The organism is Variovorax sp. 10L421 (genome assembly GCF_056395365.1).
Genome location: NZ_JBFTJJ010000033.1, coordinates 1 through 56,129, shown reverse-complemented (window position 1 = coordinate 56,129; position 56,129 = coordinate 1). Strand labels below are relative to the sequence as shown.

General features: G+C 66.5%; 53 protein-coding genes (1 of these 53 running past the window's edge). 31 read left to right on the top strand and 22 right to left on the bottom strand.

From position 1 onward, the window contains the following. The 6 genes in view from kdpB to kdpE are tightly spaced (at most 16 nt apart) and all read left to right on the top strand, a layout consistent with a single transcriptional unit that may run on beyond the window. A protein-coding gene (kdpB, locus tag AC1DFC_RS27400; RefSeq protein ID WP_413331704.1) for a potassium-transporting ATPase subunit KdpB crosses the window boundary here: on the top strand, positions 1-434 show its final stretch. It extends 1,666 nt beyond the left edge of the window; only the last 434 of its 2,100 coding nucleotides appear in the window; its start codon lies beyond the left edge, outside the window; its stop codon occupies positions 432-434. Between the two features lie 13 nt (positions 435-447). Further along, on the top strand, positions 448-1,086 hold the full coding sequence (gene kdpC / locus AC1DFC_RS27395) for a potassium-transporting ATPase subunit KdpC (protein WP_478180384.1): 639 nt from the start codon (positions 448-450) through the stop codon (positions 1,084-1,086). 16 nt (positions 1,087-1,102) lie between these two features. Then, complete coding sequence (locus AC1DFC_RS27390; protein WP_007838094.1) at positions 1,103-1,480, top strand: hypothetical protein; 378 nt, start codon at positions 1,103-1,105, stop codon at positions 1,478-1,480. After that, the gene (locus AC1DFC_RS27385; RefSeq protein ID WP_007838092.1) at positions 1,470-1,601 is read left to right on the top strand and encodes a hypothetical protein; all 132 of its coding nucleotides are present in this window, start codon (positions 1,470-1,472) and stop codon (positions 1,599-1,601) included. The genes AC1DFC_RS27390 and AC1DFC_RS27385 overlap by 11 nt, the downstream gene beginning before the upstream one ends. 12 nt (positions 1,602-1,613) lie before the next feature. Next, entirely contained in the window at positions 1,614-4,379 is a 2,766-nt protein-coding gene (locus tag AC1DFC_RS27380; RefSeq protein ID WP_478180383.1) for a DUF4118 domain-containing protein, read from the top strand. Positions 4,380-4,383: 4 nt separating this feature from the next. Further along, positions 4,384-5,082 carry a two-component system response regulator KdpE gene (gene kdpE / locus AC1DFC_RS27375; protein ID WP_007838088.1) on the top strand — a complete coding sequence of 233 codons (699 nt, stop codon included), beginning with the start codon at positions 4,384-4,386 and terminating at the stop codon, positions 5,080-5,082. Between the two features lie 31 nt (positions 5,083-5,113). Here the strand turns inward: kdpE and AC1DFC_RS27370 are convergent, their stop codons facing one another. The 6 genes from AC1DFC_RS27370 to AC1DFC_RS27345 all read right to left on the bottom strand — a co-directional run bounded on the left by AC1DFC_RS27370 (position 5,114) and on the right by AC1DFC_RS27345 (position 11,229). After that, on the bottom strand, positions 5,114-6,244 hold the full coding sequence (locus tag AC1DFC_RS27370) for a zinc-binding dehydrogenase (protein WP_007838086.1): 1,131 nt from the start codon (positions 6,242-6,244) through the stop codon (positions 5,114-5,116). An 87-nt stretch (positions 6,245-6,331) separates the two neighbouring features. Next, positions 6,332-6,904: a dual specificity protein phosphatase family protein gene (locus tag AC1DFC_RS27365; RefSeq protein WP_478180382.1), complete on the bottom strand. Its 573-nt coding sequence runs from the start codon at positions 6,902-6,904 to the stop codon at positions 6,332-6,334. Next, the gene (locus AC1DFC_RS27360; protein ID WP_007838081.1) at positions 6,901-7,404 is read right to left on the bottom strand and encodes a hypothetical protein; all 504 of its coding nucleotides are present in this window, start codon (positions 7,402-7,404) and stop codon (positions 6,901-6,903) included. Before AC1DFC_RS27360 ends, AC1DFC_RS27365 begins: the two co-directional genes overlap by 4 nt. Further along, positions 7,401-8,555 carry an MGDG synthase family glycosyltransferase gene (locus AC1DFC_RS27355; protein WP_007838080.1) on the bottom strand — a complete coding sequence of 385 codons (1,155 nt, stop codon included), beginning with the start codon at positions 8,553-8,555 and terminating at the stop codon, positions 7,401-7,403. The genes AC1DFC_RS27360 and AC1DFC_RS27355 overlap by 4 nt, the downstream gene beginning before the upstream one ends. A 90-nt stretch (positions 8,556-8,645) precedes the next feature. Then, a complete protein-coding gene (locus AC1DFC_RS27350; protein WP_413315248.1) occupies positions 8,646-10,091 on the bottom strand; it encodes a nicotinate phosphoribosyltransferase in 1,446 nt (481 codons plus the stop codon). Positions 10,092-10,158: 67 nt separating this feature from the next. After that, entirely contained in the window at positions 10,159-11,229 is a 1,071-nt protein-coding gene (locus AC1DFC_RS27345; RefSeq protein ID WP_413315247.1) for a bifunctional nicotinamide-nucleotide adenylyltransferase/Nudix hydroxylase, read from the bottom strand. 83 nt (positions 11,230-11,312) lie between these two features. Here AC1DFC_RS27345 and AC1DFC_RS27340 point away from each other — a divergent pair, with 83 nt between their 5' ends. The 5 genes from AC1DFC_RS27340 (at position 11,313) to AC1DFC_RS27320 (ending at position 15,871) form a co-directional block, all read left to right on the top strand. Next, positions 11,313-12,146 carry a pseudouridine synthase gene (locus AC1DFC_RS27340; RefSeq protein ID WP_007838072.1) on the top strand — a complete coding sequence of 278 codons (834 nt, stop codon included), beginning with the start codon at positions 11,313-11,315 and terminating at the stop codon, positions 12,144-12,146. Continuing rightward, entirely contained in the window at positions 12,113-13,240 is a 1,128-nt protein-coding gene (locus AC1DFC_RS27335) for a winged helix DNA-binding domain-containing protein (RefSeq protein ID WP_042674269.1), read from the top strand. The genes AC1DFC_RS27340 and AC1DFC_RS27335 overlap by 34 nt, the downstream gene beginning before the upstream one ends. A gap of 85 nt (positions 13,241-13,325) precedes the next feature. Next, on the top strand, positions 13,326-13,982 hold the full coding sequence (locus AC1DFC_RS27330; protein ID WP_007838070.1) for a response regulator: 657 nt from the start codon (positions 13,326-13,328) through the stop codon (positions 13,980-13,982). A gap of 28 nt (positions 13,983-14,010) precedes the next feature. Beyond that, positions 14,011-15,390 carry a sensor histidine kinase gene (locus AC1DFC_RS27325; protein ID WP_007838069.1) on the top strand — a complete coding sequence of 460 codons (1,380 nt, stop codon included), beginning with the start codon at positions 14,011-14,013 and terminating at the stop codon, positions 15,388-15,390. Between the two features lie 142 nt (positions 15,391-15,532). Next, a complete protein-coding gene (locus tag AC1DFC_RS27320) occupies positions 15,533-15,871 on the top strand; it encodes a hypothetical protein (protein WP_478180381.1) in 339 nt (112 codons plus the stop codon). 32 nt (positions 15,872-15,903) lie between these two features. Here the strand turns inward: AC1DFC_RS27320 and aqpZ are convergent, their stop codons facing one another. After that, positions 15,904-16,611 carry an aquaporin Z gene (gene aqpZ, locus AC1DFC_RS27315; protein WP_042674266.1) on the bottom strand — a complete coding sequence of 236 codons (708 nt, stop codon included), beginning with the start codon at positions 16,609-16,611 and terminating at the stop codon, positions 15,904-15,906. Between the two features lie 184 nt (positions 16,612-16,795). After that, a complete protein-coding gene (locus tag AC1DFC_RS27310) occupies positions 16,796-17,809 on the bottom strand; it encodes a zinc-dependent alcohol dehydrogenase family protein (RefSeq protein WP_478180380.1) in 1,014 nt (337 codons plus the stop codon). 99 nt (positions 17,810-17,908) lie between these two features. Here AC1DFC_RS27310 and AC1DFC_RS27305 point away from each other — a divergent pair, with 99 nt between their 5' ends. The 6 genes from AC1DFC_RS27305 (at position 17,909) to AC1DFC_RS27280 (ending at position 25,488) form a co-directional block, all read left to right on the top strand. Continuing rightward, positions 17,909-18,823, top strand: a complete 915-nt coding sequence (locus tag AC1DFC_RS27305; RefSeq protein ID WP_007838060.1) for a LysR family transcriptional regulator — start codon at positions 17,909-17,911, stop codon at positions 18,821-18,823. A gap of 52 nt (positions 18,824-18,875) precedes the next feature. Next, the gene (locus AC1DFC_RS27300; RefSeq protein WP_413331699.1) at positions 18,876-19,910 is read left to right on the top strand and encodes an ABC transporter substrate-binding protein; all 1,035 of its coding nucleotides are present in this window, start codon (positions 18,876-18,878) and stop codon (positions 19,908-19,910) included. 117 nt (positions 19,911-20,027) lie between these two features. Then, on the top strand, positions 20,028-22,064 hold the full coding sequence (gene htpG, locus AC1DFC_RS27295; protein ID WP_413315242.1) for a molecular chaperone HtpG: 2,037 nt from the start codon (positions 20,028-20,030) through the stop codon (positions 22,062-22,064). Then, complete coding sequence (locus tag AC1DFC_RS27290; protein ID WP_478180379.1) at positions 22,061-22,618, top strand: hypothetical protein; 558 nt, start codon at positions 22,061-22,063, stop codon at positions 22,616-22,618. The genes htpG and AC1DFC_RS27290 overlap by 4 nt, the downstream gene beginning before the upstream one ends. 77 nt (positions 22,619-22,695) lie before the next feature. Continuing rightward, the gene (locus tag AC1DFC_RS27285; RefSeq protein ID WP_413331696.1) at positions 22,696-23,679 is read left to right on the top strand and encodes a Bug family tripartite tricarboxylate transporter substrate binding protein; all 984 of its coding nucleotides are present in this window, start codon (positions 22,696-22,698) and stop codon (positions 23,677-23,679) included. A 150-nt stretch (positions 23,680-23,829) separates the two neighbouring features. Continuing rightward, positions 23,830-25,488: a hypothetical protein gene (locus AC1DFC_RS27280; RefSeq protein WP_413331693.1), complete on the top strand. Its 1,659-nt coding sequence runs from the start codon at positions 23,830-23,832 to the stop codon at positions 25,486-25,488. Here AC1DFC_RS27280 and AC1DFC_RS27275 read toward each other — a convergent pair. Genes AC1DFC_RS27275 through AC1DFC_RS27260 form a run of 4 tightly spaced genes read right to left on the bottom strand, consistent with a single transcriptional unit; the run spans position 25,478 to position 29,430 of the window. Further along, positions 25,478-26,599, bottom strand: a complete 1,122-nt coding sequence (locus AC1DFC_RS27275) for a glycosyltransferase family protein (protein ID WP_478180378.1) — start codon at positions 26,597-26,599, stop codon at positions 25,478-25,480. The two genes, AC1DFC_RS27280 and AC1DFC_RS27275, sit on opposite strands and share 11 nt — an antisense overlap. A gap of 3 nt (positions 26,600-26,602) precedes the next feature. Further along, complete coding sequence (locus tag AC1DFC_RS27270; protein ID WP_007838046.1) at positions 26,603-27,370, bottom strand: hypothetical protein; 768 nt, start codon at positions 27,368-27,370, stop codon at positions 26,603-26,605. Beyond that, positions 27,360-28,370 (bottom strand): hypothetical protein, encoded by a 1,011-nt coding sequence (locus tag AC1DFC_RS27265; protein WP_007838044.1) that lies wholly within the window; start codon positions 28,368-28,370, stop codon positions 27,360-27,362. The genes AC1DFC_RS27270 and AC1DFC_RS27265 overlap by 11 nt, the downstream gene beginning before the upstream one ends. Before the next feature lie 34 nt (positions 28,371-28,404). After that, positions 28,405-29,430 (bottom strand): glycosyltransferase family 2 protein, encoded by a 1,026-nt coding sequence (locus AC1DFC_RS27260; RefSeq protein ID WP_478180377.1) that lies wholly within the window; start codon positions 29,428-29,430, stop codon positions 28,405-28,407. Positions 29,431-29,527: 97 nt separating this feature from the next. Between AC1DFC_RS27260 and AC1DFC_RS27255 the strand changes: the two genes are divergently transcribed. After that, complete coding sequence (locus AC1DFC_RS27255; RefSeq protein WP_478180376.1) at positions 29,528-30,868, top strand: UDP-glucose dehydrogenase family protein; 1,341 nt, start codon at positions 29,528-29,530, stop codon at positions 30,866-30,868. Here the strand turns inward: AC1DFC_RS27255 and AC1DFC_RS27250 are convergent. The 3 genes from AC1DFC_RS27250 to AC1DFC_RS27240 all read right to left on the bottom strand — a co-directional run bounded on the left by AC1DFC_RS27250 (position 30,854) and on the right by AC1DFC_RS27240 (position 35,002). Beyond that, positions 30,854-31,993, bottom strand: coding sequence for a CaiB/BaiF CoA transferase family protein (locus tag AC1DFC_RS27250; protein ID WP_007838038.1), 1,140 nt, complete (start codon positions 31,991-31,993; stop codon positions 30,854-30,856). The two genes, AC1DFC_RS27255 and AC1DFC_RS27250, sit on opposite strands and share 15 nt — an antisense overlap. 300 nt (positions 31,994-32,293) lie before the next feature. Further along, complete coding sequence (locus AC1DFC_RS27245) at positions 32,294-33,271, bottom strand: Bug family tripartite tricarboxylate transporter substrate binding protein (RefSeq protein WP_413315233.1); 978 nt, start codon at positions 33,269-33,271, stop codon at positions 32,294-32,296. A 36-nt stretch (positions 33,272-33,307) separates the two neighbouring features. Continuing rightward, positions 33,308-35,002, bottom strand: a complete 1,695-nt coding sequence (locus tag AC1DFC_RS27240) for an acyl-CoA dehydrogenase family protein (RefSeq protein ID WP_478180375.1) — start codon at positions 35,000-35,002, stop codon at positions 33,308-33,310. A gap of 92 nt (positions 35,003-35,094) precedes the next feature. Between AC1DFC_RS27240 and AC1DFC_RS27235 the strand changes: the two genes are divergently transcribed. Continuing rightward, the gene (locus AC1DFC_RS27235) at positions 35,095-36,075 is read left to right on the top strand and encodes a LysR family transcriptional regulator (RefSeq protein WP_478180374.1); all 981 of its coding nucleotides are present in this window, start codon (positions 35,095-35,097) and stop codon (positions 36,073-36,075) included. Here the strand turns inward: AC1DFC_RS27235 and AC1DFC_RS27230 are convergent. The 5 genes from AC1DFC_RS27230 to AC1DFC_RS27210 form a co-directional block, all read right to left on the bottom strand. After that, the gene (locus AC1DFC_RS27230; RefSeq protein WP_007838336.1) at positions 36,072-37,106 is read right to left on the bottom strand and encodes a serine/threonine protein kinase; all 1,035 of its coding nucleotides are present in this window, start codon (positions 37,104-37,106) and stop codon (positions 36,072-36,074) included. The genes AC1DFC_RS27235 and AC1DFC_RS27230 overlap by 4 nt on opposite strands. Positions 37,107-37,140: 34 nt before the next feature. Then, positions 37,141-38,256, bottom strand: a complete 1,116-nt coding sequence (locus AC1DFC_RS27225) for a DUF2855 family protein (RefSeq protein WP_478180373.1) — start codon at positions 38,254-38,256, stop codon at positions 37,141-37,143. 160 nt (positions 38,257-38,416) lie between these two features. Then, positions 38,417-38,842, bottom strand: coding sequence for an organic hydroperoxide resistance protein (locus AC1DFC_RS27220; RefSeq protein WP_007838334.1), 426 nt, complete (start codon positions 38,840-38,842; stop codon positions 38,417-38,419). Positions 38,843-38,934: 92 nt separating this feature from the next. Continuing rightward, positions 38,935-39,390, bottom strand: coding sequence for a MarR family winged helix-turn-helix transcriptional regulator (locus AC1DFC_RS27215; RefSeq protein ID WP_007838332.1), 456 nt, complete (start codon positions 39,388-39,390; stop codon positions 38,935-38,937). Positions 39,391-39,984: 594 nt separating this feature from the next. Next, positions 39,985-40,803, bottom strand: coding sequence for a hypothetical protein (locus AC1DFC_RS27210; RefSeq protein WP_478180372.1), 819 nt, complete (start codon positions 40,801-40,803; stop codon positions 39,985-39,987). Positions 40,804-41,967: 1,164 nt separating this feature from the next. On the opposite strand from AC1DFC_RS27210, the gene AC1DFC_RS27205 reads away from it, so the two are divergent. The 5 genes from AC1DFC_RS27205 to AC1DFC_RS27185 are packed head-to-tail and all read left to right on the top strand — an operon-like array spanning position 41,968 to position 45,056. Next, positions 41,968-42,543 carry a toll-Interleukin receptor gene (locus AC1DFC_RS27205; RefSeq protein WP_478180371.1) on the top strand — a complete coding sequence of 192 codons (576 nt, stop codon included), beginning with the start codon at positions 41,968-41,970 and terminating at the stop codon, positions 42,541-42,543. 52 nt (positions 42,544-42,595) lie between these two features. Then, positions 42,596-43,744 (top strand): toll/interleukin-1 receptor domain-containing protein, encoded by a 1,149-nt coding sequence (locus tag AC1DFC_RS27200; RefSeq protein ID WP_478180370.1) that lies wholly within the window; start codon positions 42,596-42,598, stop codon positions 43,742-43,744. Beyond that, positions 43,741-44,325, top strand: coding sequence for an SLOG domain-containing protein (locus tag AC1DFC_RS27195; RefSeq protein WP_478180369.1), 585 nt, complete (start codon positions 43,741-43,743; stop codon positions 44,323-44,325). The genes AC1DFC_RS27200 and AC1DFC_RS27195 overlap by 4 nt, the downstream gene beginning before the upstream one ends. A gap of 13 nt (positions 44,326-44,338) precedes the next feature. Then, on the top strand, positions 44,339-44,848 hold the full coding sequence (locus AC1DFC_RS27190; protein ID WP_478180368.1) for a TIR domain-containing protein: 510 nt from the start codon (positions 44,339-44,341) through the stop codon (positions 44,846-44,848). Continuing rightward, positions 44,817-45,056: a fumarylacetoacetate hydrolase family protein gene (locus tag AC1DFC_RS27185; RefSeq protein ID WP_478180367.1), complete on the top strand. Its 240-nt coding sequence runs from the start codon at positions 44,817-44,819 to the stop codon at positions 45,054-45,056. Before AC1DFC_RS27190 ends, AC1DFC_RS27185 begins: the two co-directional genes overlap by 32 nt. A gap of 218 nt (positions 45,057-45,274) precedes the next feature. On the opposite strand, the gene istB is transcribed toward AC1DFC_RS27185, so the two are convergent. Then, positions 45,275-46,084 (bottom strand): IS21-like element helper ATPase IstB, encoded by an 810-nt coding sequence (gene istB, locus AC1DFC_RS27180; RefSeq protein ID WP_413336344.1) that lies wholly within the window; start codon positions 46,082-46,084, stop codon positions 45,275-45,277. After that, the gene (gene istA, locus AC1DFC_RS27175; RefSeq protein WP_413336346.1) at positions 46,077-47,588 is read right to left on the bottom strand and encodes an IS21-like element ISVapa2 family transposase; all 1,512 of its coding nucleotides are present in this window, start codon (positions 47,586-47,588) and stop codon (positions 46,077-46,079) included. Before istA ends, istB begins: the two co-directional genes overlap by 8 nt. Positions 47,589-47,708: 120 nt before the next feature. Between istA and AC1DFC_RS27170 the strand changes: the two genes are divergently transcribed. The 7 genes from AC1DFC_RS27170 (at position 47,709) to AC1DFC_RS27140 (ending at position 55,805) form a co-directional block, all read left to right on the top strand. Then, positions 47,709-50,726 (top strand): hemagglutinin repeat-containing protein, encoded by a 3,018-nt coding sequence (locus AC1DFC_RS27170; RefSeq protein WP_478180366.1) that lies wholly within the window; start codon positions 47,709-47,711, stop codon positions 50,724-50,726. Continuing rightward, positions 50,723-51,316: a hypothetical protein gene (locus AC1DFC_RS27165; RefSeq protein ID WP_478180365.1), complete on the top strand. Its 594-nt coding sequence runs from the start codon at positions 50,723-50,725 to the stop codon at positions 51,314-51,316. Before AC1DFC_RS27170 ends, AC1DFC_RS27165 begins: the two co-directional genes overlap by 4 nt. Before the next feature lie 63 nt (positions 51,317-51,379). Beyond that, a complete protein-coding gene (locus tag AC1DFC_RS27160) occupies positions 51,380-51,970 on the top strand; it encodes a hypothetical protein (protein WP_042673771.1) in 591 nt (196 codons plus the stop codon). 87 nt (positions 51,971-52,057) lie between these two features. Beyond that, positions 52,058-53,761, top strand: coding sequence for a ShlB/FhaC/HecB family hemolysin secretion/activation protein (locus AC1DFC_RS27155; protein WP_478180387.1), 1,704 nt, complete (start codon positions 52,058-52,060; stop codon positions 53,759-53,761). 36 nt (positions 53,762-53,797) lie between these two features. Continuing rightward, on the top strand, positions 53,798-54,373 hold the full coding sequence (locus tag AC1DFC_RS27150) for a hypothetical protein (protein ID WP_478180364.1): 576 nt from the start codon (positions 53,798-53,800) through the stop codon (positions 54,371-54,373). Next, complete coding sequence (locus AC1DFC_RS27145; protein ID WP_478180363.1) at positions 54,370-54,819, top strand: hypothetical protein; 450 nt, start codon at positions 54,370-54,372, stop codon at positions 54,817-54,819. The genes AC1DFC_RS27150 and AC1DFC_RS27145 overlap by 4 nt, the downstream gene beginning before the upstream one ends. 170 nt (positions 54,820-54,989) lie before the next feature. Further along, positions 54,990-55,805, top strand: coding sequence for an AP2 domain-containing protein (locus AC1DFC_RS27140; protein WP_478180362.1), 816 nt, complete (start codon positions 54,990-54,992; stop codon positions 55,803-55,805). Positions 55,806-56,129: the final 324 nt, after the last annotated feature.

Sequence of the window (56,129 nt, the reverse complement as noted above, 5' to 3'; positions counted from 1 at the left end):
CGCAGGCCGCGAAGGAGGCCGGCAACATGGTCGACCTCGATTCCAACCCGACCAAGCTGCTGGAAGTGGTGGAGACCGGCAAGGCGCTGCTGATGACGCGCGGCTCGCTCACCACCTTCTCGATCGCGAACGACGTGGCGAAGTACTTCGCCATCATTCCGGCGATCTTCATCTCGACCTATCCGCAGCTGGGCGCGCTCAACGTGATGCGGCTGGCGAGCCCGTCGTCGGCGATCCTGAGCGCGGTGATCTTCAACGCGCTGGTGATCGTGTTCCTGATTCCGCTGGCGCTCAAGGGCGTGCGCTACCGGCCGGTGGGCGCCGCCGCGCTGCTGCGCCGCAACCTGGCCATCTACGGCCTGGGCGGCCTGCTCGTGCCTTTCATCGGCATCAAGCTGATCGACTGGCTGCTTGTCGCCGTGCATCTCGTCTGAGGAGTATTCCGTCATGAACAACAACATCGTCAATGGCAACGGCAATGGCAGCGAGGGCGGCATCGTCCGCCCCGCGCTCGTGCTCTTCGTGCTGCTGAGCGCGCTCACCGGCCTGATCTATCCGATGGCCGTCACCGGCGTTGCGAAGACGGCGTTCCCCGCGCAGGCGGACGGCAGCCTCATCGTGCTCGACGGCACCGTGGTGGGCTCCAAGCTCATCGGCCAGAACTTCAGCGATCCGAAGCACTTCTGGAGCCGCCCCTCGGCCACCGCGCCGCAGCCCTACAACGCGAGCGCTTCAGGCGGCTCCAACCAGGGGCCGCTCAACCCCGCGCTGGCCGATGCGGTGAAGGCGCGCGTGGAAGCGCTGCGCGCGGCCGATCCGGACAACATCGCGCCGGTGCCCGTCGACCTGGTCACGGCCTCGGCCAGCGGGCTCGATCCCGACATCAGCCTCGCCGCCGCTCAGTACCAGGTGGCGCGGGTGGCGCGCGTGCGCGGCATGCCGCTGTCCGAGGTCCAGTCGCTGATCGACAGGAACACGCAGAAGCCGCTGCTGGGCTTTCTGGGCGAGGCGCGCGTCAATGTGCTGGCGTTGAACATCGCGCTCGATGCCGCTTCGGGTTCCTTCAGCCCTTCGGTTCCGCGTTGAGGAGAAAAAACCAACCATGGCCTATGCCGCCTATCGAGAGCACCCCGGCGTGCAGAGAACGCACGCTCCCCTGAACAAGCAAGGCAACGGCAGAAATGGAAGCAGCGCGTTCTACGTGCTCGACGTCACGGTCTGCTGCGCCGACGCGCTGCGCGTGCGCCGCAGCATCGCCGGCTGCCCCGAGGCCGGCGTGGTGCGCTGCGAGCCGCTGCTGCATGCCTGCAGCTCGCAGGAAAGCGACGCGCCCTGCGTGCGCCTGATGATCCGCCTGCCGCTCGCGCGTTATGCCGACGTGCTGCACCGGCTGATCGAATGCGTGCCTTCGGGCGAGATCGGCCGGCTCGTGAGCTGGCGCGAACACCTCGCGCGCTGCGGCCTGCGCCATGGTCACTGACCTGTTGATGGCGCTGCTGGCCATGGCGGCGCTGTTCGTGCCGCTGGGCTTTGCCTGGTGGGTGCTGTCGCGCACCGCTCGGCGCCATGCAGGCCGCCGCAAGGATCGCCCGATGCGCTAACCTGTGCCGCCGATGAACGAAGTGCTCCGCCCCGATCCCGACGCGCTGCTCGCGCAGCTGCGCAGCGACGAGGCGCGCGCCCAGCGCGGCAAGCTGCGCATCTATTTCGGCGCCAGCGCGGGCGTCGGCAAGACATGGGCCATGCTCAGCGCCGCGCAGCGCGAGCGTGCCACCGGGCGCGACGTGCTGATCGGCGTGGTCGAGACCCATGGCCGCAGCGAGACCGCCGCGCTGCTCTCGGGGCTGGAGGCGCTGCCGCTGCGCGAACTGGACTACCGCGGGCGCACGCTCGCCGAGTTCGACCTCGACGCCGCGCTCGCGCGCAAGCCCGCCGTGCTGCTGGTCGACGAACTGGCCCACACCAACGCTCCCGGCTCGCGCCACGCCAAGCGCTGGCAGGACGTGCAGGAGCTGCTGGCCGCCGGCATCGAGGTGTGGTCGGCGCTCAATGTGCAGCATCTCGAGAGCCTCAACGGCACGGTCGGCGCCATCACCGGCGTGCGCGTGCACGAGACCGTGCCCGACACCGTGCTCGACGAGGCCGACGAGGTGGTGCTGGTCGACGTCACGCCCGACGAGCTCACGGCGCGGCTCGCGGCCGGCAAGGTCTACCTGCCGCAGCAGGCGGAGCGCGCCGCGCAGAATTTCTTCCGCAAGGGCAACCTGATCGCCCTGCGCGAGATCGCGCTGCGGCGCACCGCCGAGCACGTGGAAGACGACGTGCGCGGCTGGCGCGTGGAGCAGTCGGGCCCGGGCGGCGCGGGCGCAAACGGCAAGGGCCCCGGCCTGCAGGCCTGGAACACATCGGGGGCGATCCTCGCGTGCGTCGGCCCGCACGAGGGCGCGGCGCAGACCGTGCGCACGGCCGCGAGGCTCGCGGGACAGCTCAACGTGCGCTGGCACGCGGTGTACGTCGAGACGCCCCGGCTGCAGCGGCTGGCCGCGGCGGAGCGCGACCGCATCCTCGCGGTGCTCAAGCTGGCGGAAGAACTGGGCGCGGCCACGGCCGTGCTCACCGGCTCCGACGTGGCCGAGCAGCTCGCCGAACAGGCACGGCGGCTCAACTGCGCCACGCTGGTGCTCGGGCGCTCACAGCCCGAGGCCGGCTGGCGGCGCTGGTGGTCCGCGAGGGCGGTGCCACTCGCGCGCGCATTGGCGCAGCGCGCGCCGGCGCTCGACATCATGGAAGTGGCGCCCGCCGAAAGCTCGCGCCGCCTGTCGCGCGCGCCGCTGCAGGGCGCGAGCATCGACAGCGACGACCACGAGAAGGCGCCCATCTACTGGCCCGGCTATGCATGGGCGGCGGCCACCAGCATCGCGCTCACGCTGGCGTGCACGCCGCTGGTCGGCGTGCTGGAGCTGTCGAACATCGTCATGCTGTTCCTGCTCGGCGTGGTGGGCGTGGCGATGCGTTTCGGGCGCGGGCCCTCGGCACTGGCCGCCCTGCTCAACGTCGCGGCTTTCGACTATTTCTTCGTGCCGCCGCGCCTGTCGTTCGCGGTGAGCGACGTGCAGTACGTGCTGACCTTCGCGGTCATGCTCGGCGTCGGCCTGCTGGTGGGCCAGCTCATGGCGGGCCTGCGCTTCGCGGCCGGCGTGTCGACCAGCCGCGAGCGGCGCGCGCGCTCGCTGTTCGAGCTGACGCGCGAACTGTCCGCCGCGCTCGAAAGCTCGCAGGTGATCGCGCTCGGCGCCGCTGCCGTGCGGGGCCACTTCGGTGGCGATGCGCTCGTATTGGTGACCGATACATCCGATCAGCTGGTGCAGCCTTCCGACCCGCCTCAGGGCTTCGACCCGCAGGTCGCCGATTGGGCCTTCCGCCACGGCCAGCCGGCAGGACTCGCCACGGCCACGCTGGCCGCGCAGCCCTGGCACTACGTGCCGCTGCAGGCGCCGATGCGTGTGCGCGGCGTGCTCGCGCTGTCGCCCGCGCAGCCGCGCTGGCTGCTCATTCCCGAGCAGGCGCAGCAGCTCGACACGCTGGCGCGGCAGATCGCGATCGCGCTGGAGCGCGTGCACTACGTCGAAGTGGCGCAGCAGGCCGTGGTCGAGATGGAGTCGGAGCGCTTGCGCAATGCGCTGCTCGGTGCCATCTCGCACGACGTGCGCACGCCGCTCACCGCGCTGATCGCGCTGGCCGAGTCGCTGCAGACATTGCCACCCGGAGAGCACGCCGAGGCCGCGCGCGCCATCGTCGCGCAGGCGCACGAGCTGCATGCGCTGGTGAGCAACCTGCTCGACATGGCGCGGCTCGAAAGCGGCATCGCCGGCGGCGCTGTGAACCTGCGGCGCGACTGGCAGTCGGTGGAGGAAGTGGTGGGCTCTGCCATTCGCGCGGCGCGCACTTCGCTGGGCAGCACCGTGGTGCAGACCGCGCTCGACCCGGAGTTGCCGCTGGTCGAGTTCGACGCCGTGCTGATCGAGCGCGTGCTGGTCAACCTGCTGGAGAACGCCATCAAGTACGGCGCGCCGCCCATCGTGGTCGGCGCGCGTGCCGAGCCCGGCGCGCTGGTGCTGACGGTGCGCGACCACGGCCCCGGCCTGCCGGCCGCGCTGCTGGGCCACGAACAGAAGCTCTTCGACAAGTTCACGCGCGGCGAGGCCGAATCCGCCACGCCGGGCGTGGGCCTGGGCCTGGCGATCTGCAAGGCGGTGGTGAGTGCGCACGGCGGTGAAATCGCGGCCGGCAACGCGCGCGACGGCGGTGCAGAATTCACGGTCACCCTGCCGCGCCGCGAGCCACCCGAGCCACCCGAGCCGGCCGAAGCCCAACTCTGACCCCATGCCAGCCCCCACCGCCATCGTGATCGAAGACGAGCCGCAGATCCGCCGCTTCGTGCGCGGTGCGCTCGAGGCCGAGGGCTGGGTGGTGCATGAAGCCGGCAGTTTGCGCGACGGGCTCGCCGCAGCGGGCACGCGCCAGCCCGACCTGCTGGTGCTCGACCTGGGGCTGCCCGACGGCGACGGCGTTTCGCTGATCCGCGACGTGCGCGGCTGGTCGGCCGTGCCGATCATCGTGCTGTCCGCGCGCAGCGACGAGGCCGACAAGATCGCCGCGCTCGACGCGGGGGCCGACGACTACCTCACCAAGCCCTTCGGCACAGGTGAACTGCTGGCGCGCGTTCGCGCCAACCTGCGTCGTCCGCGTGCGGTGGGCGGCAGCGCGGACGAGGTGCCCGAGGCGCTGTTCCGCTTCGGCGAGATCGAGCTCGACCGCGCCGCGCGCCTCGTCCGTCGTGCGGGCACCGAGGTGCACCTGACGCCGACCGAATACCGCCTGCTGTCGGTGCTGGTCGCCAATGCAGGCCGCGTGTTGACGCAACGCCAGCTATTGCGCGAGGTGTGGGGCCCGTCGCACACCGGCCAGAGCCACTACCTGCGGATCTACATGGGGCATCTGCGGCAGAAGCTCGAAGACGATCCGGCGCAGCCTCGGCATCTGCTGACCGAGACGGCTGTGGGGTATCGGCTGGTTGTTTAGCTCTCGGGTGCGTGCGTTCAGGGCGCAACGTTCAAACAGCAACACCCTTGTTCGGATTCAGCAAGAACTTCTCCCCCGTAGCCTGCTTCCCATAAACCCCGATCGCATCGAGCTGCAGCGCCTCGACCAGCGAAACCTCACGCGTGTACTTGCTCGCGAACGTGGTCTTCAGCTCCGCGACGACGCGCGCCTTCAAACGCTTGGTGCCTTCGTCGCCGAGTTTTCCGAGGAACGGGAACAGCAGCCACCCGCCCATGCCCCACGCCATGCCGAAGTTGCGCACGAACTCGGTCGGGCTGCGGTCGAGGCCGCCGTAGATGTACACCTGCTTGTGCGTGGTCGAACCGTAGCGGCTGTATTCCTTGGCCGTGCGGTTGATCGCGGCTTCCATGCAGCCGAGGATCTGCCCGGCGAGCTTGCCGCCGCCGGTGGCGTCGAAGGCCAGCGTGGCGCCGGTCTCGACCAATGCCTGCGTCAGGTCTTCGAGGAAGGTGGGCGAGGTCGCGTTGCACACGTACTTCGCGCCCAGGCCGCGCAGCAGGTCTTCCTGCTCCTGCTTGCGCACGATGTTGACGAGCGCGATGCCGTCCTTCTGGCAGATCTTGTTGAGCATCTGGCCCAGGTTCGACGCGGCGGCCGTGTGCACCAGCGCCTTGTGGCCTTCCATGCGCATGGTCTCGACCATGCTCAGCGAGGTGAGCGGGTTGACGAAGCACGACGCGCCTTCGGCCGGTGTGGTGCCTTCGGGCAGTTCCATGCACTGGGCAGCGGCGAGGCAGCGGTACTGCGAATACATCGCGCCGCCGATGGCCGCCACGGTCTTGCCGAGCAGCGCCTGCGCAGCCGGCGACGAACCGGCCTTGACCACCACGCCCGCGCCTTCGTTGCCGACCGGCATCGACTGGTCGAGCCGCGCCGCCATGGCGGGAAGCGCGCGCTCGGGCACCGTGGCGGTGACGACCGGGCGCTCGGCGGTGCCCGAGGCCTTGGCGGTGCTCATGTCGGCCGCACCGAACAGCAGGCCGAGGTCCGACGGGTTCAACGGCGACGCCTCGACGCGGATCACGACTTCGTGGGCCTGCGGTTCGGGGATCGGGTCGTCGTGCAGCGAGAGTTCGAGTTCGCCGTTGGCGCGGATGAGGGAGCGGATTTGCAGTGCCATGGGAGGCCCCTTTTCAGACGGTTCGCAGATGGCCTGTGGCCACGGGGCGGCCAGTATAGGAGCGCGGTGCGAAAGCTGCAGGCGCCTTCAGGACACCACGGGAACCACCGGCGCATGGGCCAGCGCGTGGCGCATCTTCACCGGGTCGAGCCGCTCGATATAGCGCGGAATGTTGCGCCACAGCGTGTGGTAGCCGTAGCCGCCGCGCAGCATTTCGTTGCGTGCGCTGTCCTTGTCCCAGTCCTGCACCGCCATGCGGTAGACCGCCGCGATCACGCCGGTGCGGTCGGCGCCGTGCATGCAGTGGATGAGCACCGGGCCATGCTTCCCGGCCTCGCGGATCGCCACCAGCGCGCGCAGCACCTTGGCGTCGTCGATGGACCAGGTGTTGATCGGCACGCGCACCAGCCGGATGCCGGTGCCCGCGAACACCTTCCTGTCGTCGTTGAAGGAGCGCAGGCTCACCACGGTGCGGATGCCCAGCGACTGCAGCGCCGCCATGTTGGCGCGCCGCGGCTGCGCGCTGCGGTAGAGCGTGGGCGTGATGCGGTGCAGGTTCTCGACCTGCAGTTCGTCCAGCGGGTCGGCCCAGTGGCCGGGGCGCGGGTCGGTGATGCCTTCTTCCGCTGTTGCTGCTGCTGTCCTGTGCTTCTTCGTCATTGCTTTTTCTTCTTCTCGCGCCGCCAGTGCCGCGTCCCCAGGATCAGCGCCGCCACCGCGAGCCCGCCCCAGTAGTCGACCGGCGCGCCCCACACCCAGTGCTTGTGCCAGAACGCATCCACCGCATTGAAGCGCGCCCAGCCGAAGGCCGGGTTGATGATGAACCACAGGAAGTCTTCGCACACCCAGAACACGATGAGCCCCGCCACCGCCAACCCAACGCCGCGCCACGTCCAGCGCCCGTTGAAGGCCAGCGGCGAGAAGAACACCAGCGCCATGAAGGTGAACACCCAGGCGTGGTAGCCCGTCATCGCGCGGCCGCCCCAGAAGAGATCGAGCCAGATGCTGTTCTCGATGCGCCAGGTCGGCAGCGAGGTGGCCCAGCCCGCGCCGCCTTCGATCTGGATCTCGGCGTTGGCGAAGAAGAAGGCCATGACAGCCACCCAGGCGAGATAGCCGAGCGTGCGGGCCACGCCCGTCTTTTCGGCGGCGCCGCTCACGCCGTCGTTCCCGCCGGCGCAGCCAGCACGTGCTGCAGCACCGTGCGCGCGGCCTGCGGTTTGCCCAGCGCCCGGCTGCGCGAGGCCATGTGCGCGAGCTTGGCGGGGTCGGCCATCAGGCGCGCCACCTTGTAGTCGAGCCCGATGGCGTCGTAGGCGAGCCAGGCCGCGCCTTCTTCCATCAGGAAGCCGGCGTTGTGTTCTTCCTGCCCCGGAATGGGCGAGATCAGCAGCATCGGCTTGCCGAGCGCCAGGCACTCGGACACCGTGAGGCCGCCGGGCTTGGTCACGACGAGGTCGGCCGCGGCCATCATCTTGTGCATCTCGTTGGTGAAGCCGATGGCCACCACGCGGCCCGGGTGGCGCCTGGCCAGGGCTTCGAGCTTGCCGTGCGCTTCCACGTTGCGGCCCGCCACGGCGATGACCTGGAAGTTGCCTTCACCGCCGAGGCCGAGCACGCGCTCGACCATGCTCGCGAGGTCGCCGACCCCCGCGCCGCCAGACGCCATCAGCAGCACGGGCCGCGAAGGATCGAGGCCGAGTTCCGCCACGCAGGTGTGGCGTGCGAGCGCCGGCACATCGGGTTCGGAAAACGCCGGCATCACCGGAATGCCGGTGACGTGGATGCGGTCTGCAGGAATGCCGCGCGCGCGCAGGCGGAACGCCACCTCTTCCGTCGCGGCCAGGTAGCCGGCCATGCCCGGCACCAGCCACATGTTGTGCAGGTCGTAGTCGGTGATCTGCAGCCACACCGGGTAGTCGATGCGGCCGCGGTTGCGCTCGCGCATCAGCAGCTCGGCCGGCAGGAAGTGCGTGCAGACCACGGCATCGGGCTTCTCGCGGCGAATCTCCTTCACGAGCGCGCCGGTGCTCAGCCGTTCGATGCCGCGGCGCAGGCGTTGCGAGGGCGCGTGGTGCGGCGTGGTGTCGGTGCGCTGGTGCAGGTACGACCACAGCTCGGGTGCCCGGTTCACGAGCTGGATGTACCAGTCGGTGTAGACCTTGCGGAAACCGCCGGCCACGTGGGCCATCGCGTCGATGTGGACCGCTGTGCAGGGCGGGGCGAGGGACTGGGCGGTGGCGGCAAGCGCCTGTGCTGCACGCACGTGGCCGTTGCCGGCGCTCACGCTGAGGATCAGGAGTTTGGTCATGAAATCCGGAAGTTGCGCGGATTATGGCGATGCCTTGTGGCACTTGCTGCGGTCTTTGGGGCCTGTGCACACGCCCCGAAAGACCGCGCCTCAGAGCGGCGCCCGAGAGGTAATGAACTGATTCACCCCAATGGCCGCCCGCTCCCGAACAGCCTCAAACGTAGTGCTCTCGACGATGCGACCGTTCTCGAACACCGTCTGCAGCAGATCGCTCTGCCCCGCCGAGAGTGCCTCTTCGCGCAATGTCTGCACCTCGCCGCGCGCGTTCTTCACCAGCGCGAGCCGTCCCTTCTTCGAGGCCTTGCCCACATCGCCCACCGGCGACTTGTACACGTCGCGCCACTCGCCGTTCACCTGCATGGCCGAGGACTTCATTGCCCACTGCATCGTGTCGCGGTTGACCTGCTGCAACAGCCCGCCGCCCATGCCGAAGGAGATGTTCTCCGTCGAGAAGCCGTTGTGGAAGAAGTTCGACAGGCACAGCCGCAGCGAGTCGAGGTTCACGCCATCGCCCTGGATGATGCGCACGTTGTTCAGCACGCGAAAGCCCTTGGCATTGGTCGTCGTGCCGAAGCGCTCGGCCAGGATCTGCGCCACCTTGAGCGTGGTCTCGGCCGGGTCGCCCGAGTCGGGCCGCACCACCAGCGTCGCGCCCGAAGCCACCACCTTTGCCTTCAGCTCGCCGCCCCAGATGCGCGCGCAGGCGTTGAAGATGTCGTAGCTGTCGCTCACCACCGCGAAGGTCGCGCCGGGCTTGCCGAACTGGTCGACCATGTTGCTGTACGCGTCGGCTTCGTGCTCCCGGCCCCAGCCCGTGATGGTGCTGTGTTCCGCGGCTGGAATCGAGAAGCCCGCCACGTCGCAGTCGTAGTATCGGCGCGCGGCCACCAGCGCGGCCAGCGTGTCGGTGCCCATGAAGTTCACCAGGTGGGCCATGCCGCCGAGCGCGGCCGATTCGAGGCTCGACACGCCGCGCGCGCCGAAATCGTGCAGCCTGAAGGCGATCTGCCCTTGCGGGTCGTCGCAGGTCGCTTCGAGGTACCGCAGCAGCGTGGTGCGCGCGGCGGCCGAGAGGGTTGCCACCGTGGTCGGATACCAGATGGCGCGCAGCAACTCGGTCTCGAGAAAGCTCGTGACCCAGAAGAACTCGGGGTCGGTGTTCTCGATGGTCGCGAGCACGTTGTGCACCGGCAGCACGCTGCCCTCGGGCACCGCGCGGATGCGCACCGGCATCAGCCCGCCATGCTTCTCGATCAGGCGCAGCCAGCCTTCGCGGTTGAAGGGCTCGCCGTGCACGGCCATGAGTGCTGCGGCTTCCTCCACGTCGGCCAGCGTCACGGGCGTCTGCAGGTATTCGCGCAGGTAGGCCTGCAGGCCGAAGAAGAGGGAGTGGCTGAAGATGCCGCCGCGCGATTCGATGTAGCTGTACACCGTCTGCGTGCCGGGCGGGTACTGCATCCAGTGCGACACCTTGTAGGAGTCGGTGCGAAGCAGCAGGTTGTTGCCCAGGGGCGTGGAGGTGAGATTGCGGTTCATGTGTGAAAGCTCCTTTCACTGTGGCGCCCGTCAACCGGGGCCGTTCTTGCTGACAAAGCCTGGTCGTTCAGTTCTTGCCCAGGCCACCCAAAAAATGATTCGCGATGAAGAAGTGGTCTTCGTAGATGCGCTCCTGCATGTCGAGGAACTCGGCGATGGGCACCCAGCGCACCTCGGCCGCATCGTCGTCGGCGCGCACCTCCGACAGGCCCGTCCACTGGTTGTGCGCCAGCTCGAAGAAGAAGCCATGCGTGATGGTGCGCCCGCGCTGCGAGCGGTCGGGCGCGTCGAACACGTGGCTGGCCTTCATGCTGCCGTTGAGCACGGGCACGGGCACCTTGATCCGGGTTTCTTCCTTCAGCTCGCGGATGGCCGCGTCCTGCAGGCGCTCGTGCTGGCCGACGAAGCCGCCGGGCAGCGCCCAGGTGCCCTTGCCGGGATGGAACTTGCGCTGCACGAGCAGAATGTGGCCGGCCTCGACCACGATCGCGTCGACCGTGGTGTAGATCGGCGGAAAGCTGCTGCCCGCATAGCGGTACTTGTCGCGATAGTCGGCGAGGAACGCGCGCTCTTCGCAAAGCTCGGCGTAGTCGGCGGTGTTCGAGAACTGCTCGAGGAAGGCCGCGGTGCCGTCGGGCAGGTCGGCGCGTGCCAGCTGGCCGCGGTTCTCGGGGTCGAAGTAGAGGCTGCGCACGTCGGTGGCGTTGAGGCTCTCCACGCTGTTCTGGCCGGCGAATTCCCAGTGCGGGAAGAGCTTCAGGTAGTAGCTCGATGCGTCCTTCAGGTGGCCCACCAGTGCAACCCTGGCCTTGGCCGGCGCGTGGCCGTCCTGCGTGATGAGCCGCTCGACCGCCGACTGGATCGACGCGATCCAGATCTGGTCGTTGTAGGGCGAATCGCCCACGCCCACCACGCTCACGCGCATCTGCTCGGTGCCGCGCAGGCAGGCGCGCACCATGCGTTCGCGCTCGTCGAAGGTGAAGGGGTTCTTGACGCTGCGTGGCTTGCGGTCGGAGCCGACCACCACGATGACCCGATCGGCGGCGCGAAGGCCTTCTTCGATGAGTCGTTGATGTCCGAAATGGACGGGCTGGAAACGCCCGATAACGATGGCGTATTGAAACTTGCGTGTGCTCACTTGGGAATCCCCCAAAAAGGGCGCGATCAACTCGCGCTTGCGTTCAGGATAGCATCGGTGCCGCACATTGATCAAGCCTTCCGATGACCGAGCCCTCCACTTCCCCCACTGGTGCCGTGCGCCTCAACAAGCGCATGGCCGAACTGAAAATGTGCTCGCGCCGCGAGGCCGACGAATGGATCGCCAACGGCTGGGTGAAGGTCAACGGCAAGCCGGCCGAGATGGGCGTGAAGGTCGTGCCGTCCGACCGCATCGAGATCGACAAGGCGGCCAGGGGCCAGCAGGCCAACCAGGTCACCATCCTCATCAACAAGCCCATCGGCTACGTGAGCGGGCAGGCCGAAGACGGCCACGAGCCCGCGGTCACGCTGTTCACGCCGCAGAACCGCTGGGCCGACGACAACGCGCGTTTCTTCTTCAGCCCGCAGCAGCTGCGCGGCCTCGCGCCTTGCGGGCGGCTCGACATCGACTCCATCGGCCTGCTGGTCATGACGCAGGACGGCCGCATCGCGCGCCAGCTGATCGGCGAAGACTCGGTGATGGAGAAGGAATACCTCGTGCGCGTGGCCTACCACGGCCTGGGTCAGCCCGCGCCCACGGGCCAGCTGGTGCGCATGGACGACGACGATCCCGTCACCACCAACGTGCAGGCGGTCTTTCCACCGGCCATGCTGGCGAAGCTGCGCCACGGTCTGAGCCTCGACGGCCAGGCGCTGAAGCCGGCGCGGGTCGAATGGCAGAACCCCGAGCAGCTGCGCTTCGTGCTCACCGAAGGCAAGAAGCGGCAGATCCGCCGCATGTGCGAGCTGGTCGGCCTGAAGGTGGTGGGGCTGAAGCGCGTGCGCATCGGCAAGGTGATGCTTGGCAACCTGCCGCTGGGGCAATGGCGCTACCTCGGACCGCACGAGAAGTTCTGAGCCTGCGGGCGCTGAACCGCGCCACGCTGGCACGGCAGATGCTGCTGGCGCGGCGCAAGCTCACGGCGGTGCAGGCCGTCGAACGGCTTGCCGGGCTGCAGGCACAGGCACCCAACCCGCCCTACATCGGCCTCTGGAGCCGGCTCGAAGGCTTCGAGCGCGAGCAGCTGACCGAGGCAATGCGCAGGCGCCGCATCGTGCGCATGTCGACGATGCGCTCCACCCTGCACCTGATGACCGCGCACGATGCGCTGGCATGGCGTCCGCTGCTGGAGCCGGTGCATCAGCGCGGCCTGCTTGGCAACCACAAGCGCGCGCTCGAAGGCCTCGACCGCGAGGCGGTGGTGGCGGCGGGGCGCGCGCTGCTCGGCGAGAAACCGCACACCAGCGCCGAACTCGGCCAGGCCCTCGGCATGCGATGGAAGGGCCGCGAGACCGCCTCGCTCGCCGCGCTGATCCGCAACAACCTGCCGCTGGTGCACCTGCCGCCGGCCGGCAGCTGGAACTCGCACCAGAGTGCATTGCTGCAGCCCCTGGGCGACTGGCTGGGCAGCGTCGAGGCACCCCGGGCCACGCAGGACGATCTGCTGCTGCGCTACCTCGGCGCCTTTGGTCCCGCCACGCTGGCCGATGCTGGCGCATGGTCGGGCCTCACGGGCTGGAAGGCGGTGGCCGAGCGCCTGCGGCCGCAGCTGCGCGTGTTCGTCGGCGAAGGCGGGCAGGAGCTGTTCGACCTGCCCCGCGCGCCGCGCCCCGACCCCGACACGCCCGCGCCGCCGCGCCTCGTGGCCGAGTGGGACAGCCTGCTGCTTGCGCACGCCGACCGCAGCCGCGTGCTGAGCGAAGTGCACCGGGCCCGCGTGTTCACCGTCAACGGCATCGTGCGCGGCACGGTGCTGCTCGATGGGTTCGTGGCGGGTGTCTGGAAGATCGAGCGCGCGAAGAACACCGCGACCGTGGTGCTGGAGCCGTTCACGCGCTGGTCCAAGGCCGACCGTCTCGGTGTGGAGGAAGAGGCCCTGGAGCTGCTGGCCTTCACCTCCGACGGCGAGGGCGAACGCCATGCCGTGCGCGGGCCCTTAAGTCCCACGTAACTCTGCGCCACTACGCTGCGCCGCGGCGCAGGCTCTTCCGATCATCCCGGTCGCGTGCTACCTTGCGGCCGAAGGAGTTGCCGCGATGCGCGTGCTGTTGGTGGAAGACGATGAAATGATCGGGCGCAGCCTGAAGCAGGCGCTCGAGGGCGCGGGCTGGTCCGCGGACTGGGTGCGCGACGGCGAACTGGCGCAGAGCGCGCTCGGCGACGGCGGCTACACCTGCGTGCTGCTCGACCTCGGGCTGCCGAAGCACGACGGCACCGAAGTGCTGCGCCGCGCGCGCGAACGCGGCGACGCCACCCCGGTGCTGGTGCTCACGGCGCGCGACGGCCTCGATGACCGCATCCACAGCCTCGACCTCGGCGCCGACGACTACCTGCTCAAGCCCTTCGAGTTCCGCGAGCTGCTCGCGCGCATGCGCGCCGTGGTGCGGCGCCGCGACGGCGCGGCGCATTCGCTGGTCGGCAGCGGTGCATTGCAGCTCGACCTCACCACGCGCGAAGTGGTGGCCAACGGTGCGCGCGAGGCACTCACCGCGCGCGAGTTCGCCCTGCTGCACGCGCTGCTGGAGCGGCCCGGCGCCATCCTTTCGCGCGAGCAGCTCGAGAACCGCATCTACGGCTGGGGCGAGGAAGTCACGAGCAACGCGATCGACGTGCTCATCCACGGCATGCGCCGCAAGCTCGGCGCCGAATCGATCCGCAACGTACGCGGGCTCGGCTGGCGCGTCGCGGCATGATGATGCTCGCCCCCAGGCTGCCCTGCCAATGAACGGAGCTTCGCGCGGCACCGGCCGCTGGTGGCGGCCGCGTTCGCTGCGCACGCAGCTGCTGCTGTGGCTCGTCACGCTGCACCTGGGTGCGGCGATGCTCACGGCGTGGTTCTCGTTCGTGGCCTACGGCAACCTCGTGCACAACGCGCTGGACGAACAGATGCGCCTCGTGGCCGAGTCGTACGCGGGCAGCGATCCGGCGAAGCTGCCGCGCCCGATGAACGGCGAGGCGGCCTTCTCGCGCGGCGCTTTCATCGTGCAGATCTGGAGCGCCGACGGCCACACGCTGCGCGCCACCTCATGGCCCGTGCTCGCGGTGCCCTTGCAGGCCCAGCCCGGCTTCGGCGACGTGAACACCGGTACGCACGCGGGTTCCGCCTGGCGCGTGTTCACCGCGCCGCCCGGCACGCGTGCCGACCAGCCGCGCGTGCAGGTGCTGCAGAACGAGGACTACCGCCGCCGCCGCGCCCTGCGCCGCGCGCTGCTCGAAGGCCTGCCGATCACGCTGCTGCTGCCGCTGGCGCTGCTGATCCTGTGGATCATCGTGTCGGCCGCCTCGCGCTCGCTGCGCGCGGTGGCGCGCGACGTGGCCTCGCAGGACGAACGCAGTCCCACCGAGCTCTCGCTGGCGCGCGTGCCCGACGAGATCGCGCCGCTGGTGGGCGCCTTCAACAACCTGCTGTCGCGCGTGCGCAGCGCCTTCGCCACGCAGCGGCGCTTCGTGCAGGACGCGGCCCACGAGCTGCGCACGCCGATGGCCGCCATCGGCCTGCAGATCGAGAACCTGCGCGCGCACGTGCCGGCCGGCGAGGCCACCGAGCGCTTCAACCAGCTCGAAGCCGGCGTCACGCGCGCGCAGCACCTGATCGAGCAGCTGCTGCACCTCTCGCGGCAGGACGCGCCGCAGGGCGGCGATGCGCGCGAGCGTGTCGACGTCGAGGTGCTGCTGCGCGAAAGCGTGAGCCAGCTGATGGTGCTGGCCGATGCGCGGCGCGTGGACATCGGCTTCGAGGGCAGCATCGCCGCGGTGGTGTTCGCGCCCGCGGCCGAGCTGCGCAGCGTGTTCGACAACCTCATCGACAACGCGCTGCGCTATGCGCCCGAAGGCGGCGTGGTCGACGTGAAGCTGCACGAGGCCGAAGGCCACGCGGTGGTCGACGTGCTGGACAACGGCCCGGGCATTCCGCCGGCCGCGATCGGCCGCGTGTTCGACCGTTTCTTCCGCGTGCCGGGCGCCGTGGCAGGCGGCAGCGGGCTGGGGCTCGCGATCGCGCGCACGGCGGCCGAGCGGCACGGCCTGCGCATCGAGCTGTGCAATCGCGCCGATGGGCCGGGGCTGATGGCGCGCGTGCATCTGCCCTCGGCGGCGGCGTAGCGGGCAGCGCACCGCTCACGCGCCGCTAACACATCGCTCACCTTCGCCTCAGTCTGGCTGCCTAGAGTGCGTTCAGGTCCTGCCACGCGCAGTTCGCGCGTGCCGGGTGACCGGAGACAACCTGTCCTCAGGAGAGCAAGTCATGCGCATTTCTTTCAAGCTACTCGCCGTCGGTTCCTTCGCTGCGCTGGCCGCGATGGGCGCCGTGACCGCATCGGCCGAGACCACCGATGGCTCGGACTTCCATCCGCTGCAGATGAATTCGCCAGAGAATCCCGAAGTCCAGTCCGGCGCGATGGCCGCGGCCCGCCCGGGCGGCACCGAAGCCGTCGGCCAGTCGACCAGCGCACCCGCCATGAACTCGACGCTGCCGGTGGCCGACGTCCAGGCCGGCGCCTATGCGGCGTCGCATGCGACCGGCACCGAGCCGATCGGGCAGTCGACCTCGCTGCCGATGGTGAAGTCGGGCAGCGGCAGCTGAAGTAGAAGCTGCACCGCCGCCACTGACGACGATCAGTCGTCGTTGCCGCTGCTGAGCAGTGCGCGGTAGATCACTGCGCCGATGATGGCGCCCGCGATGGGTGCCGCCCAGAACAGCCACAGTTCCGACACGGCATAGGACGGACCGAACAGGGCCGGCCCGGTGCTGCGTGCCGGATTGACCGAGGTGTTGGTCACCGGGATCGAGATCAGGTGGATCAGTGTGAGGCACAGGCCGATGGCCAGGCCCGCGAAGCCGCCGGCCGCGCGCCGGGCGGTGGACCCGAGGATCACGATCAGGAACACGGCCGTCATCACCACTTCGCACAGCAGCGCGGCCGTCATGCCGTACTTGCCTGGCGAGTGTTCGCCAAAACCGTTGGTGGCGAAGCCGCCGATGTCCGCGCCCGGCTTGCCCGTGGCGATGAGATAGAGCACGCCGGCCGCCGCGATGGCGCCGAGCACCTGCGCCACGATGTAGCCCGCGAGCTGCGAGGCCTTGAAGCGGCCCGCAGCCGCGAGGCCGATCGACACCGCCGGGTTGAAGTGCCCCCCCGAGATCGGGCCCAGTGCATAGGCCCCTGTCACCACCGTGAGGCCGAAGGCAAGAGAGACTCCGAGCAGGCCGATGCCGACACCCGGGAAGGCCGCGGCCAGAACTGCGCTTCCGCAGCCTCCAAGCGTGAGCCAGAAAGTACCAATGAACTCCGCGGACCATTTTTTGTAGGTACTGTGTTCCATAAATTCCATTCTTAAGTTGCGAAAACGCGCAGGGCACGAGCCCAGGCGCGGGCGGATTCTAGGAACGGCCGGAGGGGGCGTCGAGCACGTCTTTTGCACTAGTGCGACCTATTCACGGATGGCTCGGTTTTTGTGCAATTGCGCGATCGCGTTGCGTTTTCGAAAGGCCTTGTCTTCAAGGCGTTCAGAGCGTTACGACGACCTTTCCGAACGCTCCGCGTTCGAGGTGATCGAGCGCAGCGGGCAGAGCGTCGAATCCGTACCGCGCAGCGATCACCGGCTTGAGTGCATTCGCGTCGACGGCGCGCACCAGGTCCTCCAGCGCGCGCCGGTGGCCCACGCCGATGCCCTGCACCGTCACGCGGCCCAGCACCATTGCGTAGAAGGAAGCGCCCAGCGTCTCGCCGCCGAGCATGCCGATGATCGACACGCGCCCGCCCTGCTTCACGGCCTGCAGCGAGCGGTCGAGGTTGGGGCCGCTCGCGAGTTCGAGCACGTGATCCGCGCCGCGCCCGCGGGTGAGCCGGCGCACTTCGGCGGGCCACTCGCCATCGTCGCGCGCCAGCACGTGCGTGGCACCGAGTGCGAGCGCCTGTGCGCGCTTGTCCTCGCTGCCCGTGACCACGATGGCTTGCGCGCCATGCAGCCGCGCGAGTTGCAGTCCGAACAGCGCGACACCGCCGGTGCCGTGGATCAACACGGTCTCGCCGGCGCGCAGCCCACCGGTCTCGGCCAGTGCGAACCACGCTGTGAGGCCCGCGCACGGCAGCGTGCTCGCTTCGGACAGGCTCAGCGTGGTGGGTGCGGCCACGGCCCAGGCCGCGTCGATCAGCACATGCGACGCCAGCATGCCCGGGCCGGGGCCGCCCAACAGCGTGGTGTCGGCGTGCCAGTGGCTGTCGATCCAGCCGCCCCAGAAGGTGTTGACCACGCGGTCGCCCACGGCGAAGCGGGTCACGCCGGGGCCGGCGGCCACCACGGTGCCGGCCATGTCCGAGCCGGGCGTGAAGGGAAGGTCGAGCGACATGCCCATGCCGTCGCGAATCATCAGCAGGTCGCGGTAGTTGAGTGCAACCGCACCGACCTTCACCAGGATCTGGCCCGGGCCCGGCGTGGGCATCGGCGCTTCGGCTTGTGCGAGGTGGGTGCGGCCCAGCCGGGGCAGTTGCCAGCGGCGCAGGGTGTCGGGTTCTTGCATTGAAAGGCTCCACGAATGACAGGGAGCCGTCATGCTATTGAGGATGTGAGGTATCCGGTGGTGGATAATTTTCTCTTCACTGGTGCTTGAAAGTATCCAATGGGACAGCGTCTCCAAGGCATCGAAGAGTTCGTCGCAGCGGTCGAGGCCGGCAGCTTCGCGCTGGCGGCGCAGCGCCTGCATGTCACCCGCTCGGCGGTCGCCAAGAGCATCGCGCGCCTCGAGGCGCGGCTGAACACGCGGCTGTTTCTGCGCACCACGCGCAGCCAGAGCCTCACCGAGGAAGGCCACGGCTACTACGAGCGCTGCCGGCGCGTGCTGGACGAACTCGATGCGGCGCAAGCGCTGACCGATGTGGCGCGCAGCACCGCGACCGGCGTCGTGCGGATCAGCATGCCGGCGATGCTCGGCCGGCTCAAGGTCGGCCCGTTGCTGCTGGCACTGGCGCGGCAACATCCGCAGCTGTCGCTCGAACTCGCGTTCAACGACCGGCGCGTGGACCTCGTGGAAGAGGGGCTCGACCTCGCGATCCGCAGCGGCGAACTGGCCGACAGCGCGGAGCTGGTCGCGCGGCCGGTGGGCACGCAGTGGATGGCACTGTGCGCCGCGCCGGCCTACCTGGCCGAGCGCGGGCGCCCCGCGAACATCGGCGACCTGATGAAGGAACCGCACGAGGCCGTGCTCTATGCGCGCGACGGGCTGGTCTCGTCCTGGCGCTTCCACGATGCCGGGGGTCGGCTCGTCGACCTGACGCCGCCGTCGCGGCTGCGCTGCGACAGCGCCGAAGTGCTGCTCGAGGCCGCCGTCGGCGGCATGGGCCTCGCACGACTGCCGGCCTGGCTCGCGGCCGATGCGCTCGCGGCCGGCACGCTGGTGCGCGTGTTCGACGAGCCGCAGCCCTTCGGCTTCGCGCTGCACGTGATCCGCTCGCGCAGCCGCTACCTGCCGCTGAAGACGCGCGTGGTGACCGACTGGCTGGCCGAGCACCTGCCGCCGCTGCTGGCCGCGCGCTGAACGCCCGCGGGCGCTATCCTGCGCCTTCGAAGAACCACGAGGAGACCCGCGCATGCACCCCATCCGACACATTGCCGCTGCCGCATGCGTTGCGGCAACGGGCCTCCTGGGCGCACCGAACGCCGCGGCGCAGGGCACCGTCAACGCGCTGTGCAGCACCGACGCCGGCTGGTGCGAGGCGGCCGCCACCGCCTTCACGCGCGAGACCGGGATCAAGGTGCAGCAGGCGCACAAGGGCACCGGCGAGATCGGCGCGCAACTGCGCGCGGAAGCCGCCAACCCCAAGACCGACATCTGGTGGGGCGGCACCGGCGACCCGTTCCTGCAGGCGGCCGAGCAGGGCCTGCTCGAACCCTATCGCCCGGCCTACATCAACGACCTGCACGACTGGGCGGTGCGGCAGTACGCGCTGTCGCAGAACATGGTGGGCGGCTTCTACACGAGCGCCATCGGCTTCGGCTTCAACACCGACCTGCTGAAGAAAAAGAAGCTGCGCGAGCCGAAGTGCTGGGCCGATCTGGTCAGGCCCGAGTACAAGGGTGAGATCGAGATCTCGCACCCGGCCTCCAGCGGCACGGCCTACACCATCATTGCGGGCCTGGTGCAGCAGATGGGCGAGGACGCGGCCTTCGAGTACCTGAAGAAGCTGCATCGCAACATCACCAGCTATACCCGCAGCGGGCAGGCGCAGGCGCCCAACGTGGCCAAGGGGGAAGTGGCCATCGGCGTGAGCTTCATCTTCGGCTTCGAGCGCTGGCGCTACGACAAATTTCCCGTGAAGACCGCCGCGCCCTGCGAAGGCACGGGCTACGAGGTCGGCGGCATCGCGCTCGTGAAGGGCGCGCGCAACAAGGAGAACGCAAAGCGCTACTACGACTGGCTCATGAGCCCGGCGGGCCAGGCCATCGGTGGAACCGTCGGCAGCCTGCAGTCGCCGGCCAACAAGACCTTCAAGCCGGACCCCCGCATCCCCTCGATGGCCGACGTGAAGCTCATCAAGTACGACTTCGAGAAATACGGAAAGGCGGCCGAGCGCAAGCGGCTGATCGACCGCTGGACGCGCGAAGTCGAGTCGCAGCCGCGGTAGGCCGTTCGCAGGAGCCTGTTGTTTTCCCGGACACAGGCCCCAGATCACGAATTTGGCGAGCCCGGCCCGATCCTGGCGGCTGGACTTAGAATTTTTTGTTCGATATCTTTTTCCCCCATGGCTGACTCCTCCAACACCAAACTCCCGTTCCAGGCCGAAGTCGCGCAACTGCTGCACCTCGTCACGCATGCGCTCTACTCGAACAAGGAAATCTTCCTGCGCGAGCTGATCTCGAACGCGTCGGACGCATGCGACAAGCTGCGCTTCGAGGCGCTCGACCATCCCGAGCTGTACGAAGACCAGCCCGAGCTCGACGTGCGCCTGTCGTTCGACAAGGCCGCGCGCACGCTCACGATCACCGACAAGGGCATCGGCCTGTCGCGCCAGGAGGCCATCGACAACCTCGGCACCATCGCCAAGAGCGGCACCAAGGACTTCATGAGCCGCCTGAGCGGCGACCAGAAGGCCGACGCGCAGTTGATCGGCCAGTTCGGCGTGGGCTTCTACTCGGGCTTCATCGTGGCCGACAAGATCACGGTCGAATCGCGCCGCGCGGGCCTGCCGGCCGACCAGGGCGTGCGCTGGGCCAGCGGCGGCGCCGGCGACTTCGAGGTGGCCGACATCACGCGCGCCGCGCGCGGCACCAGCATCACGCTGCATCTGCGCGACGACGCCGACGAATACCTCAACGCCTGGAAGATCAAGCAGATCGTCGGCAAGTACTCCGACCACATCTCCCTGCCCATCCTGATGGAAAAGGAAGAGTGGAAAGAGGGCGAGAACGACCAGCCCGGCGACATGGTGAAGACCGGCGAGTGGGAAACCGTCAACAAGGCCAACGCCCTGTGGAGCCGCCCCAAGAAGGACATCACCACCGAGCAGTACGAGGAGTTCTACAAGAGCATCAGCCACGACTACGAGGCACCGCTCGCCTGGAGCCACAACCGCGTGGAAGGCAGCACCGAGTACACGCAGCTGCTCTACATTCCGGCCAAGGCCCCGTTCGACCTCTGGAACCGCGAGAAGAGCGCGGGCGTGAAGCTCTACGTGAAGCGCGTCTTCATCATGGACGACGCCGAGGCGCTGATGCCCAGCTACCTGCGCTTCGTGAAGGGCGTGATCGACTCGGCCGACCTGCCGCTCAACGTGAGCCGCGAACTGCTGCAGGAAAGCCGCGACGTGAAGGCGATCCGCGAAGGCAGCACCAAGCGCGTGCTCGGCATGCTGGAAGACCTGGCGAAGAAGCAGAAGACCGCGCCCGAGAGCAGCGAGGGCAAGATCGACGTGGGCTCGGGCGAATCGGTGCCCGCACCCGAGCCGACCGAGGCAGTGACCGACGTGGTCGACAAGAACGCGCCGACCGCCGCTGAAGCCGCCGTTGCGGCCGCCGACGAATCGGGCAAGTACGCCAAGTTCTACGCCGAGTTCGGCGCCGTGCTCAAGGAAGGCCTGGGCGAAGACTTCGGCAACCGCGACCGCATCGCCAAGCTGCTGCGCTATGCCTCCACCACCACCGATGCGGTGAGCGTGAGCTTCGCCGACTACAAGGCGCGCATGAAGGAAGGCCAGGACGCGATCTACTACATCACGGCCGACACGCTCGCCGCCGCGAAGAACAGCCCGCAGCTCGAGGTCTTCAAGAAGAAGGGCATCGAGGTGCTGCTCATGACCGATCGCGTCGATGAGTGGGCGCTGAACTACCTCAACGAATTCGACGGCACGCCGCTGCAGAGCGTGGCCAAGGGCGCGGTCGACCTCGGCAAGCTGCAGGACGAGTCCGAGAAGAAGGCCGCCGAGGAAGCCGCCGAGTCGTTCAAGCCCATGCTCGAGAAGCTCAAGGAAGCCCTCAAGGACAAGGCCGAGGACGTTCGCGTGACCACGCGCCTGGTCGACTCGCCCGCCTGCCTCGTGGTGCAGGACGGCGGCATGAGCACGCAGCTCGCGCGCATGCTCAAGCAGGCCGGCCAGCCCGCGCCCGAGTTGAAGCCGGTGCTCGAAGTGAACGCCGAGCATCCGCTGGTGAAGAAGCTCGAAGGCTCCTCGCACTTCGACGACCTCGCGAACATCCTGTTCGACCAGGCGCTGCTCGCCGAAGGCGGGCTGCCGGCCGATCCTGCCGCGTACGTGAGGCGCGTCAACGCGCTGCTGGTGTGAACACCCGGCCGCGCGTCCTTCGCGCAGCGGCGGTCGTTCCGGCCGCGCTGCTGTTGCTTCTGACGGGCGGCTGTTCGCACTATCACATCGGCATTCCGCTGGTGCCCGGGCTCTCGCTCGGGCTGGGCGCCACCAAGGACGGCAATTTCTCGGTGGGGCTCAACACCGGCTTCGGTCCGCTCGGCGCCGGCGTGGCCGTCAACAACGGCGGGCAGGTGTCGGGCTCGGCCGGCGTGGGCGTCGGGGTGGGGCCGGTGGGCGCGGGGGTCAGCAAGGGCACGGTGCTCTACGACCCCAAGGCGGCGCCGGCGGGCACCGTGGCGCCGGGCGCGGTGCCCGCCGCACCGGCTCCTGCACCCGCCCAGCCCGTCCAGCCTGTGCCGCCGATCGCGTCCGCTGCGCCCGCCGCAGCGGCCAGGGCGCCTCTCGTCAAGATCGCACGGCCGCCGCCGGAGCCCCAGGCGCCGGCCGTGAACGTCACCTACCGCACGCCGGTCGCTGCGCCAGGCTCGCTGCGCGAAGCAGGCACGCCCGGCAATCCCGTCGCCCCCTGAGGCGCGGCGCGGCAAGGCCTCGAGACCAGCAGGGCCGCCCGAACCCGGCCTAACATCGAGCCGGAGACGCCCCGCCCATGACTCGCCGCCCGCTGCTGCATTTCCTGGCCGTGGCCGCCCTTGCGGCGGCGGCGCTGCCCCGCGCGGCGAAGGCGCAGCCGGCCTATCCCGCCAAGCCCATCCGCTGGATCGTTCCGTACCCCGCCGGGGCCGGGGCCGACATCGTCGCGCGCACCATCGGCACCCAGCTCGCCATCGACGCGGGCCAGCCGGTGACCATCGAGAACCGCGCGGGCGGCAACACCGCGCTTGGCGCTGTCGAGGCCGCGCGCGCGCCGGCCGACGGCTACACGCTGCTGTCGGCCGACAACGGCACGCTGGTGTTCAACCCGGCGCTGTACCGCAACCTCAGCTACAACCCTTCGCGCGACTTTGCGCCCGTCACGCTGCTGGGGCGGCTGCCGATGGTGCTGCTGGTCGGCCCGTCCAGCGGCGTGAAGGACGCGCGGGCCTTCATCGACGATGCGCGGGCCTTTCCCGGCAAGGTCAGCTTCGCCTCGGCCGGCACCGGCAGCCCGCAGCACCTTGCGATGGAGCTGCTCGAGCGGCAGGCCGGGCTGCAGATGGTGCACGTGCCCTACCGCGGTACCGCGCCTGCGCTGGCCGACGTGGCCGGCGGCCAGCTGCCGGTGATGATGTGCGACCTGGCCGCGTCACGCCGCTTCATCCAGAGCGGCAAGCTGCGCGCGCTCGCGGTGGCGCATCCCACGCGCCTCGCGCAACTGCCCGGCGTGCCGACCTTTGCCGAGCTTGGCATGCCGCGGGTGGAGGCCGCCGCGCTCATGGGGCTGGTGGTGCCGGCCAATACGCCGGGCGAGATCGTGGCGCGGCTGCAGCGATCGGTGGCCAGCGCCATCCACAATCCCTCCGTGCAGCGCAAGCTCGCCGAGTTCGGCGTCGAGCCCGTGGGCGACGCACCCGCGCAGTTCGCGGCGCTGCTGCAGGGAGAGTCGGCGCGCTGGCATCCGTTGATCCGCGACCTCAACCTGTCGCTGGACTGAAGCCTGCAAGGCTTGCCCTTTACGCCAGCTTTGCGCAGGCGCGGCGCCTTTCTCACGGCGGGCTAAGAGTCGCTGCCTAGATTGGCGCATCGCACAGAAAAAGGTCGGCGAGACGGCTTGCAAAAGGGCAGGCCGGTCCTCCCGAGGCCCATGACCACTCGCCGGTTCCATCAAGTCATTCTTGCGGACGACTTCTTCCGCTCTCCTGCCAACGGGCTTCAGCACCACGCGGCCAACCGGCGCTTCCTGCGGGGCTTTTTCGACACCGCGCTGGGCCGGCTGGGCCTGCCGGTGCGCGAGATCGCGCCGCTGTCCGACGGCGGCGATATCGACGTCGCGCGCCTCATGAAGAGGCTGGAACTTCCCTGCACCCCGGCCGGCTGGGCGCGCGCCTGCATCGCCGACCTGCTGCCGCTGGCCGGGCGCGAAGGCCTGCCGATGCTCGAACCCGGTTGCCTCGTGATCGGCTGGGGCCTCACGCCCGCGCTGCAGCACTTCATCGACGGCAGCGGTGCGAGCTACCTCGACATCGAGATCGATCCGCGCCGCTTCACGGAGCACCTGCACTTCTGCGCGCGCACCAACGACCCGGCCATCGAGGCAGCGCTGCGGGCGCTCCGCGTGGACGAAGAGCTGTTCTGGAACCACGCGAGCGCGCTCCAGGGCCGCTTCGCGCGCCACGGCATGGCTTCGCTGTTCGATGCGCGCCTGCGCGTGGGGCTGTTCTTCGGCCAGAGCCTGGTCGACCTGTCACTGGTCAGCGGCGGGCGCACCATGCATCCGGCCGGCGTGATCGCGCCGCTGCGCGAACTGGCGAACGGCGTGGACCTGCTGGTCATCAAGCCGCACCCTTACGAACCCGCACTGCACGATCTGGCGCCCATCGCGCGCGCCATTCCCAACGTGGCGTGGACGCAGGGGAACACCTACGCGCTGCTGTCGGCGGCCAACGTGCACTTCGCCGCCAGCCTGTCGTCGAGCGTGCTGACCGAGGCGCGCTACTTCCGCAAGCCCGCCCACGCGCTGATCTGCGCCGACCGCAACGCGGCCGCATTGCTGCCCGCAGCCTGCTCGGACTGGATGCCGGTGGGCGCCGCGCTGGGGTCGATGGACTTCATGGCGGCGGCTTGCGGCATGAGCGGCGTCAACGGCGATGCCGCGCCGAAGCTCTTCCCGGCCTGGCCGGCGGCGGCGATCGATCGCGCCTTCCTGCTGCGCTGGGGCCTCGACGACCAGGCCCACGGCCTGCCGGAAGTGGCCGGGCTGCAGCCGGGCCGCCCCTATCTGTTCCACCCCGGCAGCCCCGCGACGAGCTGGCTGAGCTACGGCTGGTCGGGTTTCGATGGCGAGGGCGCGCGCAGCGAGGGAGAACTGGCCTGCCTCGTCGTGCCGCTGCCCGCGCTGACGCACCCGCAGCCGCACCGCGTCGAGGTGCGCATCGATTACCGCAGCAATGCCAAGGCCACCGGTGTTCACGCCATGTTCGACGGCGTGGTGCTGCCCGGCCAGCGCGTCACGGGCGCGCGGCGGCGCAGCCTGGTGTTCGAGATCCACCCGGTAGCGGGGCGCAAGTGCCTGGTGCTGCAATTCGTCGTCGCCGGCACCGGGCCCGGCGGCAGCGCGCGCCGGGGCGCAGTGCGGCCGGCCTTCACGCTCAGGAAGCTGCAGGTGTCGCTGCGCATGGGCCGGGGCGTGATCTCGGCACCGCCGCAGGCCAGGCCCGCACGGTGGTCCGAGATGTCCCCGGTGCGCGCGATGACGCGTGCATTCCGCGCGCTGGTCGATTCGGCGCGCGGGGTCACCGGGTAGCCGGCGCGCCCGCCAGGCGCAACAGCAGCGCGACCCAATGCTGCAGCCGGTCGATGGCCGCCTGGCGACCCTCGACGGCATGCGATGCATCCGTCGGAGTGGCGCGCAGCTCGCTGGCCGCAGCAGCCACGGCCCGCGCGAACTTCGGGGCATCGCCGCGCCACACCACCGCGCGGTGCGCCAGGCCGAGTTGTGCCGCGCGGCCCGCGTTGATCGCCTGCTCGGGCTGGTCGGTCAGCAGCAGCAGGATCGGCTTGCGGTAGACCGCCGCGATGGACAGCGCCGCCATGCCTGGCGCAGAGACGATGAAGGCGCTGTGCGCGGCCGCCTCGATCCAGCGCTCGTCGCGCGCATGCCAGTGCGGCCGGTGGGCGTAGCCTTCGCCGACGAAGTGCGCGGGCAGGCCCGCGTCGGCGAGGCCCTGTTCGAGGCCGTCGGCCAATGCCGGGTCCCTGAAATGCGGGTTGAGGTACACGGCGGCGGCATGCTCCGCGGCATCGCTCCGGTCCACGGCGTCCACCACCGCGACGGGTGTGGCCAGCCGGTGGCGGCCATGCCCGTCGTGCTGCGGCTCGCCGTACGCGAAGTCGTGCTCGATGCGCGCGAGGCTGCGGTCGATCTGCCACGCCACGATGCCGCCGAACAGCTTCGCGACGGCGTCCGGCATGCGGCCCTTGAAGTTGGTTTCGAGCGCGCGCCGCAGGCTGGCGCCGTACACGTGCACCACCTTGCGCCGCCAGAACGGCAGCCAGCCCATCAGCAGCAGCGCGGGGTGGAAAGAGTCGTTCACCACCAGGTCGGCATCGCGGAAATGCACACGCAGCCGCCACACGTCGCGCAGCATGCGCTCGGGCCGGAACATGTAGTGCGCCACGTTGCGGTCGGTCTCGCGGCGCAGCATGTTCTGCTGCGCGTCGAACTGCACCGCATAGTGGGGCGAAAGCACCGGCGCATCGATGCCGAAGCCGGCGAGGAAGCGCGCGCCTTCGTCGGACGTGGTGAGCACCTGCACCTGCGCGCCGGCCGCGCGCAGCGCATGCGCAAGCAGCTGCGCGCGCATCAGGTGGCCGCGCGCGTCCGCGGTCGCGAGGTAGAGGATGCGCGGCGGCATCGCTCAGGCGTGGTGCCGGACGGGCCGCGCTGCGCCGGGGCGCAGCCGCAGCGCCATGCCGGCGAGCCACATGCCGGCCGCGCCGGTGATGCCGAAGCCGCGCTCGGTGTCGCGCACCTCGCGCATCAGCTGCACGAGCCGCGCCTGCTCGTGCGGCGCCACGCAGCGCTGCAGCGTGCGGCTGCACAGGCGGATGTGGCGATCCTCGTCGGCCAGCACGCGCGACAGCAGCGGGTGCAGCGCATGCTGCGAGCCGATCAGCGCGCAATGGCGCTGCAGGATGCGCGAAGCCATCTGCTCGGCCGCGAGGCCGATGGCATAGGCCGGCACCAGCCCGCCGTGCGCGAAGTGCGGTGCATGGCGGCGAATGAGCGCCTGCCAGCGCGCGAGCTTGCGGCGGCTGAACCAGTCGGGCTGCGGCGCCTCTTCGGGCGATGCGGCGGCCAGCGCACTGCCGCCGCGCTCGACGATGGCTTCGGCGAACAGGCGCGCATGCAATTGCTCGTCGGCCAGGTGCTGGTCGAGCTGGCGCACCAGCCACTCGGGCGGGGCGATGCGCAGCTCGCGCTGCAGCGCCTGCTCGGACGATTCCTCGCCCACGAGGTAGAAGCGCAGCAGCAGCATCTCGCCCGCGTTGCTCGCGTGCAGCTGGCGCAACGCGGCGCGCTTGACGTGGTGCACGAGGCGCGCCTGCAGGGCGGGCCAGCCGCGCAACGAAGGCGGGGCGAGGCAATCGAAGCCGGGCGCGGCGCCGACCGGGTCAGCGGCCATTGGCCCCGGCCTTCGCGGGCTGCTGCTGTTGCTGCCAACCCAGCACCAGCCCGATGAAGCTGTCCTGCAGGAAGGCGCGCGCGGCGGCGTCGGCGCCTGCGAACTCGCGCTGCTGGCCGTCGTAGCGCACGTAGCCCTTGCCGTTGACAGCGCCGAGCACCAGCTTCTCGTTCTTGTGGAAGCCGCGCTGCAGCAGCGGCTGAAGCAGCGACTGCGATTCGAGCCCGTACAGGAACAGGTCGCGCTGCACCACCTGGCGCGGAATCTGGCCGCTCAGGGCTTGCAGCTCCAGTGTCCAGTTGCCCTGCTGCATGGCCTCGGCCAGCTCGCGTCCCTTGGCGCCCGGTGCGCGAAAGCGTGCGCGCGCCACCGACTTCGAGGCCTTGCCCAGGCCGAGGCCGATGGTGATGTCGGCATCCTTTGCGCCATCGGTGCGGTTGTCGTCGACCTGCACCAGCACGTTGGCCAGTCGCGCGGTCAGCGAAGGCCTGGCCAGCGCCGCGACGACCTGGTCGGCCGTGAGCACCACGCGCTCGGCGTTGTTCGCCTCGCTCACGACCACCTGATAGGGGTCGATCCTGATGTCGCTGAACTCGTCGCCGACGGGCGAGTGCGCATGGCTGCTCACCGACCAGTCGCTGCCCGAGCGGCTCAGCAGCGCATGGAAGGTCAGCGGCACGCGCTGACCGTTGCGCGCCTGGCCCGAGCCCTGCAGCAGCACGTCGCCGACGATGGTCTTGCCGGCGTAGCTGCGGGTGTTGGTGAAGCGGATGGTGTGCGCGGCGCTGTCGAGCGCGGCGCGCGTGTCGGGGTCGTCGAGGGCGAGGCGGTTGCAGTCGTTGCCGGCGCCCGCGAGCGCGGCGAAGGGGCAGCCGGCTTCGGACCTGAAATTGAAGACGCCGCGGCCGGTGAAGTCGGCGGCGCTGGCAAGGGTGAAGGCGCCCGCGAGCGCGAGGCCCAGCGTCGCGCGGCGAACGGAAAGCGAAGAGAGGATGTGCATGGTCTTTGGTTGTTGTTCTTCTGGACAGCGGCGATCAGGGCCGGTGATACGAAAGCGCCTGCGCGTCGGCGTTGGTGCGGCCCGTGGTGTGCCAGCCGATGCCGCGCGCGAACGCGCCCAGCATATCGACGGCCGAGAAGCCGAGGATGAGTGCCACGCCCGCCAGCCAGCGCAGTCCGCGCAGCGGCGGCAGGTCTTGGTGGTTCAGCGCCTTCATGCTGAAACCCAGCCGCGTGAACAGCACGCACAGCGGCCCGATCGGCCCGCTCCTGGCGAGCCACTGCCAGCGCGGCGACACATAGCTGCGCAGCAGGTGCGGCGTGAGCGAGTACGTGTCCTGTCCGCGCATCCAGCGCAGCTTGAGCGCCTCGGCGCGCGTGTCGGGCAGGCGATGTTCGGTGTGGGCCGCCGCGGCGTAGTGGATGGGCACGCCCGCCGTCTTCAGCCGCATGCCCAGCACCTGGCAGTGCGCGCGGTACACGCCGTCGAGCGCCTGGTAGCTGTGCTCTTCGAACACGTCGCGGCGGAAGGCCACGTTGTTCGCGTAGAAGTTGCTCGTGGTGCCGGCATGGCCGGCGTTGGGGAAGTACATGAAGTCGATGGTCGTGAGCGCGGTGCCCACCACGTTCGCGGCGTAGCTGGTGCGGCCGGCCACCACGGCGGGGGCATCGGCCCGGGTGAAGGGCAGCAGCATCTGCAGCAGCCAGTCGTCGTCGGGCAGGCAGTCGGCGTCGGCGAACACCACGTGCGAGCAGCGCTGCGCATCGGTGGCCGCGAAGCCGGCGTTCTTGGCGTCGTAGTAGCCGGTGCTCGCGTCGATGCGCACGAAGTCGACCGGGCGGCCCGCGAGCGCGCTCACGGCCTCGCAGGTGGCGGGGCTCAGCCCGTCGTGCGTGATGACCACCTGAGCGAGCGCGCCGAGCGGCAGCTTCTGCTTCGCCAGCAGGGCGACCAGGCGTTGCAGGCTGCTGCCCGCCCTGGCTTCGGCATCGGGTCCGCCGCGCAGGTTGTTGGTCTCCAGCACCAGAGCGCATCGCGCAGCAACTTCATCGGGCATCATCGAATTTTCCTGTCCGGACATTTGTTTTGAAGGCTTGCATCCTGCTTTTATCTCACAACCGCGCCCTCCACCAGCGTCGGGCGCCATGGGCCCGCCCATGAAGGTCAGCATCTTCGGCGCCGGCTACGTGGGCCTGGGCTTCGCCGCCTGCCTGGCCGAAGCGGGCCACGAGGTGCTCTGCGCGGACGCCGACCCGGCGCGCATCGAGGGCCTGCAGCGCGGCCTGATGCCGCTGCACGAGCCCGGTCTGGAGGCGCTGGTCGTCGCCGGCCTGGCCGCCGGAACACTGCGATTCACTGCCGGCGAGCGCGACGCCTGCCTGCACGGCGACGTGCTCTTCATCGTGGTGAACACGCCGGCCGATGCCGATGGGCGGGTCGACCTGCGGCACGTGATCGCGGTGGCGGCCGGCATCGGGCGTCACCGCGACCGAGAGGCGGTGGTCGTGTGCAAGTCGACCGCGCCCGTGGGCACGGCGGCGCAGGTCGAGGCCGTGCTGAACGGCGAGCTTTCGCGGCGCGGTGTTGCGCCTCGCATCGCGGTGGCCGTGAACCCGGAGTTCCTGCGCGAAGGTTCGGCCGTGCGCGACTGCCGGCGGCCCGACCGCGTGGTGATCGGCAGCGAAGACCCCTGGGCCGTCGACCTGCTGACCCGGCTCTACGCACCGTTCGTGCACGACCCCAGGCAGGTGCTCGTGATGGACCGCCGCTCGGCCGAACTGACCAAGTACGCGGCCAATGCGATGCTCGCCACCCGCATCAGCTTCATGAACGAGATGGCGCGCGTGGCCGAGCATGCGGGTGCCGACATCGAGATGGTGCGGCGTGGCATCGGCGCGGACCGCCGCATCGGATCCGACTTCCTGCAGGCCGGCGTGGGCTATGGCGGCTCGTGCCTCGCGAAGGACGTGCGGGCGCTGACGCATGCGGCCGAACGCGACGGCCACGTGCTGCGCATTCTCTCGGCGGTCGAGGCGACGAACCACGCGCAGAAGGGCCGGTTGTTCGATCTGATGGTGCACCACTTCGAAGGCCGCATCGCCGGCAAGACCATCGCCGTGTGGGGCCTGGCCTTCAAGCCCGACACCGACGACATGCGCGACGCGCCCAGCCTCGTGCTGCTGGAGCGCCTGCGGGCGGCCGGCGCGCGCGTGCAGGCCTACGACCCGGCGGCGATGCCGAATGCGCGCAGCCTCGTCGGCGAGCGCGACGATGTGCACTGGTGCGCCACGGCGCAGGAGGCGCTGAGCGGCGCCGACGTGCTGGCGCTCGTCACGGAGTGGCCGGAGTTCCGCCGGCCCGACTTCGCGCGCATTGCGAAGGAGCTGCGCACGCCGGCCATCTTCGACGGCCGGAATCTCTACGACGCGGCCGAGGCCGAAGCCGCGGGCATCGCGTACTACGGCATCGGCCGCGGGCGATCTTCACTGTTGCGTTGAATCGCCCAGGGGAAGGAACGCCTCGCCCGGCGTGAGCGGCGCATGCCGGTAGCTTGCCGGCGTGCGGCTCAGCTTGACCGGCGCACCGATGCCGCGGTAGCCGCCGGGCATCTCGACCACCATCTCGCGGTGCAGCGTGTGCGGGTGCTGGAGCGCGGCATCGACCGGCAGCACCGGCGCGGCGGGCACGCCGGCGGCCATCAGCTGCTCGACGAGCGCGCGGCCGTCGAACACGGCCATTGCCGCTTCGAGCTGCTGCTTGAGTCCGTCGCGGTGCACCGAGCGCGCGCCGGCCGTGCGGTAGAGCGGATCGTCCGCCAGGTCGGGCAGGCCGATGCAGCGGCACAGGCTCGCGAACTGCCGGTCGTTGCCGACCGCGACGAACACGGGGTCGGTGCCGGTGGCCAGTGCGTCGTAGGGATAGATGTTCGGATGCGCATTGCCGGTGCGGCGCGGCTCGGTGCCGTCCATGAACCAGTTGGCGGCGTGCGGATGCAGCAGCGAGAGGCCGCTGTCGTACAGCGCCGCCTCCACGAACTGGCCGCGTCCGCTGCGGTTGCGCTCCTGCAGCGCGAGCAGCACGCCGATCACCGCGTTGAGGCCCGTCACCATGTCGACCACGGGCAGACCCACGCGCAGCGGACCGCCGTCGGCCTCGCCGTTGATGCTCATGATGCCGGTCATGGCCTGCACGGCGGCGTCGTAGCCCGGCAGCGCGCCGAGCGGGCCGTCGGCGCCGAAGCCGGACACGCGGCACCACACGAGGCGCGGGAAGCGTTTCGACAGTTCTTCGTAGCCGATGCCCCAGCGCTCCATGGTGCCGGTCTTGAAGTTCTCGATCAGCACGTCGGCCTCGGCCACCAGAGCGAGCAGTGCGTCGCGGCCTTCTTCGGTCGAGAAGTCGAGGTGCTGCACGCGCTTGTTGCGGTTCAGGCCGTGGTAATACGAAGCCACGCCTTCCTTGAACGGCGGGCCCCAGGTGCGCGTGTCGTCGCCCTGCGGCGGCTCGACTTTGAGCACGTCGGCGCCATGGTCGCCGAGGATCTGGCCGCAGTAGGGGCCGCCGAGGATGCGGGAGATGTCCAAAACTCGGATGCCTGCGAGGGCGCCTTGAGGTTGCGTCATTTCGGTGTTCCTTGGATTTGTTCTGTTCGTTCGTTCGGGGCGCGTGCGCAGGCCGCCGGGTACTCCCCTCCGCGAATGTCCCCCGGCCTTCGGCCTCCTCCTTTATTTCGCTGCGGGGAGCACCCGACGCCCTGTGCACAGGGCACGCTGCTGGTGTGCGGCCGATCAACAGGTGCTCTGAACGATCACGTCGATGCGGGGGCCTTTTTCGCGAAATAAAGGAGGAGGCCGAAGGCCGGGGGACATTCGCGAAAAAGGTCACCGCGTCGGCGTGAGCGCGTCCCGAACGAGGCCATGAACTCAGTCCAGCTGCGCCCCAGACTTCTTCACCACGTCCTTCCACTTGGCCGACTCGGCGCCAATGAACTGCCCGAGCTTCTGCGGCGACGTATCGGCGGGCACCTCGAGGCCCTGAGACGCGAACATCTGCTTCACCTTGGGCGAGTTGAGCACCTCGGCGAAGGCATGGTTGAGCTTGGTCACGCGGTCGGCGGGCGTGCCGGCCGGTGCGACGATGCCGAAGAACACGCTCACGTCGTAGCCCTTGTAGCCCTGCTCCGAAATCGTCGGCACGTCGGGCAGCGCCTGCGAACGCGCGACGGTGGCCACGCCCAGCGCGCGCAGCTTGCCGGCCTTGACGTAGGGCAGTGCGGTGAGGATGTCGGTGAAGGTCATGCTCACCTGGTTGCCCAGCAGGTCGTTGAGCGCGGGGCCCGTGCCCTTGTACGGAATGTGCTGCAGGTCGGTGCCCGCCACCGAGTTGAACAGCACGCCCGCGAGGTGCGACGACGCGCCGTTGCCCGACGAGGCATAGCTCAGCTTGCCGGGGTTGGCCTTGGCGTAGGCCACGAGCTCGGGCACGTTCTTCACCGGCAGCGCGGGGTTCACCACCAGGATGTTGGGCAGGTAGCCGACCTGGATCACCGGCGCGAAGCTTTTCACCGGGTCGTAGTTGATCTTGCGGTACAGGCTCGCGTTGATGGCCAGCGGGCCCGAGGTGCCGAACATCAGTGTGTGGCCGTCGGCCTCGGCGCGCGCCACGTACTCGGCGCCGATGTTACCGCCCGCGCCCGCACGGTTCTCCACGATCATGGGCTGGCCGAGCCGGTCCTTCATCCCGGCGGCGAGCGTGCGCGCCATCGCGTCGGTGGGGCCGCCCGGCGGGAAGGGGACGACCAGCATCAGCGGCTTGGTGGGAAAGGCATCGGCCGCGTGAACGACCGGCAGTGCCGTGATGAAAGTGGCGCAGGCGGCCAGCAGGAAGGTGAGGCGTTTCAAGGGATGTCTCCGATTCTTGTGAATTGACAAAGAGGCTCAGGCGAGCGCTTTCGCAGGGCGCACCGCGGCGGCGTTCCAGTCCGCGGGCATGGCATCGGGCGAGAGCGGGTCGCGCGGCAGCACGCGGTGCAGCAGCACCAGCTGGGCCCAGCGCAGGCGCGCAGCGGAGCCGCCGTGCGCAGCCTCCCAGGCCATCGCGATGGCGCTGGTGCAGTGGTAGAGCGCCGAGGCGGCCTGGCGCGCGAGCACGTCGCCGCCTTCGCGCGCGGCGGTTTCGGCCAGCGCGGCGGCGCGCTCCAGCGCATCGCGCAGCGCCTTGGCGAAGCCGGGGGCGAGCGCCGCGTCGTCGAGCAGCTTCTCGCAGTGCGAGCGCAGCACCGGCAGCGAGCCTTCGCGCTTCACCGCGCGGATCACGTCGAGCGCCACGATGTTGCTCGTGCCCTCCCAGATCGAGCCCAGGTGGGCGTCGCGCACGAGGCGCGCGTCGCTCCACTCCTCGATGTAGCCGCAGCCGCCGCGCACTTCCATCGCGTCGCCCGTGACCTTGCGCGCATCGCGGCAGGCGCGGAACTTGATGAGCGGCGTGAGAATGCGCAGCAGCGCATAGGCGTCGGGCTCGCCGGCATCGGAGCGGGCCAGCGCCAGGGCGGTCTGGCACACCATCGTGCGTGCCTGCTCGGCCGGCAGACGCAGCTTGTCGAGCTGGCGCTGCATCAGCGGCATCTGCTCGAGCGTGCGGCCGAAGGCGCGGCGTTCCGAGGCGATGAACTCGGCCTCGGCCACCGCGCGGCGCATCAGGCCGGCGGCCCGCACGCCGTTCGACAGGCGCGAGTTGTTGACCATGTCGGCCATCTGCACGAAGCCGCGGCCCGCTTCGCCCACGAGGTACGCGACCGCGCCTTCCAGGCGGATCTCGCCGCTGGCCATCGAGCGCGTGCCGAGCTTGTCCTTCAAACGGATGATGCGGTAGTGGTTGAGGCTGCCATCGTCGAGCCGGCGCGGCAGCAGGAACAGCGACACGCCCTTCATGCCCGCCGCGCCATCGTCGGCGCGTGCGAGCACCATCGCGAAGTCGGCGTCGGGGTTGGAGCAGAACCACTTGTCGCCGGTAAGGCGCCAGCTGCCATCGGCTTCGGCGTGCGCCATGGTGGCGGTGGCAGCGATGTCGGAGCCGGCGGCCTGCTCGGTCATGAACATCGCGCCCTGCGCGAGTTCGTCGAAGTCGAGCGAGGTCAGGCGCGGCAGGTACCTGGCGACCAGCGCGGGGCTGCCGAACTTCTTCAGCGTGCGCGTGAGCGAGTCGGTCATCGACACCGGGCAGCACAGGCCGAACTCGGCCTGCACGAACAGGTAGGTCAGCACGTATTTCACGAGCGGCGGCATCTTGCCCTTCCAGCCCAGCGTGTCGTCGCGGTGCGAGATGGCGGCCAGGCCGAACTCGGCGAGCGCGAGGCGCTCCATCTCCACGTACGCGGGGTGCTTGACGACCTTCTGCTCGTCGAGACCGGTGCGCGTGCGCTGCTTCAGCGTGGGCGGGTTGCGGTCGGCGGTGCCGGCCAGCTCGTCGAGCAGGCCGCCCGCGAGGCCGCCCAGGCGCTCGAAGTGCGGCTGCATATGTTGCCGCAGGTCGTCGGGCAGGTAGAGCGCGAGCAGGGCGTGCAGCTCGGCATCGGTGGTGAACAGGTTCTGGCCGTGGCGATCGGGAATCGGGTGGGCGTGCTCTGCGGACATGCGCTTTGTCTCCTTGGTTCGCCGCATTGTTGAAGCCGCGACGATCCGTGTCTAATATCAATTTGGTCTTGTTCGATTCGATCTGACTATCCATGGAACTGCGGCACCTGCGCTATTTCTCCGTGCTCGCCGAAGAGCTGCACTTCGGGCGCGCGGCGCGGCGCCTGTCGATCTCGCAGCCGCCGCTGTCGGTGGCGATCCGGCAGCTGGAGGACAACGTGGGCGCGCGGCTGTTCGAACGCAACAGCAAGGAAGTGCGGCTCACGCCTGCCGGCGAGGCGCTGCGCATCTCGGTGCGGCGCGTGCTGTTGCAGGCGGAAGAGGCCGCCATCGAGGCGCGCGATGTGGCGCTGGGCTCGGCGGGTCGGCTGCGCATCGGCTTCGTCGGCGCGATGCTGTACCGGGGCTTGCCGCAGGCGCTGCGTGCCTTTCAGGCGAAGCACCCGGCGGTGCGCATCACGCTGAGCGAACTCAACTCCGGCGTGCAGATTGCCGAGTTGCTGAACGCCCGGCTCGACCTCGGCTTTGCCCACACGCGCCGCGTGCCCCTCGAACTGCAGCACCGGCTGCTGCTGTCCGAGCCCTTCGTGGCCTGCCTGCCGGCCGGGCATGCGCTGGCCCGCAAGCGCGTGCTGGCGCCGGCCGACCTGCGAGAACAGCCCTTCGTGCTGTTCTCGCGCGAGGCCTCGCCCGACTACCACGAGCGCATCCTGTCGATCTGCGCTGACGCGGGCTTCCTGCCCGAGGTGCGGCACGAGGTGCGCCACTGGCTGGCCGTGGTCTCGCTGGTGTCGCAGGGCATGGGCGTGGCGCTGGTGCCGCAGGCGATGCGGCATTCGGCATTGCGCGGCGCGGTGTTCAGGCCGCTCGACCGGGTGGTGGCGCAGTCGGAGGCCTATGGCATCTGGCGAAGCGGACCGGCCAACGTGCTGGTCGAGCGGCTGCTGCAGGGCGTGGCCGACGTCCAACCGGCCGCCGCCGGGCCGCCCCAAGGCGGTCGGGCCTTCCCCAAGGGGGGTGGCGAATTACACGCAGCGAAGCGAATTGAAAAGCCGGGGGGCCGGCATTCCTAGGCGTAGAGCGGCTCTTCCGCCATCTGCTCGCACTGGTCTTCCAGCACGAGGATCTGCCCCTTCCAGTAGTCGCTGGAGCCGAACCACGGAAAGTTGATCGGAAAGATCGGGTCTTCCCAGCGCCGTGCCAGCCACGCGCTGTAGTGAATGAGCCGCAGCGTGCGCAGCGGCTCGATCAGCGCCAGCTCGCGCCGGTCGAATTCGCGGAACTGCTCGTAGCCGTCGAGCAGGCCCGACAGCTGCGAGGTGCGCTGTGCGCGGTCGCCCGACAGCAGCATCCACAGGTCCTGCACCGCGAAGCCGGTGCGCGCGTCGTCGAGGTCGACGAAGTGCGGGCCGCCGCCAGGGCGGTCGGTGGGCGTCCACAGGATGTTGCCGGGGTGCACGTCGCCGTGCAGGCGCAGCTTGCGGGGCTTGAAATCGGAGGCCGGCGGCTGCAGTGCGAGAGCGGTTGCGCGGACCATGTCCAGCGCCGCGTTGCAGGCCGTTTCCCAGTCGCGCTGCACGTCGAGCGGGATCTTGTCGTTCTCGAGCAGCCAGTCGCGCGAATCGAGGCCGAAGGTCTGCAGGTCCAGCGCCGGGCGGGCCTCGAAAGGCTTGGCGCTGCCCACGGTGTGGATGCGCGCGAGGAAGCGGCCGACCCATTCGAGTACTTCGAAGTCGTCGAGCTCGGGCGCGCGGCCGCCGCGGTAGGGGCTCACGCTGAACCCGAAGCCGGCGTGGTTGTGCAGGGTGCGGCCGTCGAATGCCAGCGGCGCCACCGCGGGCACTTCCGCCGCGGCCAGTTCGAGCGAGAAGCCGTGCTCCTCGAGGATCTCGGCCTCGCTCCAGCGGCCGGGGCGGTAGAACTTGACCACCACCGCCGAGCGATCCTCCAGGTAGACCTGGTAGACCCGGTTCTCATAGGAGTTCAGGCCGGTGAGCCGGCCGTCGCCGTGCAGGCCGAGGGTCGCGAGCGCGTCGAGCACCACGTCGGGCGTGAGGCTCTCGTAGGGATGGGTGTTGGCGGGCGCTGCGGGAGAAGGGGTCATGCAGCGATTGTCGCCACACGGGCCCCGGGGGGCGTTACAGCCCGCCCGGTTGCTTGTAAAGCGAAAGGATATGCCCGGTGCGCGGGTCGCCCTTGCCGGCCAGCACCTGCGCGTAGGCGGCCTGCACGGCTTCGCCGCCATGGTGGTGCTCGGCGTGCAGCCAGGGGTTGTTGACGTCGGTCACCGTGGCGAGGAAGTTGCGCCAGGCCGCCACCATGCGCCGGCCGAATTCGTCCGTGCCCCATTCGGCGGTGCGCTTCCTGATCTGCGCCGGTGCGAAGAACAGTGTGGCGCGCGGGCCCGACAGGGCCTTGCCCGCGCCCTTGGAGGCGAGTTGCTCCACGTGCGTGCCGCCGATCGAACAGCTGTACTTCAGATTCGTGAAGCGCTCGTGGATGGCGTTGCGCAGCCCGCCGTTGCCGGCGAAGTCGACGTACACGCAAGGCGTGTCCGCCGCGATGCCGTCGAGCGCGTCGTAGGTCACCACGCGGTGGTAGCAGCCCAGGCTTTCGCAGAAAGCGACGTTGGCTGGCGAGGTCAGGCCGATCACCTCGATGCCCTTGCGCGGGTGCAGCTGAAAGGCCGTGCCGTAGGCCGTCTTGCTCGATGCGCTCGACAGCAGCATGGTGCTCGCGCCGAAGAAGTCGTTGTCGGCCATGAAGTCGTCGATGAGCCACGAGGTGATGAACAGCGGGCGCAGCAGCGCCTGCAGGTCTTCGGTCTCGGTGGTGTAGAGCGGGTCGGCGTTGCAGCGGAAGTACTGGTTGTAGACCGCGGGCAGCTCGGCGCGGTGCGCGGCGGCGTCGGTGAAGCGCGCGACCGACAGCCGGTCGGGGCTCAGCACCGCGCTCGAGGCCATCGGCCAGTAGCCGTAGAGCCGCTCGCCCACCGCCACGCCGGGGTGCAGCGACTGCACCACGCTCGCAAAGCCCCACACCGGAATGCTGCCCCAGCCTTCTTCCTCGGACGGAAAGAACTGCCAGTAGCTCATCGCCTCGCCGAAGGCGGCGTAGGTGATGTTGTTGGAAGTGAGCGCAAAGCTGTCGATGCGCACGCGCACCTGGCCGTCGGTGAGCGGCTCGTCGCTGGCGGTGTGCAGGCGCGTGGTGGCGAGCTGGTCTTTGCGGATGAGAAGGCTGGTGGTGCTCATGAGCGAGGCTCCGGGCGGTTGGTATGCGGCTACGTTAGCCAGCCTCGATGAAAGGCGCCACCGCGCGGCGCGTTTGCGCGTCACCCGTGAGACATCGGCGGGCATAAAAAAAGCGACCCGGCTTGTGGCCAGGTCGCTTCTTCGCGTGTGCAACAAGCGGTCAGGCGATCGTCAATTCGACGTCGATGTTGCCGCGCGTTGCGTTCGAATACGGGCACACCTGGTGAGCGGCGTCGACCAGCTTCTGCTTGGCGTCGGTGTCCAGGCCGGGCAGCGTGATCGCCAGCTTCACGGCGATGCCGTAGGCGGCGCCGCCGTTGGTCGGGCCGAGCGAAACGCTGGAGTCGATGGCGACGTCCTCGGGCACCTTCACGCCGATCTTCGGGCCCACGGCCTTCATCGCGCCGATGAAGCAGGCGGCGTAGCCGACCGCGAACAGCTGCTCGGGGTTGGTGCCGGGCTTGCCGGAACCGGGCGAGCTCAGCTTGACGTCGATGGCGCCGTCGCTGGACTTGCCTGCGCCGTCACGGCCGCCGACCGTGTGGGCTTCTGCGGTGTAGAGCACTTTGTCGAGCTTGGTGGTCATGGTGATTCCTTTGGTGATGATGGAGGAGGGTGGTGAAAAGCTTCGTTCTTTCCCGAGGGGGCGATCGAAGCGGGAGAAAAAGTTGCGCTGCGTCAGGCCGCTTTCCTGATGCGGTCGCGCAGGGCCTGGATCTGCTGGGTGAGCGAAATCAGCTCGGGCACCGAGCACTGGGCCGCCGCCATCAGGCACTCGGGCACGCCGGCCGCGCGGCCCTTGAGCTTGCGGCCGGCGGATGTCAGCGTGATGTGCACGCGGCGCTCGTCGGCCACGTCGCGCACGCGGGCCACATAGCCGTTGGCCTCGAGGCGCTTGAGCAGCGGCGTGAGCGTGCCGGAGTCCAGAGACAGGCGATCCCCGAGCGCGGAGACCGTGGGGCCGTCCTGCTCCCACAGGGCGAGCATCACGAGGTACTGGGGGTAGGTGAGCTGCAGCTTTGCCAGCACCGGCTTGTAGAGCCGCGTCATGGCCAGCGAAGCGGAATACACGGCGAAACACAGCTGGTTGTCCAGCTTGAGCATTTCGTCGGCGGGGGCTGGGGTGGAGCGCATGGGTCGAATTGTAGCGAGCAATTGAATTGTGTGCAATGTAAAGACAAGGTAAACAGCGTGCCACACTTAAGGCTTTGGTTTCGCTCCCGCTTTCCGTTCCGCCCAGCACCCCGCCCGATTCCGTATGCGCCCCTCTCCGATTCCTTCGGCAGGAATCGAAAACTGGGCCGTAGGGCGCATGAGTCCTGAGTTTCTTTATTCTGAATTCCGAAGATACCGACAAAACTACCGGCAAATTGTTTGGTGTCGTGCTTGCGCGACGGCAGGGTAGTCCGCGAGCGGCTGGACCTCATCGCGAAGGTCGGGGTTCGTCCGAGATCTCATTTTCTCGACGGCAACGCGCGTCAGCTCTTCGCAGTTCTGCCGGCCCTCGGGCCAACCCCTCAAGCGTGGGTTCGCTGATTCCCCAACGATTTATCACCAATCGGATTCCATAGCGTTCATGCCATCGCTGACCCACAGCGCGCTCGATACAGAACTGCGTCTTGAGATATCTGGACGCCATAATCTGGTCGATACCCGCCGCTTGGCAAGCAGATGCCGCCAGCGTGAACGCAACAAATGCCGCCGACCGGCCGCCACTCAGGTGCATTGCTACCCGCCGGCTGCGATGAGGTAGCGGAGTGTGAGCCCTGCTGCTTCGCGAGGCAACTTGAATACTTCGCCGTACAGCGCCATTGCTAGTTCGCATGTATAGCGTTTGCTCTCTAGCGTGATCTGCGGTTTGCCCATGGCCTCCATGTCTGCCACGTAGCGTGGGTTTGAGGCTTGAAGGGACATCACCGCAGGCTCGAAGGCCTCCATAAACTGGGCCTCAGTCGGGACAGGCCGTGCTTCAACGACGGCAGCACGAAAGACTTCTGCCAGCGCGTCGCCGTCTCGCTGTGAAAGATCCTTGGGCAGCATTCCGATCAGATCGGAGTGACCTACGGTGCCATCGGGCATAAGGAAACGGTAGCAGGAGTCGTCGCCACGATCACGCAGCACCTTGATCTCTTCCATCATCACGCGCATGTACGCGATGGCGGCAGCATCGCTGGTCGTTGGAATACGTTTGAGAATCAGCGCCTGAACGTTTGCGGCCATCTCATCTGAGACTTTACTCATGTTCTCGCCCGCCTTGAGGCGAATCCGTGCAGCGTCAAGAATGCGGTTGTACGTTACGGGCTCGTATGCCTTCATGGCAACCCACGCAGGCGACTTCGACAGCTCACTGTCAATCCCGTATGCGTTGTAGTGAGCGTGCAGGATTGGCGTCACGTACTCGCGAGAGAGGCCGAAAAGCATCGCGAATACGGCGAGGGAAACCAGCCGTCCCACCCCTTCGCTGCTTTTCTTGCCAAGTATCAGCGTCGCGATCAGTGCACCAACGGCACCGCACACCGCACCCACCACCATGCCGATCCAGTTCATACCTTCTCTCCTCGGTTGGGGACGAGTGTAGAGGGCGCGGGAAAGCTCGATCAACAAGCGCAGTGGTGCACTTTCCCTTGTTCAAGGCGAACGAAGCTGTGCGGCTTCCTACCCGCCCAATCCGTCTCGTTGCGCTTGCAGCATCGCATTCATCGCCTTTGCGACCTTGCGCATTTCGAACCAATGGCCGCCTGCGTAGGCGTTACGCGACAGGAATGTTCGTCAGCTGGACCATTGGGACCAGTCCGGACGCTGAGCAGCCTCAGGATGTCTTCCCCCCGGTCGGAGAATTCTTGAAACGCTGGAGCGATCTCGTTCAGATAGCCCTCAAGAAAACGAGCGCGTGGAGGTACTCGCGTTTGCTCGGACAGCGGAGCAAGATCTTCACTAAGTGGCCCTTCAGCGAGTCCAAGCACGTAGTAGCTCATCGTGCGATGGTATCGCGCTGCCCCAAACTTCCGGCGTACGGCTTACGCCCATGACCGCCACCGTCAAGACGACATTACCAGACGCATACGACGGGTCTCCCATATCTATGGGAGGACGGAAATCCTGGTGGCGCGCACATTCATCGCGGCGTGACGGGATCTTCTTCACGCGTCCATTCACTCCTTCTGGAGGATCTTCGCGATGAGAATTCCCTTTCTTGCTCTGGCACTGTCTGCGTCGCCGGTTCGTCGTTCGCTCAGCTCAAAATGTCGGACCTTGCGTACAAGCCCAATGCCGACAGCAAACCAGCGCAACAACCCGCACAGGTGAATCGATCCGGCCTCTCGACAACGACAACGCACAGTGGCAGCGCGCAGCATTCAACCTCCACGACCCAAGTGAACACGTATCAGAATGGCAATTTCAGCGCCGGGCCTATGGCGACCGCGAATACCACTAATGGGAAGCCACGGACCGATGGTTCCGGTGGTTTCGATACGGACCCGAGCACCAGAAAGAGTCGACAGACCACAGGCGTAGGCGTCGGTGGGACCATTTCCAAGTGATTCGTCTTTTAGCTGCTCAAGGCCCATTAATCAAGCTGGATCACCGCGAGGTTGATCGGATGGAGTACTCCATGCGTTAAGCCACGTCGAAACATCTGGCCGACCTCCGTTTGCCTAAAAGCCGAGCCGGGACACATGGCCTTCATAACTTCGAGAACTGGATCATCTGATGGCGCTCTTTAGTGAGTCCAAAATTCGCGCTCGCGCGGATCGCAGTACAACCACGAGGACCACCGACTCCGTTCTCAATGAAAAATTCCAGGTAACGAGTCAAGTAACCCAGTTCGACATCTTTCTATCGCATAGTTTTTCAGACAAGAAATTAATTCTTGGCATCTGGCTTTCCCTCGAGGACCTTGGCTACAAGGTGTACGTTGACTGGATCAATGACAGGGAGCTCAGTCGCTCGAGCGTGACCAAAGAAACTGCACGCGTGCTGCGGGCAAGAATGCTTTCCTGCAAAAGTCTTTTCTATGCGACGACAACAAGCAGCAGCAGTTCGAAGTGGATGCCTTGGGAGCTCGGCTTCAAAGATGGTCACAACCGGAAGGCGGCGATCTTGCCAGTCACGGGCGGATACGGCGAAGCTTATGCCGGACAAGAGTATCTAGGCATATATCCGTACGTGACAGAGGGCGCGACGCAAGGTCAGCCCAACATCAACAGACTCTGGATTCACACCTCCGCCTCCTGTTACGTCCTTTTTGATTCCTGGCTTACCGGCACAGACCCCTACGAGCGCTAGTTCCACTGACCGCAGTAGACGTACGAATAGCAGAACGAAATAGGAGATTCCGATGGCGCTTTACGAGCTTGCAGTGTTTGGTGCACTGACAGATGAGCAGATCGAGGTCTTCAAGAAGTGTCTACTGGACGCGGCAGAACAGTTCAAACTCAACATCGGGGACGACATCAGCTTGGCGATATGCCCTGCTGAGTTTCGGCCCAGCAATCGCGTCGCCGCGGCCGCGGTCTTCATGGGCGGCAAGGGCACCGCCACTCTCAATGTTGGGGCGATGCTTGATCTCAATACGGTACCGATGCTGCCTGTCGCCTCCTCATCGGCAGAAGGGACGATCAATGCAGAGATCCCTGGGGAACTTCGAAAACTGAACTGCATGTTTGGGGACAGGGATTCAATGCAAAGAATCTTTTCGGCCATGCTTGAATGTGTTGGTCTCCTCCCTCGCCAACGCCGGGTATTCCTAAGCTATCGCCGGAACGAAGCAACTGCGGCAGCCGTGCAGCTCTTTGCGGAACTCTCGGCCCGGCAGTACGAAGTCTTTCTTGACACACATGGAATCGGTCCAGGCGTCGATTTTCAGGAAGCGCTTTGGCATCAGCTTTGCGACGTCGACGTACTGGTCATGCTGGAAACTCCCGGATATTTTGACAGCCGCTGGACCAGTGCCGAGTACGCGCGCGCACTGTCCAAAAGCATTGGCGTTTTGCAGGTGCAATGGCCGGACTCAACGCCATCGATTCATACTGAAACTGCAAGCCGTGTCGAACTGATCAAGGAAGAGTTGGATCAATTGGGACGCTTAGCTGAAACGGCATTGGAGCGCATTTGCAGCCAGCTTGAGAGCGTTCGAAGCCTCAGCCACGCGACCCGGCAGCTCAGCATGGTTACCGCGGTACAAGATGCGATAGAGATCGTGAAAGGCCGGGTTGATGGGATCGGCTTGAATCGGGCCATGTACCTGACCCTGATGTCCGGTAAAAGCCTGATGGTGCAGCCGACCATCGGGGTGCCTACAGCAATCACACTCCAGCAGGCGCTCGAACGTGCCGGCACGCAGGAGTGCGCAATGGTTTACGACCATTTTGGTATGAAGCGCAGCTGGCAGTCGCATCTCGACTGGCTGGCCTCGAAAGTCCCCGGCACCAAGTGGATAAAGCGAACGGATGCACCGTGGGAATTTGGTGGCTGGGGTGCCCAATGATCGGCCGCATTTTTCTTTCAGCGAGCGTGCCACGGCCTGACGGCGGGAACTTCCAAGAAAGTGCCAACCCTTTCCTGATCCAGTTTGCCGTTCGTGAGCTCTTGACAGTGTGTCTTGGCCGCCGACAGATCGTTTGGGGCGGCCATCCTGCAATAACACCGATGGTGTGGGCCGTCTGCGAGGATCTGGGCGTCGATTACTCGAAGTACGTGGCGCTGTATCAGAGCCGACTCTTTGAAGACGTTTTCCCGGAGGAGAACAAGAGATTCGCCAACGTTGTCCATGTCGAACCCATTGGACAAGATCCGAGTGCAAGTCTTGAGGCAATGCGCACGCAGATGCTCAGCGGGTCATTCGATGCAGCAGTTTTCATCGGCGGCATGCAGGGGGTTCTTGACGAGCACTCGATGTTCAGCCGTCTTCACCCGCATGCGACCGTGGTTGCAGTCTGTTCACCTGGTGGCGCTGCGAAGCAGCTCGCGGATCAGCTAGGGCAGACCGATGATCGCATCGACTTTGCCCGGATGTTCACTCAGAAGCTGGGCATTGCCATCACCGAACCTCGGGACCGAAAGGCTTAGCATCGTTCGGCGCGTGACAATTTCTGATCGTCTGTCGAACCGCAAGGTTCTGTTCAAAAAAAACCGCAACGAGGAGTTAGAGATGGCAAGAAAAGTCTTTTTCAGTTTCGAGTACAGCGACGTGACACGTGCGATGGTGGTTCGCAATAGCGCGATTACCAAGGACGAGGAAGCAAGGGGTTTTATCGATAAGGCGGAATTCGAGAAGATCGAGAAACAAGGCAAGCAGGCCATCAAGAACTGGATCGATGCCCAGCTTTCAGGAACAACAGTCACGGTGATTCTCGTGGGCGCCAACACATGCTCCAGCGAGTGGGTTCAGTACGAGATCGACGAGAGCATCAAGCGTGGGAATGGTTTGCTGGGAATCAACATCAGCGGGATCAAGAACCTCCTCGGATTCACAACCACTTGCTGCGGAAAGATTCCCGCTGGCTATCCGTTCTATGCGTGGGTAAAAGATGTTGGCTACAACAACCTCGGAACCTGGGTTGAGGCTGCAGCGAAAGCGGCGGGAAAATAGGCACGAACCGGCCAGCGAAAATCGAACCAAGGCGCCTGACGCCGAGGTCTCGACGCTCGGACCCTGCACGCGGCTCGATTACGAACTCGAGGTCGGCATCTTCATCTCGCGCCCCAACATCGTCGGCGACTGCATTCCGATGAGCGCAGCCGAGGATCACGTGTTCGGTGTCGAGCTCTTCAACGATTGGAGTGCGCGCCACGTTTAGGCCTGGGAGTACCGGTCGCTGGGGCCTGTCCGCGCCGAAGTAGAACTGAGCCACCGCGCCGCTTGAATCGTGAGCCAGGGGTGGAAGCCGACGCAGCAATGGTCGACTGTGGATAAGTGTATGGCGTTGCTTGTTCTTTGATCTCCTTTTTGGTTCTGTGATCGAACTCATAGGGCGCGCAGGGCGAAGCCCGTAGCGCCCTGTCTGGGTCAGGAGCGTCAGTCGGTGGGGTTGTTTGAATCGCTCTTGCTGCTGCCCTTGCGGGCCTGTTCCCTGGCCTTGATGCGCTTCTTGGCAGTTGCGCTGCTGTGCAGGAAGCGATGGCTCTCGTTGCCCGTCTCCACGATGTGGCAGTGGTGCGTCAGGCGGTCGAGCAAAGCGGTCGTCATTTTTGCGTCCCCGAACACTGTCGACCACTCAGCGAAGTCCAGATTGGTGGTGATCACCACGCTGGTGTGCTCGTAGAGCTTGGACAGCAGATGGAACAGCAGCGCGCCGCCGGCCTGGCTGAACGGCAGGTAGCCCAACTCGTCCAGGATCACCAGGTCCATGCGCAGCAGACCGCTGGCGATCCGCCCGGCTTTGCCCTGGGCTTTCTCCTGCTCCAGCGCATTGACCAGATCCACCGTGGAGTAGAACCGCACGCGCTTGCCTTGGCGCACGATGCCCGACACCCCGAGGGCCGTGGCCAGATGGGTCTTGCCTGTGCCCGGTCCGCCGACCAGCACGGCGTTGTGCGCGGCCTCGGTGAACTCCAGCGTCGCGAGCTGCTGGATCAGCTTCTGGTCCACCGGCGAGGCATCGAAGTCGAAGCCCGCCAGATCCCGGTGCACCGGGAAGCGTGCCGAGGTCATCTGGTACTGGACCGAGCGCATCGCCCGGTCCGTCGACTCGGCTTGCAGCAGATGCTCGACCAGCCAGCGCGAGGCCTCCAGACCCGAGGCCGGCCCTTGCTCCTGCAGATCGCACCAGGCACTGGCCATGCCGTGCAGGCGCAACGCCTTGAGCTCAACGGTCACGTCACGCATGGCCCACCTCCTGATCACGCAGGCTGTCGTAGCGCGCCGTGTTGGCCAGCGGCGGTGTGGCGACCTGCAGCGCCGTCTCGGCGCTTGGCGGCGTTGCCGGCGCGTTGAGCCGGCCGAGCACGTTGACGACATGCTCCACGCTGACGCGCCCGGACGGCGGTCCGTTCTCCATCGCCAGTTCGACCGCCACGATCACCGCATCCAGACCGGCCGTGGGCACGATGGCCAGCACCTGGGCCATCACGCGGTCCCCGCCGGTCTGGCGCAGCAGGCCACGGCGCAGGCGCTGCAGCGCCTCGGGCATGTCGGCGAAGGGGGCGCCGTTCCTCAACGCGCCAGGCTTGCGCTGCACCAGGGGGATGTAGTGCTGCCAGTCGTAGCGCGTACCGCCCGAATCGCTCATCCGCTCGTGGCGCGAGACGACTGCATCGTCGGCGACGACCACCACGCTGCCGGGGTACAGCCGCGTGCTGACCATCTGCCCGGCCAGCTCGCACGGCACCGAGTAGCGATTGCGCGCCACCGACACCAGGCAGGTACTCGACACCCGTGCGGGCTTCTCCACGTAGCCATCGAAGGGCGCGGGCATGGGCATCAGGTGGGGCCGCTCGTGCTCGAGCATCTCGGCCACGCTGAACTGGCCGTGCTCGGGATGCCGGACCTCGTCCCACAGGGCTCGGCAGCGCTCGCCCAGCCAGGCGTTGAGTTCGACGAAGGAGCCGAAGCGGCGTCGGGCCGCCTCGATCCAGATGCGCCGACGACTGTCCTGCACGTTCTTCTCCACGCGCCCCTTCTCCCAGCCTGAAGCCACGTTGCAGAAGTCGGGGTCGTACAGGTAGTGGGCGCACATCACCGCGAAGCGCGCGTTGACGGTGCGGCCCTTGCCCTTGTGGACCTTGTCGACGGCGGTGCGCATGTTGTCGTAGATCCCGCGACGCGCCACGCCGCCCAGCGCCGCGAACGATCTGGTGTGGGCGTCGAACAGCATCTCGTGACCCTGACTCGGGTAGGCGACCAGCCAGAAGGCGCGGCTCGCGCACAGCTTCAGGTGCGCAACCTGCACGCGGTAGTAGATGCCGCCGACGACCAGGCCTTCTTCGCTCCAATCGAACTGGAAGGCCTCCCCGAGCTCGAAGTTCAAGGGAACGTAGGCCGTGACGTTGACCGATTGCCCTTCGCCCTGGCGCCAGGCCCGAACGAAGTCGGTGACGGCCGAGTAGCCGCCGCCGTAGCCCGCGGCCTTGATCTCGGCGTGCAGCGCGCGGGCCGTGCGCCGCTCGTGCTTGGGCCGCCTGGCATCGGCCGTCAATGCCTGCCTCAGTGCCGCCTCGAACGCGCTGAGCTTGTTCGGGCGCGGCTCACGCCGGTACTTCGGCGTCTCATTGATCGGTGCGCGCAGCCACTTGGAGACCGTGTTGCGCGACAGCCCCGTCATGCGCGCGATCTCACGCTCCGACAGCTTGTCCCTCACGTGCAGCCGTCGGATCCTGCCAATCATGTCCATGGTGATCACTCCTCGAACCCCGCTGCTTAAATAAACAGCAGGGTAGGTTGAACACCTGGCTCACTTTTACTTCGGCACTACCCGCAAAACTGGCTCAGTTTCCGGTCGGCGCCAACACTGGTGGCGGCCAACGACTACCGCCAGACAGCTAGCAGCATCATGTCTGCCGGACAAGCAGGGCCGTTGGTGGGCGGCGACGTCAACATTCTTGCGAAGAATGTCGTCATCAACGAGGCCTACAACACCACGCAATCGGTCACGCTAGACAAGAGCTCCAGCACGATCGTGGGCGGTAGCGCCAGCTTCGCCGGCATCAGCACCGACACGCTCAAGGGCGCTTCCAGCACGATCAAGGCCATGGGCGACACGGGCGACGGCCGCATGCAGGCCCTGGGAGCCGTCAATCTGGCCATGAGCGGCAAACAGGCCTACGACGCTGCCCAGGCCATTGGTGGCACAGGCCAGCTCAGCTACGGCGTGAGTGTCAATGTCAGCCGCAACACCAGCCAGAGCACCAGCTTCACCAACAGCAGCGAAGCTGTGGGATCCAGCGTGGTGGGAGCGAACAACGTCAATATCGTGGCTACAGGCGGCGGCAAGGGATCGAACATCAGTGCCATCGGCTCCACCATCGCAGCGGGCAACACCGTCAATTTGGTGGCGGACAACGATGTGACGCTGCAGGCCAGTCGCAACACCAGTGTGACGGCCGGACAGAACTCCAGCCATGGCGCCAATGTGGGGGTCACCTTCGGCGCAGGCGCGCAGAACGGCTTCAGCATCCAACTCGGCGTGAACAACGGACAAGGCAAAAACGACCAGAACGATGTCAGCTACAACACGACCCAAGTGAGCGGTGGCAAGGCTGTCAACATCAGTTCGGGCGGTGATCTGAACATGCGCGGGGCCACCGTCGAGGCCAATCGCGTCACGGCGGACGTGGGCGGCAACTTGAATATCGAGAGCCTGCAGGACGTGAGCGTGGGGCAGTCGCGTCAAAGCAGTTCGGGCTTCGGTTTGAGCTTGTGTATTCCACCGATCTGCTACGGCGTGGTAGCCACGGCCAGCGCCAGTGCGGCTGGCGCCAAGGCCGACGGCATCTTCGTGAGTCCGGCTGTGCAGTCTGGTATCAAGGCCGGAGATGGTGGCTTCGACGTGAAGGTGGCGGGCAACACGGATTTGAAGGGCGCGGTGATCGAGAGCACGCAGGCAGCAATCGACGCGGGCAAGAACAGCTTCAGCACAGGCGGCACGCTGACGATGGCGGACCTGCAGAACGTCAGTCAGTCGAGCGGCAGCAGCTACGCGGTCAGCGGTAGCGTGGGCATTGGCTACACCACTGCGCCGGCCGCAGCCACAGACACGGCTCCGGCCAGAGATATGACTGCTTCGTGGGCCGGACCGAACAACAGGCCTGGTGGCAGTGCTGGCGTTGGCAGCTATTCGGGAAATAACCAGACCAGCGTCACGCGATCCGGCATCTCGGGTATTGCGGGGGATCAGAGCGTCAGGACGGGCGACACCAGCAGTGCGGGCAAGTTAATCAAGGACTGGAACACCCAGACCATCGTCAAAGACGTTCAAGCACAGGCGCAAATCACACAGCAGTTCAATCAGAACGCGGCGAGGGAGATTGGCACCTATGCAGGCAACCAGGCCGCCCAGCTTCGTACCCAAGCCAAGGTGGAGACCGACCCTGCCAAGCAGCAAGCGCTTCTAAACGAAGCCAGCCAATGGGACGAGGGTGGCTCCTATCGAGTGGCGTTACACACGGCCGCAGGCGCGCTGGGAGGCGGTATCGGCGGCGCATTGGGGGCAGGCGCCAGCGCAGCGCTGATGCCACGGATCGGGCAGGCCATCGCGGACATGGACTTGCCAGCACCGGTTGCGCAGGCATTGGGGGCCATCAGCGCGGCGGCGATCGGGGGCATGACTGGAGGAACTGCCGGTGCAGCGAGCGCCTATAGCGTCGATATCAACAATCGGCAACTGCACCCTGCGGAAACCAAGCTGATCAAAGACCATGCCAAGGAATATGCGGCCCAAAAGGGCATCAGCGTGGCCGATGCTGAGAAAGAGCTGGCAGCTCAAGCGTTCAGACAGGTTCAATTCGGTGCGTCTGGTGCCTGGGACCCGGACGCCAGCAAGTTCTTGATGACTATTGCCAAGTACTACAGCCAAGGTCAGAACCTGCCAATTGACCCGGCATTTCCGCAAGCTGGCCTTGGGTACTACTTCCAGGCACCTGCTGCACAAAAAGCCAATGCGGCGATCTATCTGAATGAGGTAATTCGCAGCCCTCAAGCTTTGCAGTTTTATCGCGACAACAACATTCAGCAGCCAACCATTGCCCAGATCGCTGCGGCTGCGAGCAAGAACCAAGGCTCTATAAATGAGATTACGCAACTAACGATTCAGGCCGCGACACTCGCGGGAGGGCTTGCCTTGGCGCCTGCCCTGAGTGGCCTTGCCGCCGAGGGTTATGCGTTCGCGCAAAACCCGGTCGCGTACTGCACACTCAATCCAACAGGCTGTATTGTGGCGGCTGACCTTGCGGCAACAACCGTCACTGGCGTGCCAACGAGTGGCGTAGCGATTCCAGGCCAAGTAGGCAAAGCCGTAGGAAAAGTGGCTGAAGCAGAGTTGAACTCTGTCAAGGCAGCCGAAAGGGTAAGCGTTGGAAGCCTGGCAGAGACGGGAGCTGTCAACTTAGCTTTGGAAAACAAAGCTAATGGGGAGTTGCTTAACACGATCAATAACTTAGGATCCAAATCCTCAGCGCGTGGATCCTCTGTGATGGTTGGTGCTTATGATTCAACAACCGGACTCACATCGGTTGGAGCTAGCGGTGCACTCAAGGCGGAAGATTTGAGTCCCGTTATGGTGAAATTTGTAGAAGACAAGTTGGGTGTCCCGATTGGGCAGGCGACCAGCTTTTGTTCGAATCTTGCGGGATTTTGTGCCGAAGTTAAAGCGGCTGATAAATTGGTTCGACAGGGTGCCGACCCCGCCAACATCAAATTTACAAATCCAGTTCGTCCGGGAATGGTCTATGGGAACACTTCAATTCCAGAAAATGCATTCGTGCCAACCTGCGCAAATTGCTCTACCACTTGGCCAAATGGGTATAAAAAATGACTAATGAAAAATTAAATCCCAATTGGGTGCCTCAAGGCGCAGACTGTTTTACATGGATTGCCATGGATTGCTCGGGGAAGTTGGCGGTGATGAGTAATAACGGCTTCGGAGATTTGCCCGAGAGCCTGCTTGCTCGAAATGATTCGGAGGAGTTGCTAAATGATTTCTCGGATTTTTTGTTTGAAGAGTCCAAAAAATACCCGAGCAGCCTCCAAAAAAATGGGTTGGTGAGTTTGCATTTTTATTCCTCTTGGATCTATCGCTCAAAAAATGGCAAGAATGAAGTTCTTCTTGATATTTTAAATGATTGGAGGAGCAAGGGGAATCTTGCGAACGCAAACTTGAGCATCAACAAAGGGATGTTTGTTTTTGAGGCGTTGGATCATGGAAATATACCTGGCGAATTTCCGGTTGGTTATTCTCGAAAATGCGAAAACGGTGACTATTACAAGCACTTGTCGCCAACAATTTTGGCTTGCATCGAAGATATTCCGCTTCCACTGAGAGAGATTGTTGTGAAATCGGATTCACTTGATTTTTCGCGGGTCGATTTGATTGCGAGTGGCGATATTCGGAAATTGTTTGGGTGAATGATTTCAAATTGATTTGACTGGTTCGAGTTCGGGCTGATTGTGATTTTGATGAGGGTAAATGTGACATATAGCCGTATTCTTTTTGGTGCCCTCTCTGTGGCGACTCTTTCGTCGTGCGCGTATCACGAAATCAACCCCGAGGCGGCGCTGGCTGATATTCGCGCCAACAACGGCTACAACGAGTTGTCCGATGTCGAGTCCGGCACCGCCAAGCTCATCCTGCGGGCCGCAGGCTCAGGCTATCCGGCCAACTTCTCGATTAGCACCTCTTCGCAAGCCTGCAGGGACTTCACGTCCCTGGGCAACGCGGCTTACGCCGGCCGCGGCATCGTGTACCCCTGGATTGCCAATGCAGTGCAGCGTGGCCGTCGGACGGAGCCTTACCTTGTTCATGAGGCCAAGCCGGGAGAGCCGATCCAGGTGCGCGGCTATGGCTCTTGGGCCGATGGAACGGGCTCCGGCTATCGCACCGGCCATTGCGGCCCCGTCACGGTGCAGTTCACGCCGCAGGACGCTCACGCCTACACCATCGAGTTCGTGTGGGGCAGCAATCCGGCCTGCAGCTTGAACGTCATGGATGCCACCAACCGTGATGCCCCGGTATCCGTTCCGGTGCAAATCGTCGCGGATTGCCCTGCACCCGTTCGTTGAAGGCGGGTCTGGCCGATACAGGCTTCGGCCTAGGACAAGAAAGAGAAGAGGGAGTCTGATTTGAAACGCAACTTGTTGGCGGTCGCCATGGCTGCCTGCCCACTGCTGGCGCTTAGTCAGCAATCGCCGACCACGCCTCAGCCCTTCGTCGAGCAGCAGCGCCAGCAAGAGCGCGAGCGCGCCCTGCGTGCGCAGAACGAGCGCACCGTTGACCAACGGCCGCAGGCTGCGCCACCGGCTCCGGCTCAAGGCATCCCAGAGTCCGAGTCCCCATGCTTTCGCATCGACCGCATACTGCTGGTCGGTGAGCAGTCCGAGTCCTTCCAGTGGGCCGTCGCCGATCTGTCCGGTCCGGAGGGCAACGATTCACCCGCTGGCCGCTGCCTCGGCACGACCGGCGTCAATGTGGTCTTGGCACGAACCCAGCAGGCCGTCATTGCGCGCGGCTACGTCACCACCCGTGTGCTTGCTGCGCCGCAGGACCTCTCCACCGGCACGTTGACCCTCTCGCTGGTGCCCGGCCGCATCGCAGCCATTCGGACAACGCCCGATTCTTCGTCCACGCTGTTCGGCAACTCCGCTTTGCTGGCCACGGCCATTCCCGCGCGCCCCGGCGACCTCCTGAACCTGCGCGACATCGAGCAGGGCCTGGAGAACCTCAAGCGCGCCCCCACGGCCGAAGCCGACATCCAGATCGAGCCCTCGACCGCGCCCAGCGCTAAGCCCGGCGACAGCGACCTCGTCGTCAAGTACGTCCAATCCAAGAAGTGGCGTATTGCACTGAGCCTCGACGACAGCGGCACCGAAGCCACAGGCCGCTATCAGTCCGGCACAACCCTGTCCCTGGACAACCCCTTCCGCCTGAACGATCTGTTCTACGTCAGCGCCAACCACAACATCAACAACCACGTCTTCAGCGACCCGGCCAAGGGCACCGAAGGCCAGACCGTCCACTACTCGCTGCCTTACGGCTACTGGCTCCTGGGCTTCACCGCCTCCAACAGCCAGTACCACCAGAGCGTGGCCGGCCTGAACCAGGACTACGTCTACGCCGGCAAGTCCAACAACGCCGAGGTCAAGCTCTCGCGCTTGCTCTACCGCGACCAGAGCCGCAAGACCACGGCGGCTATCAAGGGCTGGCGCCGCGAGTCGCGCAATTTCGTGGACGATACCGAGGCCGAGGTGCAGCACCGCGTGGTCGGCGGGTGGGAGCTCAGCCTGAACCACAAGGAGTTCATCGGCGAAGCGACGCTCGAAGGCACGCTGGCCTACAAGCGCGGCACCGGTGGCTTCGGTTCACGCGTTGCGCCGGAAGAAGAGTTCGGCGAGGGCACTTCGCGCCTGAAGCTCTATACGGCCGACATCACTCTCAATGCACCGTTCAAGCTCGGCGAGCAGAAGATGCGCTACTCCGGCCTGATCCGCGCCCAGTGGAACCGCACACCGCTGACGCCGCAAGACCGCTTTGCCATCGGCGGGCGCTACACGGTGCGCGGCTTCGATGGCGAGACGAGCCTGCTGGGTGAGCGTGGCTGGCTCATCCGCAACGACATCGGGTGGGCCATGGGGCAGAGCGGGGCGGAGCTGTATGCAGGCATGGACTACGGCCACGTGGGCGGACGGTCGACTGTCGACCTTCTTGGCCGCAGCCTTGCCGGTGCAGTCATTGGCGTGCGCGGCCAATGGAGCAAGCTGAGCTACGACTTCTTCGTCGGTGCGCCCATCAGCAAGCCCGAGGGCTATCGCACTGCAAAGGTAACGCTCGGCTTCAATCTCAACGCGAGCTTCTGACACGCCGCCGCTCGCTGCGTCCTTGAGAGTTCTTGCATGATCAAGACAAGGGCCCATCGCTACGTCCGTTCGTTCGCCAGACCGTCCTTGCTCGTGACGTTCTGCGCGGCGATGGTTGGTTGCGCTTCGGTCCCCAAAGAACCCAAGACCGTTGTCGAGGCCTACCGCCGCTTCTTGTTGGACACAGAAACGCCATTTCCAAAACGAGCCCAGAAGCATCTGGGACTCAAGGCTGAAGTCGATCCCGAAACGCTGGAGGTAGGCCGCTTCATTCGGCTGGGGCCGGAGCCCGGAAATGCTGTTTACGCCACGGTCACGCTCTCGAGAATCGGCCAGAAGTTGAACTTGGGGAGGATGACCACCCGATTTGACTCGTCCATTGCATGCATCAGGCGCAGCGATCTGGCTGTGCTTGGCATGGCCTTTTCAGGTCCGCCCATCGTCGTCCACGAGATGCGAAGTGCCCACTTCGGCATTGTCAGGTTTGTCCCGACTCCGGAGCGAATCCATTTCTCGACGCCGCGCGGCGACATCGACATTCTTCTCCAGACGTTTGATCGCGATTGTGTCGCGACGGTGGAGCATGAAATTGAGATGGTGCCCTCGAGATGAATTCGCGCTGCGCCAAGTACCGAGAGGTTCGCTGGTTCGATCTGGGAGCGAGATCGCTTGTGTTGGGGGCAATCTTCTTTTCCAGCGCAGCCAACGCACAAGAACTGCCGTGCAACATTCATGACTTTCGGATTGAGAGCGCAACGATCAAGGTGTTCTTTTCCGAGAAAGCAAGCTGGCGCGTCGGATCGCGCGGCGATCGAATGATTGCAGGTACAAAGAGCCTGTACTTCGATGAGATGCAGCAAGACGATGTGGTCGTCGAAGAGGAGGGACTGAYGCTCAGCGATGGGGTGTCCGTGAATCTCTCGATCCCGCACTTTGTCTGCACGTTGGCTGCCGTGCTGGAGCAGCCGACGCCCGGGTTGAGTGTGAGCGTATCCGTAAATTTGCTTGGAATACCGGCAACGACGAATTCGGTTTTTCTGCCTGCACATCGTCGTTGAGCATTTTCATGTCCGAACTGATTCGCAAGCCGGTCCAAGTGTATGGCTTCACCGAGTACCAGTACCAACTGGCTTGTCTATGTGAAGCGCTGTGGTGTTGAATGCAACCGCCGCTGTCCCTCAAGCATTGGAGCAGGCGAGCATGTCCCCATCTCCTAGAGGAGGTTCCAATGCCCGTATCGCACAAGGCGCCATCGGCGTCAGGCGACCACGACTATTACCATGCGCCGGCGATGTATGGCATCGTGCGCATGCCCAGCAAATGGCGAGTCACCTTGTCGCGAGGAGGGCAGAAGTTACTGAGAGATTTCGCCTTCAGCAGGTATAGCGGCGAGTCCGCTGCACTGGCGTGCGCACAAGCCTATCGGGACGAGGTCGTGCGCCAACATCCGCCGATGGAGCGACGCGAACTGGCGCGGAAACTGCTCCCGAGCAACAAGAGCGGGGTTGCCGGCGTGACCTTCCGCTTGAACGCCAGAGGCGAGATCATGAGCTGGCACGCGATCACCCGCGTGAGCGTGGATCGCGTGTTGACCAAGTCCTTCGGCGTGGGGCGCTATGGCGCAGCCCAAGCGGAGCGTCTGGCGATCGCGGAGCGCGAGAAGCAGTCGAGGCAGATGAACGGGCTCAGGAAGGTTCATCCCGCGGAGCAAAGCGTGAGAGCGACGGCACAGAAGGCGCCGGATGCCCCCAAAGCCATGGCACGCCGTTCGAGGCGAACGCTGCCCGAGCCGATTGCGGTCGTCGAGATCTTGAGAAAAAACAACAGCTCCGACATTCCTGGAGTCTCTTGCATCAGGAATGCCGATGGTTCGCCCCGTTACTGGCTCGCCAAGACAGGTGTAATCGGCAGGAGAAGCATCTCCCAATCGTTCTCCGTGAAGGCGCACGGCAACGAGAAGGCCCGTTTGCTGGCAATCGCCGCGCGCAAAGAGCAACTGCGACTCAAAGAAGCCTCACAGGCTCCGATCAAGAAATCCGGCTGAGGTGAACAGGGCACTACATGCCGTTGAAAGAAGGTCTCGCGGTCTTCGAAAAAGTCGGCTCGGCGTGCCGTGCTGACAGCGGAACACCACTTCAGCTCGTCAGCATCCCGATGAGTCCTTTTTCGCCCGCTGCGTTTAACTGCCTTCCGCCAGCGAAGAGTCGTAATAGTCCGACGAAGGCCGTCCTTGCCTGATGCTCAGGCTGCAGCAAGCATCTGACCTCAATCGCAGACCCGCTTGGAGGTGTGCGCTAAAGGAGATGGTGCACACCATGAAGAGTGAGCAAGCCTCGAAGGCCGGCCGACGACATCGGCCGACGACATC

Coding starts and splice junctions, on each gene's coding strand:
- kdpC (WP_478180384.1), top strand. CDS start 448: ATGAACAACAACATCGTCAATGGCAACGGCAATGGCAGCGAGGGCGGC.
- AC1DFC_RS27390 (WP_007838094.1), top strand. CDS start 1,103: ATGGCCTATGCCGCCTATCGAGAGCACCCCGGCGTGCAGAGAACGCAC.
- AC1DFC_RS27385 (WP_007838092.1), top strand. CDS start 1,470: ATGGTCACTGACCTGTTGATGGCGCTGCTGGCCATGGCGGCGCTGTTC.
- AC1DFC_RS27380 (WP_478180383.1), top strand. CDS start 1,614: ATGAACGAAGTGCTCCGCCCCGATCCCGACGCGCTGCTCGCGCAGCTG.
- kdpE (WP_007838088.1), top strand. CDS start 4,384: ATGCCAGCCCCCACCGCCATCGTGATCGAAGACGAGCCGCAGATCCGC.
- AC1DFC_RS27370 (WP_007838086.1), bottom strand. CDS start 6,244: ATGGCACTGCAAATCCGCTCCCTCATCCGCGCCAACGGCGAACTCGAA.
- AC1DFC_RS27365 (WP_478180382.1), bottom strand. CDS start 6,904: ATGACGAAGAAGCACAGGACAGCAGCAGCAACAGCGGAAGAAGGCATC.
- AC1DFC_RS27355 (WP_007838080.1), bottom strand. CDS start 8,555: ATGACCAAACTCCTGATCCTCAGCGTGAGCGCCGGCAACGGCCACGTG.
- AC1DFC_RS27350 (WP_413315248.1), bottom strand. CDS start 10,091: ATGAACCGCAATCTCACCTCCACGCCCCTGGGCAACAACCTGCTGCTT.
- AC1DFC_RS27340 (WP_007838072.1), top strand. CDS start 11,313: ATGACCGAGCCCTCCACTTCCCCCACTGGTGCCGTGCGCCTCAACAAG.
- AC1DFC_RS27335 (WP_042674269.1), top strand. CDS start 12,113: ATGGCGCTACCTCGGACCGCACGAGAAGTTCTGAGCCTGCGGGCGCTG.
- AC1DFC_RS27330 (WP_007838070.1), top strand. CDS start 13,326: ATGCGCGTGCTGTTGGTGGAAGACGATGAAATGATCGGGCGCAGCCTG.
- AC1DFC_RS27325 (WP_007838069.1), top strand. CDS start 14,011: ATGAACGGAGCTTCGCGCGGCACCGGCCGCTGGTGGCGGCCGCGTTCG.
- AC1DFC_RS27320 (WP_478180381.1), top strand. CDS start 15,533: ATGCGCATTTCTTTCAAGCTACTCGCCGTCGGTTCCTTCGCTGCGCTG.
- aqpZ (WP_042674266.1), bottom strand. CDS start 16,611: ATGGAACACAGTACCTACAAAAAATGGTCCGCGGAGTTCATTGGTACT.
- AC1DFC_RS27310 (WP_478180380.1), bottom strand. CDS start 17,809: ATGCAAGAACCCGACACCCTGCGCCGCTGGCAACTGCCCCGGCTGGGC.
- AC1DFC_RS27305 (WP_007838060.1), top strand. CDS start 17,909: ATGGGACAGCGTCTCCAAGGCATCGAAGAGTTCGTCGCAGCGGTCGAG.
- AC1DFC_RS27300 (WP_413331699.1), top strand. CDS start 18,876: ATGCACCCCATCCGACACATTGCCGCTGCCGCATGCGTTGCGGCAACG.
- htpG (WP_413315242.1), top strand. CDS start 20,028: ATGGCTGACTCCTCCAACACCAAACTCCCGTTCCAGGCCGAAGTCGCG.
- AC1DFC_RS27285 (WP_413331696.1), top strand. CDS start 22,696: ATGACTCGCCGCCCGCTGCTGCATTTCCTGGCCGTGGCCGCCCTTGCG.
- AC1DFC_RS27280 (WP_413331693.1), top strand. CDS start 23,830: ATGACCACTCGCCGGTTCCATCAAGTCATTCTTGCGGACGACTTCTTC.
- AC1DFC_RS27275 (WP_478180378.1), bottom strand. CDS start 26,599: ATGCCGCCGCGCATCCTCTACCTCGCGACCGCGGACGCGCGCGGCCAC.
- AC1DFC_RS27270 (WP_007838046.1), bottom strand. CDS start 27,370: ATGGCCGCTGACCCGGTCGGCGCCGCGCCCGGCTTCGATTGCCTCGCC.
- AC1DFC_RS27265 (WP_007838044.1), bottom strand. CDS start 28,370: ATGCACATCCTCTCTTCGCTTTCCGTTCGCCGCGCGACGCTGGGCCTC.
- AC1DFC_RS27260 (WP_478180377.1), bottom strand. CDS start 29,430: ATGATGCCCGATGAAGTTGCTGCGCGATGCGCTCTGGTGCTGGAGACC.
- AC1DFC_RS27255 (WP_478180376.1), top strand. CDS start 29,528: ATGAAGGTCAGCATCTTCGGCGCCGGCTACGTGGGCCTGGGCTTCGCC.
- AC1DFC_RS27250 (WP_007838038.1), bottom strand. CDS start 31,993: ATGACGCAACCTCAAGGCGCCCTCGCAGGCATCCGAGTTTTGGACATC.
- AC1DFC_RS27240 (WP_478180375.1), bottom strand. CDS start 35,002: ATGTCCGCAGAGCACGCCCACCCGATTCCCGATCGCCACGGCCAGAAC.
- AC1DFC_RS27235 (WP_478180374.1), top strand. CDS start 35,095: ATGGAACTGCGGCACCTGCGCTATTTCTCCGTGCTCGCCGAAGAGCTG.
- AC1DFC_RS27230 (WP_007838336.1), bottom strand. CDS start 37,106: ATGACCCCTTCTCCCGCAGCGCCCGCCAACACCCATCCCTACGAGAGC.
- AC1DFC_RS27225 (WP_478180373.1), bottom strand. CDS start 38,256: ATGAGCACCACCAGCCTTCTCATCCGCAAAGACCAGCTCGCCACCACG.
- AC1DFC_RS27220 (WP_007838334.1), bottom strand. CDS start 38,842: ATGACCACCAAGCTCGACAAAGTGCTCTACACCGCAGAAGCCCACACG.
- AC1DFC_RS27215 (WP_007838332.1), bottom strand. CDS start 39,390: ATGCGCTCCACCCCAGCCCCCGCCGACGAAATGCTCAAGCTGGACAAC.
- AC1DFC_RS27210 (WP_478180372.1), bottom strand. CDS start 40,803: ATGAACTGGATCGGCATGGTGGTGGGTGCGGTGTGCGGTGCCGTTGGT.
- AC1DFC_RS27205 (WP_478180371.1), top strand. CDS start 41,968: ATGGCGCTCTTTAGTGAGTCCAAAATTCGCGCTCGCGCGGATCGCAGT.
- AC1DFC_RS27200 (WP_478180370.1), top strand. CDS start 42,596: ATGGCGCTTTACGAGCTTGCAGTGTTTGGTGCACTGACAGATGAGCAG.
- AC1DFC_RS27195 (WP_478180369.1), top strand. CDS start 43,741: ATGATCGGCCGCATTTTTCTTTCAGCGAGCGTGCCACGGCCTGACGGC.
- istB (WP_413336344.1), bottom strand. CDS start 46,084: ATGCGTGACGTGACCGTTGAGCTCAAGGCGTTGCGCCTGCACGGCATG.
- istA (WP_413336346.1), bottom strand. CDS start 47,588: ATGGACATGATTGGCAGGATCCGACGGCTGCACGTGAGGGACAAGCTG.
- AC1DFC_RS27165 (WP_478180365.1), top strand. CDS start 50,723: ATGACTAATGAAAAATTAAATCCCAATTGGGTGCCTCAAGGCGCAGAC.
- AC1DFC_RS27155 (WP_478180387.1), top strand. CDS start 52,058: ATGGCTGCCTGCCCACTGCTGGCGCTTAGTCAGCAATCGCCGACCACG.
- AC1DFC_RS27150 (WP_478180364.1), top strand. CDS start 53,798: ATGATCAAGACAAGGGCCCATCGCTACGTCCGTTCGTTCGCCAGACCG.
- AC1DFC_RS27140 (WP_478180362.1), top strand. CDS start 54,990: ATGCCCGTATCGCACAAGGCGCCATCGGCGTCAGGCGACCACGACTAT.